The organism is Rhodothermales bacterium (assembly GCA_039944855.1).
GTDB lineage: Bacteria > Bacteroidota > Rhodothermia > Rhodothermales > JANQRZ01 > JBBSMX01.
The window spans coordinates 57,672-111,760 of sequence record JBDUXZ010000021.1; the positions used below are offsets into that span (position 1 = coordinate 57,672).

44 protein-coding genes and 1 tRNA gene (1 of these 45 only partly in view) are annotated in these 54,089 nt (G+C 68.9%); 27 read left to right on the plus strand and 18 right to left on the minus strand.

Annotated features, from left to right (window positions below):
* Window positions 1-608: the 3' portion of a carbon-nitrogen hydrolase gene (locus tag ABJF88_11295; GenBank protein ID MEP0547508.1), read on the plus strand. The gene continues 295 nt to the left of window position 1, outside the view; 608 of the gene's 903 nt are visible here — the last part of the coding sequence; its start codon lies beyond the left edge, outside the window; it ends in the stop codon at window positions 606-608.
* Between the two features lie 62 nt (window positions 609-670).
* Window positions 671-1,738: an agmatine deiminase family protein gene (locus ABJF88_11300; protein MEP0547509.1), complete on the plus strand. Its 1,068-nt coding sequence runs from the start codon at window positions 671-673 to the stop codon at window positions 1,736-1,738.
* A gap of 20 nt (window positions 1,739-1,758) precedes the next feature.
* Here ABJF88_11300 and ABJF88_11305 read toward each other — a convergent pair whose 3' ends face one another.
* Complete coding sequence (locus ABJF88_11305) at window positions 1,759-3,147, minus strand: cytochrome P450 (protein MEP0547510.1); 1,389 nt, start codon at window positions 3,145-3,147, stop codon at window positions 1,759-1,761.
* A 196-nt stretch (window positions 3,148-3,343) separates the two neighbouring features.
* Between ABJF88_11305 and acs the strand changes: the two genes are divergently transcribed.
* Complete coding sequence (gene acs, locus ABJF88_11310; GenBank protein MEP0547511.1) at window positions 3,344-5,329, plus strand: acetate--CoA ligase; 1,986 nt, start codon at window positions 3,344-3,346, stop codon at window positions 5,327-5,329.
* A gap of 6 nt (window positions 5,330-5,335) precedes the next feature.
* On the opposite strand, the gene ABJF88_11315 is transcribed toward acs, so the two are convergent.
* The 8 genes from ABJF88_11315 to ABJF88_11350 all read right to left on the minus strand — a co-directional run bounded on the left by ABJF88_11315 (window position 5,336) and on the right by ABJF88_11350 (window position 15,501).
* Window positions 5,336-6,721, minus strand: a complete 1,386-nt coding sequence (locus tag ABJF88_11315) for a TolC family protein (GenBank protein MEP0547512.1) — start codon at window positions 6,719-6,721, stop codon at window positions 5,336-5,338.
* Between the two features lie 119 nt (window positions 6,722-6,840).
* Window positions 6,841-9,963 (minus strand): efflux RND transporter permease subunit, encoded by a 3,123-nt coding sequence (locus tag ABJF88_11320; protein ID MEP0547513.1) that lies wholly within the window; start codon window positions 9,961-9,963, stop codon window positions 6,841-6,843.
* Window positions 9,964-10,047: 84 nt separating this feature from the next.
* A complete protein-coding gene (locus tag ABJF88_11325) occupies window positions 10,048-11,157 on the minus strand; it encodes an efflux RND transporter periplasmic adaptor subunit (protein MEP0547514.1) in 1,110 nt (369 codons plus the stop codon).
* 230 nt (window positions 11,158-11,387) lie between these two features.
* The gene (locus tag ABJF88_11330; protein MEP0547515.1) at window positions 11,388-11,960 is read right to left on the minus strand and encodes a nitroreductase; all 573 of its coding nucleotides are present in this window, start codon (window positions 11,958-11,960) and stop codon (window positions 11,388-11,390) included.
* On the minus strand, window positions 11,957-12,871 hold the full coding sequence (locus ABJF88_11335; protein MEP0547516.1) for an alpha/beta fold hydrolase: 915 nt from the start codon (window positions 12,869-12,871) through the stop codon (window positions 11,957-11,959). The genes ABJF88_11330 and ABJF88_11335 overlap by 4 nt, the downstream gene beginning before the upstream one ends.
* 208 nt (window positions 12,872-13,079) lie before the next feature.
* Window positions 13,080-13,514 carry a type II toxin-antitoxin system HicB family antitoxin gene (locus ABJF88_11340; GenBank protein ID MEP0547517.1) on the minus strand — a complete coding sequence of 145 codons (435 nt, stop codon included), beginning with the start codon at window positions 13,512-13,514 and terminating at the stop codon, window positions 13,080-13,082.
* Window positions 13,515-13,730: 216 nt separating this feature from the next.
* A complete protein-coding gene (locus ABJF88_11345; protein ID MEP0547518.1) occupies window positions 13,731-15,158 on the minus strand; it encodes a mechanosensitive ion channel family protein in 1,428 nt (475 codons plus the stop codon).
* A gap of 270 nt (window positions 15,159-15,428) precedes the next feature.
* Window positions 15,429-15,501: transfer RNA gene (locus ABJF88_11350), tRNA-Ala, on the minus strand.
* A gap of 162 nt (window positions 15,502-15,663) precedes the next feature.
* On the opposite strand from ABJF88_11350, the gene thrA reads away from it, so the two are divergent.
* The 5 genes from thrA to ABJF88_11375 all read left to right on the plus strand — a co-directional run bounded on the left by thrA (window position 15,664) and on the right by ABJF88_11375 (window position 21,575).
* On the plus strand, window positions 15,664-18,141 hold the full coding sequence (gene thrA / locus ABJF88_11355; protein ID MEP0547519.1) for a bifunctional aspartate kinase/homoserine dehydrogenase I: 2,478 nt from the start codon (window positions 15,664-15,666) through the stop codon (window positions 18,139-18,141).
* Window positions 18,142-18,143: 2 nt separating this feature from the next.
* Entirely contained in the window at window positions 18,144-18,806 is a 663-nt protein-coding gene (locus ABJF88_11360; protein ID MEP0547520.1) for an MBL fold metallo-hydrolase, read from the plus strand.
* Complete coding sequence (gene dapB, locus ABJF88_11365; GenBank protein MEP0547521.1) at window positions 18,806-19,570, plus strand: 4-hydroxy-tetrahydrodipicolinate reductase; 765 nt, start codon at window positions 18,806-18,808, stop codon at window positions 19,568-19,570. The genes ABJF88_11360 and dapB overlap by 1 nt, the downstream gene beginning before the upstream one ends.
* Window positions 19,571-19,704: 134 nt before the next feature.
* The gene (gene dapA, locus ABJF88_11370; protein MEP0547522.1) at window positions 19,705-20,607 is read left to right on the plus strand and encodes a 4-hydroxy-tetrahydrodipicolinate synthase; all 903 of its coding nucleotides are present in this window, start codon (window positions 19,705-19,707) and stop codon (window positions 20,605-20,607) included.
* A 134-nt stretch (window positions 20,608-20,741) separates the two neighbouring features.
* Window positions 20,742-21,575, plus strand: coding sequence for a 2,3,4,5-tetrahydropyridine-2,6-dicarboxylate N-succinyltransferase (locus ABJF88_11375; GenBank protein ID MEP0547523.1), 834 nt, complete (start codon window positions 20,742-20,744; stop codon window positions 21,573-21,575).
* Between the two features lie 68 nt (window positions 21,576-21,643).
* On the opposite strand, the gene mreD is transcribed toward ABJF88_11375, so the two are convergent.
* Both mreD and dacB read right to left on the minus strand, forming a co-directional pair.
* A complete protein-coding gene (mreD, locus tag ABJF88_11380) occupies window positions 21,644-22,114 on the minus strand; it encodes a rod shape-determining protein MreD (protein MEP0547524.1) in 471 nt (156 codons plus the stop codon).
* 115 nt (window positions 22,115-22,229) lie between these two features.
* Window positions 22,230-23,693, minus strand: coding sequence for a D-alanyl-D-alanine carboxypeptidase/D-alanyl-D-alanine-endopeptidase (dacB, locus tag ABJF88_11385; protein ID MEP0547525.1), 1,464 nt, complete (start codon window positions 23,691-23,693; stop codon window positions 22,230-22,232).
* 174 nt (window positions 23,694-23,867) lie between these two features.
* Between dacB and ABJF88_11390 the strand changes: the two genes are divergently transcribed.
* From ABJF88_11390 to ABJF88_11400, 3 genes are all read left to right on the plus strand, one after another.
* A complete protein-coding gene (locus ABJF88_11390) occupies window positions 23,868-24,128 on the plus strand; it encodes a DUF3098 domain-containing protein (GenBank protein MEP0547526.1) in 261 nt (86 codons plus the stop codon).
* A gap of 162 nt (window positions 24,129-24,290) precedes the next feature.
* Complete coding sequence (locus ABJF88_11395; GenBank protein ID MEP0547527.1) at window positions 24,291-24,851, plus strand: hypothetical protein; 561 nt, start codon at window positions 24,291-24,293, stop codon at window positions 24,849-24,851.
* Between the two features lie 267 nt (window positions 24,852-25,118).
* Window positions 25,119-26,309 carry a pyridoxal phosphate-dependent aminotransferase gene (locus ABJF88_11400; protein MEP0547528.1) on the plus strand — a complete coding sequence of 397 codons (1,191 nt, stop codon included), beginning with the start codon at window positions 25,119-25,121 and terminating at the stop codon, window positions 26,307-26,309.
* Window positions 26,310-26,480: 171 nt separating this feature from the next.
* Here ABJF88_11400 and ABJF88_11405 read toward each other — a convergent pair whose 3' ends face one another.
* Window positions 26,481-26,990 (minus strand): DUF6252 family protein, encoded by a 510-nt coding sequence (locus ABJF88_11405; GenBank protein ID MEP0547529.1) that lies wholly within the window; start codon window positions 26,988-26,990, stop codon window positions 26,481-26,483.
* A gap of 225 nt (window positions 26,991-27,215) precedes the next feature.
* On the opposite strand from ABJF88_11405, the gene ABJF88_11410 reads away from it, so the two are divergent.
* Entirely contained in the window at window positions 27,216-27,899 is a 684-nt protein-coding gene (locus ABJF88_11410) for a response regulator transcription factor (protein ID MEP0547530.1), read from the plus strand.
* 68 nt (window positions 27,900-27,967) lie between these two features.
* A complete protein-coding gene (locus ABJF88_11415) occupies window positions 27,968-31,147 on the plus strand; it encodes a two-component regulator propeller domain-containing protein (protein ID MEP0547531.1) in 3,180 nt (1,059 codons plus the stop codon).
* Window positions 31,148-31,165: 18 nt separating this feature from the next.
* Here the strand turns inward: ABJF88_11415 and ndk are convergent, their stop codons facing one another.
* The 3 genes from ndk to lipA all read right to left on the minus strand — a co-directional run bounded on the left by ndk (window position 31,166) and on the right by lipA (window position 33,141).
* Window positions 31,166-31,588, minus strand: a complete 423-nt coding sequence (gene ndk / locus ABJF88_11420) for a nucleoside-diphosphate kinase (GenBank protein ID MEP0547532.1) — start codon at window positions 31,586-31,588, stop codon at window positions 31,166-31,168.
* A 111-nt stretch (window positions 31,589-31,699) separates the two neighbouring features.
* Entirely contained in the window at window positions 31,700-32,155 is a 456-nt protein-coding gene (locus ABJF88_11425; protein MEP0547533.1) for a hypothetical protein, read from the minus strand.
* Entirely contained in the window at window positions 32,155-33,141 is a 987-nt protein-coding gene (gene lipA / locus ABJF88_11430; GenBank protein MEP0547534.1) for a lipoyl synthase, read from the minus strand. The genes ABJF88_11425 and lipA overlap by 1 nt, the downstream gene beginning before the upstream one ends.
* A 204-nt stretch (window positions 33,142-33,345) precedes the next feature.
* On the opposite strand from lipA, the gene lat reads away from it, so the two are divergent.
* From lat to ABJF88_11445, 3 genes are all read left to right on the plus strand, one after another.
* On the plus strand, window positions 33,346-34,680 hold the full coding sequence (lat, locus tag ABJF88_11435; GenBank protein MEP0547535.1) for an L-lysine 6-transaminase: 1,335 nt from the start codon (window positions 33,346-33,348) through the stop codon (window positions 34,678-34,680).
* Window positions 34,681-34,764: 84 nt separating this feature from the next.
* Window positions 34,765-35,124 carry a cupin domain-containing protein gene (locus ABJF88_11440; GenBank protein MEP0547536.1) on the plus strand — a complete coding sequence of 120 codons (360 nt, stop codon included), beginning with the start codon at window positions 34,765-34,767 and terminating at the stop codon, window positions 35,122-35,124.
* A gap of 135 nt (window positions 35,125-35,259) precedes the next feature.
* A complete protein-coding gene (locus ABJF88_11445; GenBank protein ID MEP0547537.1) occupies window positions 35,260-35,916 on the plus strand; it encodes a Uma2 family endonuclease in 657 nt (218 codons plus the stop codon).
* A gap of 87 nt (window positions 35,917-36,003) precedes the next feature.
* On the opposite strand, the gene ABJF88_11450 is transcribed toward ABJF88_11445, so the two are convergent.
* The 3 genes from ABJF88_11450 to ABJF88_11460 all read right to left on the minus strand — a co-directional run bounded on the left by ABJF88_11450 (window position 36,004) and on the right by ABJF88_11460 (window position 40,118).
* Window positions 36,004-36,138 carry a hypothetical protein gene (locus ABJF88_11450; protein ID MEP0547538.1) on the minus strand — a complete coding sequence of 45 codons (135 nt, stop codon included), beginning with the start codon at window positions 36,136-36,138 and terminating at the stop codon, window positions 36,004-36,006.
* 232 nt (window positions 36,139-36,370) lie between these two features.
* Entirely contained in the window at window positions 36,371-38,989 is a 2,619-nt protein-coding gene (gyrA, locus tag ABJF88_11455) for a DNA gyrase subunit A (GenBank protein MEP0547539.1), read from the minus strand.
* A gap of 133 nt (window positions 38,990-39,122) precedes the next feature.
* Window positions 39,123-40,118, minus strand: a complete 996-nt coding sequence (locus ABJF88_11460) for a DUF2279 domain-containing protein (GenBank protein ID MEP0547540.1) — start codon at window positions 40,116-40,118, stop codon at window positions 39,123-39,125.
* Window positions 40,119-40,374: 256 nt separating this feature from the next.
* Between ABJF88_11460 and ABJF88_11465 the strand changes: the two genes are divergently transcribed.
* The 11 genes from ABJF88_11465 to ABJF88_11515 form a co-directional block, all read left to right on the plus strand.
* On the plus strand, window positions 40,375-41,328 hold the full coding sequence (locus tag ABJF88_11465; protein MEP0547541.1) for a YihY/virulence factor BrkB family protein: 954 nt from the start codon (window positions 40,375-40,377) through the stop codon (window positions 41,326-41,328).
* 101 nt (window positions 41,329-41,429) lie between these two features.
* Window positions 41,430-42,107: a response regulator transcription factor gene (locus ABJF88_11470; GenBank protein MEP0547542.1), complete on the plus strand. Its 678-nt coding sequence runs from the start codon at window positions 41,430-41,432 to the stop codon at window positions 42,105-42,107.
* Window positions 42,108-42,342: 235 nt separating this feature from the next.
* The gene (locus tag ABJF88_11475; GenBank protein MEP0547543.1) at window positions 42,343-42,720 is read left to right on the plus strand and encodes a PAS domain-containing protein; all 378 of its coding nucleotides are present in this window, start codon (window positions 42,343-42,345) and stop codon (window positions 42,718-42,720) included.
* A 145-nt stretch (window positions 42,721-42,865) separates the two neighbouring features.
* On the plus strand, window positions 42,866-44,290 hold the full coding sequence (gene pyk / locus ABJF88_11480; protein MEP0547544.1) for a pyruvate kinase: 1,425 nt from the start codon (window positions 42,866-42,868) through the stop codon (window positions 44,288-44,290).
* 103 nt (window positions 44,291-44,393) lie between these two features.
* On the plus strand, window positions 44,394-44,759 hold the full coding sequence (locus tag ABJF88_11485) for a four helix bundle protein (GenBank protein ID MEP0547545.1): 366 nt from the start codon (window positions 44,394-44,396) through the stop codon (window positions 44,757-44,759).
* A gap of 93 nt (window positions 44,760-44,852) precedes the next feature.
* On the plus strand, window positions 44,853-48,029 hold the full coding sequence (locus tag ABJF88_11490) for an SPOR domain-containing protein (protein MEP0547546.1): 3,177 nt from the start codon (window positions 44,853-44,855) through the stop codon (window positions 48,027-48,029).
* A gap of 236 nt (window positions 48,030-48,265) precedes the next feature.
* A complete protein-coding gene (gene ftsH, locus ABJF88_11495) occupies window positions 48,266-50,404 on the plus strand; it encodes an ATP-dependent zinc metalloprotease FtsH (GenBank protein ID MEP0547547.1) in 2,139 nt (712 codons plus the stop codon).
* A 401-nt stretch (window positions 50,405-50,805) separates the two neighbouring features.
* Window positions 50,806-51,180 (plus strand): 30S ribosomal protein S12, encoded by a 375-nt coding sequence (gene rpsL / locus ABJF88_11500; protein ID MEP0547548.1) that lies wholly within the window; start codon window positions 50,806-50,808, stop codon window positions 51,178-51,180.
* Window positions 51,181-51,255: 75 nt separating this feature from the next.
* Complete coding sequence (rpsG, locus tag ABJF88_11505; GenBank protein MEP0547549.1) at window positions 51,256-51,723, plus strand: 30S ribosomal protein S7; 468 nt, start codon at window positions 51,256-51,258, stop codon at window positions 51,721-51,723.
* Between the two features lie 72 nt (window positions 51,724-51,795).
* Window positions 51,796-53,895 (plus strand): elongation factor G, encoded by a 2,100-nt coding sequence (gene fusA / locus ABJF88_11510; protein ID MEP0547550.1) that lies wholly within the window; start codon window positions 51,796-51,798, stop codon window positions 53,893-53,895.
* A 54-nt stretch (window positions 53,896-53,949) separates the two neighbouring features.
* On the plus strand, window positions 53,950-54,089 hold a 140-nt coding region (locus ABJF88_11515; protein ID MEP0547551.1), incomplete at its 3' end, for a GTP-binding protein.

Here is a 54,089-nt window from a genome sequence, read left to right on the forward strand (position 1 = left end):
ACCACAACACCGCGGCCGTGCTCGACGGCTCGCGCGGCTACGTCGGGAAGTACCGCAAGATGCACATCCCCGACGACCCCCGCTTCTACGAGAAGTTCTACTTCACGCCCGGCGACCTCGGCTTCAAGAGCTTCGCGACCGACCACGGCGACCTCGGCGTGCTGATCTGCTGGGACCAGTGGTACCCCGAGGCCGCGCGGCTGACGGCGCTCCAGGGCGCCCAAGTTCTGTTTTATCCCACAGCCATCGGCTGGCAGCGGTACGAGAAAGAGAGCCACGGCGGCCCGCAGCGCGATGCGTGGATCACCTCGCAGCGCGCCCACGCGATCGCGAATGGCTGCTACGTCGTCTCCGTCAACCGCACCGGCTTCGAGCCAGCACCGGATGCCGCCGACGCCGACGATGGCATCGAGTTCTGGGGCAGCAGCTTCGTCGTCGCGCCGAACGGGCAGATCCTCGCGCAGGCGGGGACTGACGAGGAAACCGTGCTGCTCGTCGACGCCGAACTCGGCGAGATCGAGGCGCTCCGCCACGGCTGGCCGTTCTTCCGCGACCGCCGCATCGACGCCTACGCGCCGCTCACCCGCCGCTTCATCGACTCGGACTGACCCGCCGGGCGCTCGCTTCCCGCCGTACAGACGCAGCATGCTGCGTCTCTGCCTCTCGCTTCATGTCCACTGATTCTCCCCTTTTCACTCCCGGCAGTCCTGCCGCCCGCGGCTACCGGATGCCCGCCGAGTGGGAGCCCCACGCCGGCACGTGGATCACCTGGCCCCACTTCGAGGGCACGTGGCCCGGCAAGCTCGACGCCGTCGTCCCCACGTACGTCGAGATCGCGAGGGCACTTTCGGCGGGCGAGACGGTCCACATCAACGTGCTCGACGAGGCGGCCGAAGAGGTCGTCGGCTCACTCCTCCGGCTCGCTGGGATTGGCGGCGACGTCCGCCTCCACCGGATCCCGACGGACAACGAGTGGGTCCGCGACTACGGCGCGATCTTCGTCACGAACGGCGCGGGCGAGCGCCTCGCGACGGATTGGCGGTTCAACAACTGGGGCGAGAAATACCCCGACTTCGCCCTCGACAACCTCGTCCCCGAGCGGATGGCCGAGCTCGTCGGCACGCCGCGCGAGGCGTTCGACTTCATCCTCGAAGGCGGCTCGATCGAAGTCAACGGCGACGGGCTGCTGCTGACGACGGAGGCGTGCCTGCTCAACCCGAATCGCAACCCCGGCACGTCGAAGGAAGAGATCGAGCGGCGGCTTCGCGATGCGTTCGGCGTGCGCGAGATCCTCTGGCTCGGCGACGGCATCGTCGGCGACGACACCGACGGCCACATCGACGACCTCACGCGGTTCTTGAATCCGAACACCGTCGTGACGGTCGTGGAGGACGACCCGAGCGACGTGAACTACGAACCGCTCCGCGAGAATCTGGGCCGACTCCGCGCCCTCAACCGTTTCGAAGTCGTCGAGCTGCCGATGCCCGCGCCGGTGCAGTGGGAGGGCGAGCGGCTGCCCGCGTCGTACGCCAACTTCTACATCGGCAACCGCGCCGTCCTCCTCCCCGCCTTCGATGACCCCGCCGACCGCGTCGCGCAGGAGACCCTGCAACGGTACTTCCCCGACCGCGTCGTCACGCCCATCGACTGCCGCGATCTCGTGTGGGGGCTCGGCGCATTCCACTGCCTCACGCAGCAAATCCCCGCCGGGAACGACGCTACGCTGAGGCAACGGTAGAGTCGCAGCGCGCTGCGACCCTACGGCGACGTGCTCTGCTGCAGGGTCTGGGACTCCTCCGTGGAGACCGGTTCGCGGCGGTGCGCGATGACGGGGACGGAGCGGCCCGGCCGCAGCGTAACGCTCGGCTGGAGTGGGATCGGCTGATCGTCGGCGAGGCGGAGCCGCCACCGCTGGGCCAGCGTTGCGGTGACGAGCACGCCTTCCATCCACGCGAACTGCTCGCCGATGCAGCCGCGCGGGCCGGCGCTGAAGGGGAGGAAGGCGAACTTGTGCCGCTTGATGTCGGCCTCGGGCGCAAAGCGGTCGGGGTCGAAGGTCTCCGGGTTGGCCCAGAGCCGGGCGTCGTGGTGGAGGACGTAGGGGCTGATCGTGAGGATGGACCCCTCGGGGATGCGGTGGCCGCCGAGGACCGTGTCGCGCACGGCGAGGCGGCTGATGGCCCACGCGGGAGGGTAGAGCCGGAGCGCTTCGCTGAACACTTGGCGCGTGAATCCCAGCTCGCGGAGGTCGTCGAACGTCGCGGGGCGGTCGCCGAGCACGGCGTCGACCTCGGCGTGGAGGCGGGCGGCGACGTCGGGATGGCGGGCGAGGAGGACGTGGGTCCACGTGAGCGCGTTCGCCGTCGTCTCGTGGCCGGCGAGGAACAGCGTCATCACCTCGTCGCGGACCTCAGCGTCGGTGAGGTGGGCGCCGGTGTCCTCATCCTGCGCTTCGAGGAGGAGGCCGAGGAGGTCGGGGCGCGGGCGGCGCTCGGCGCGGCGCGCCTCGATGATGCCGTAGACGACGCGGTCGAGGTCGGCGCGGGCGCGGCGGACGCGGCGGCTATCGGGGAGCGGGAGCTTGAGGAGAGCGTCGGCGAACGGGTTCATCATCCGGCGTCGGAAGACACGCATCGCCGTGTCGAGCGCGCGGCTGATCCGCGTCACGGCCCACTCGACGTGGGCGCCGAAGAGGGTCTCGGCGGCGATCTCGAGCGTGAGCCGCATCATCTCGCGGTCGAGCGCGAAGACCTCGCCGTCGTGCCAGCCCGCGGCGGTCCGCTCGGTGAGGCGCGTCATCGTATCGGCGTAGGCGCGGAGCCGGTGATGGTGGAACGCCGGGAGGATGAGCTTGCGGTGCTGCCGGTGCAGCGGGTCCTCGCTCGTCAGCAGGCCCTCGCCGAGCACGACCTTCGTCCGCTGGAGGATGGGGCTTTTGGTGAACGCGTCGGTCGGCGTCGTGAGGAGCTCCTTGACGAGTTCCGGGTCGGCGACGAGGTAGAACGGCCGGAGGCCGGTGTCGGCCTGGACGAGGGCGCCGCCGGTCGCCGCCATCCGTCCGAACGTGCCGAGCGGGTCACGCTGCATCTCCAGGAGCAGCTGGCCGGGGAAGCGCGCGGGGTACGTCGTCTTGGTGAAGAACGGCATGGGAGCAGGGGCTGAGGATGGGGCATTGTACGCACGGGACGGCTCGTTATGTCCGCGCTCGGAGGGCAAAAAACGAGCGCATCGTTCTGTCATCGCCTGCCGGCGCCTCGACGAGCGGGATCCGGCTCCACCGATTATTAGTGCACAGAGTACCTTCTGTTTTCTCCGCCCCTCTGCACTTCAACAGGACCCCGCGATGGCCGACGCTCCCGCCAGCTACCCGCCCCCCGCCGACTTCCAGCGCCGCGCACACATCGGCTCCGCCGAGGCGTACGAGAAGCAGTACCGCCGCTCCGTCGAGGATAACGAGGGCTTCTGGGCCGAGCAGGCCGAGCGCATCGACTGGTTCGCGCCGTTCGATTCGGTGAAAGACGTGTCGTTCGACGCGGACGACGTGCACGTCCGGTGGTACGTCGGCGGCAAGACGAACGCCTGCTACAACGCGCTCGACCGCCACGTCGAGGCCGGGCGCGGCGACCGGACGGCCTTCATCTTCGAGCCCGACGACCCCGATGACGCCTCACGCCGGATCTCGTACGCCGAAGCGCGCGACGCCGTCGCCCGGTTCGCGAACGTGCTCAAAGCGAAGGGCGTCACGCGCGGCGACCGCGTCACGCTCTACCTCCCGATGATCCCCGAGGCGGCCTACGCCATGCTCGCCTGCGCCCGCATCGGCGCCGTCTTCTCCGTCGTCTTCGCCGGGTTCAGCCCCGAAGCCCTCGCCGGGCGGATCAACGACGCCGAGAGCGACTTCGTCATCACCGCCGATCAGGGCCGTCGCGCGGGCTCGACCGTCGCGCTCAAAGCGAACGTCGACGCCGCGCTCAAGAACGCGCCGGGCGTCCGCCACGTCCTCGTCATTCGCAACACCGGCGGCAACATCACGTGGAGCGAGAACCGCGACGTGTGGCTCCACGAGGCTCTCGAGGAAGTCGACGCCGACTGCCCGTGCGCCGAGATGGACGCCGAGGACCCGCTCTTCATCCTCTACACCTCCGGCTCGACCGGCACGCCGAAGGGCGTCGTCCACACGACGGCCGGCTACTGCGTCTGGACCTCGATCACGCACGAACTCGTGTTCGACCTGCACGAGGACGACGTGTTCTGGTGCACGGCCGACGTGGGCTGGATCACGGGCCACTCGTACATCGTCTTCGGCCCGCTCATCAACGGCGCCACGCAAGTCTTCTTCGAGGGCGTCCCAACGTATCCCGACGCCGGGCGCTTCTGGGAGGTCGTCGACAAGCACGGCGTGACGATTTTCTACACCGCGCCGACGGCGATCCGCGCGCTCATGGCGAAGGGCGACGCCTTCGTCACGCGCTCGGACCGTTCCAGCCTCCGCCTGCTCGGCACCGTCGGCGAGCCGATCAACCCCGAGGCGTGGCGGTGGTACTACGAGACTGTCGGCGACGAGCGCTGCCCCATCGTCGATACGTGGTGGCAGACGGAGACGGGCGGGATTATGATCTGCTCCCTCCCGGGCGCGCTCCCGCAGAAGCCCGGCGCGGCGGGCCGCCCGTTCTTCGGGGTCCAACCGCAGGTCGTGGATGGCGAGGGAGCCGTGCAGGAGGGCGCGACGCAGGGCATCCTCGTCCTCACCGGCAGCTGGCCGGGGCAGGCGCGGACGGTGTACAAGAACCACGGCCGCTTCGTCAATACCTACTTCACGGCCTACGACGGGAAGTACTTCACCGGCGACGGCTGCCGCCGCGACGCCGACGGGACGTACTGGATCACGGGCCGCGTGGACGACGTGATCAACGTGAGCGGGCACCGGATGGGCACGGCCGAGGTCGAGAGCGCGCTCGTGCTCCACCCTGCCGTCGCCGAGGCCGCCGTCGTCGGCGTGCCGCACGAGATCAAGGGCGAGAGCATCTACTGCTACGTCACGCTCGGCGCCGACTACGCCCCGAGCGAGGACCTCCGCGACGAGCTCCGCCAGCACGTCCGCCACGTCATCGGGCCGATCGCGACGCCGGAGTTCGTGCAGTTCGCCGTTGCGGGATTGCCGAAGACGCGCTCGGGCAAGATCATGCGCCGCATCCTCCGCAAGATCGCCGCGAACGAACACGACGCGCTCGGCGATACCTCGACGCTCGCCGACCCGGAGGTCGTGACGAAGCTGATCAAGGGCCGCCGCAACCGGCCGAACCGGGACGCGGAGGAATGGCTGGGGTAGCTCGGCCTACTCGGGCAGCAGCCGGCCGCTGAGGGCGAGCAACTCGACCTCGGCCTGCTTCGCCTCGAACACGGCAGCGACGAGACGGCTCTGCGCGTCGATGAGGGCACGTTGTACCTCGCGTAGCTCCAGCGACGTGCTCACGCCGAGCCGGAACCGTTCGAGCGCGACGGTCACGTTCTGCCGCGCCGCGTCGGCGTTCGCCTCTTCGAGCGCGACGAGGAGCAGGCTCCGCTCGTACACGGCGAAGGTGCTTTCCAGCGCTGTCAGGAGCGCCGTCCGCGTCTGATCCACGACGAGCGCCTGCTGCCGCTGCCGGAGCGCGGCGTTCCCGAGCCGCCGCCGCCGCTGGAACCCGTCGAAGAGATCGAACGTGGCGGTGAGCCCGTACGTGAAGCCGCCGGCCTGGCCGGGCGTGAGGCCGATGGGGTCGGTGACCTGGTCGAACACGTAGCCGGCGGTGAGGTCGACGCGGGGCCAGAACTCGCGGCGGACGGCCGTGCGGTCTAGCTCGGCCGCCTCTTCCGACGCGCGCGCGGCGCGGAGGTCGGGCGCGTCGAGCGCGTCGGCTTCGAGCATCCCGAGCGCGAGCGTCGTGTCGACGGCGACGGAATCGGTCACGCGGAAGGCGGCGTCGGTGCGGTCGATGAGTTGGTTGAGGAGGGCCTTCGACTGCGCGAGCGCGTTCTGCTGGCGGAGGAGGACGGCGCGGTCGGCATTGAGATCGACGAGCGCGCGGCGGACTTCGAGGTCGGATGCGGCGCCCACGTCGCGGCGGCGTGTGGCGATCTGCAAGCGCTCCTCGGAGAGCGCGACGGCTTCGCGCAGCACGAGGAGCTGGTCCTGCTGCCGGGCGATGTCGAAGTACGTCACGTACGCGTCGGCGAGCACGGCCTCGGCCGTGGCCTCGGCATCGAAGGCGCGCGCCTCGGCGAGGGATTGGAGCCGGCGGTAGCGGGCGACGCGGGCGAGCCCCTCGAAGACCGTCACGCGCGCGCCCGCCGCGAGGTCGAGCGAGTAGTCGCTGCTGCGGTCGATCTGCGTGGCGCCGCCGAACGAGGCGAGCCGCCGCTGCGTCGCCGTGAGGCTGACGGTCGGGAGGAAGTCGGCATTCCCGAGCGAGGCGTCGTTGTCGGCGATCTCGCGTTCCAACCGGGCGATCACGACGGTCGGGTTCTGGTCGAGGACGAGGGCCGTCACCTCGGCGAGCGTGAGGAGCGGGAGCATGTCGGCCGGCACGGCCGTGACGGCGAACGGCTCTGGCGGCAGGAACGGGCCGAGCGAGTCCGCCGGGACCTGCGCGAGGGCGGGTACGGCGAGGAGGAGAGCGAGAACGAACGGGATAACTGTCTCGAGTTTTGAGGTACAGCGAACCCCCTTTGCCCTTGTCATCCTGAGCGAAGTCGAAGGATCTCTAGGGAGACTGCCCGGAGAGATCCTTCGACTTCGCTCGCTGACGCTCCCTCCGCTCAGGATGACGAAGCATAGAGCACGACTCGGGTTGACTATGTTCACGCCGTCGCCGTCTGGGCGGAGGGGAGCGCGGCGTCGAGCGCCTCGCCGTCGCCGCCGTAGGCGTCCTCGATCACCGGGGCGAGCTCTCGCCGCGTGAGGTACGGGTAGACCGCCGGGATCACGTACAGCGTCAGCCCCGTCCCGACGAGGAGGCCGCCGATGATCGCGATCCCCATCGGCATCCGGCTCGACGCGCCCGCGCCGAGGGCGAGCGCGATCGGGAGGGTACCGAGGATGGTCGAGGCCGTCGTCATCAGGATCGGGCGGAAGCGGGCCGCCGCCGCATCCAGCGAGGCCTCGCGGATGGAGCGGCCGGCGGCGCGGCGCTGGTTGGCGAATTCGACGATCAGGATCGCGTTCTTCGTCACGAGCCCGACGAGCATCACGATCCCGATCTGGCTGAAGATGTTGAGCGACTGCCCGAAATACCACAGGAAGAGGAGCGCGCCGGCGAGGGCGAGAGGGACCGTGAGGAGGATCGTGAACGGGTCGCGGAAGCTCTCGAACTGCGCCGCGAGCACGAGGTAGATCATCAGCAGGGCGAGGAGGAACACGAAGAGCACGCTGCCCGAGCTCTCGCGGAAGTCGCGGCTCTCGCCCGCGAGCGTCGTCGAGAACGACTCCGGCAGCACCTCGGCGGCGACGGCGTCCATCGCATCGAGCCCGGCTTCGAGCGTCGTGCCCGGCGCGAGCGCGGCGCTGACCGTCGCCGAGACGAAGCGGTTGTAGCGGTAGAGCTGCGGCGGCGCGCTCTCCTCGCGCACCGACACGAGCCCGTCGAGCGGGACCGGCTCGCCCGTCGCGGCGCGGACGTAGAGGTTCGTGAGGTCGATCGTCTCGTTGCGGTCGCCGCGCTCGACCTGGGAGATGATCTGGTACTGCTGCCCGTTGCGGACGAAGAACCCGAGGCGCGACTCGGCAAGCGCGAGTTGGAGCGTCTGCGACACGTCGCGCACCGACACGCCGACCTTCTCCGCTCGGGCCCGGTCGATCTCGACGCGGAGTTCGGGCTTGGAGAACTTGAGGTTCACGTCGACGAACGCGAAGGCCTCGCTCTGCTGCGCCCGGTCCATGAACTCGGGCAGCGTCGCTTCGAGCGCGGCGAAGCTCGGGGCCTGCAAGACGTACTGCACCGGCAGCCCACCGCCGCGGCCGACCGAGATCGTCGGCTCTTGGGAGACGAACGTCCGCGCCCCCGTCAGCCCGCCGACCGCCGTGCCGAGCGCGTCGGCGATCGCCTGCTGCGAGCGCTCGCGTTCCGCCGGCTCGACGAGGCGGAGCCGGGCGAACGCCGAGTTCGTCGAGCGCCCGCCGAAGCCCGGCGAGGTGACGGTGATCAGCGCCGCCGTCTCCGGCACCTCGTCCTCCACGACGCCGATCATCCCATCCACGAACGCGTCCATATAGTCGAACGTCGCGCCCTCGGGTGCCGTCGCGAAGAGGCGGAGGCCGCTGCGGTCTTCGAGCGGCGCGAGCTCTTCGGGAAGCGTGCGGAAGATCACGACGACGAGGAGGATGCTCGCCACGAACGCGAGCGGCGCGGCCCATCGCCGGGCGACGAACCCTTCGAGCGAGCGCCGGTAGCCCTCGGTCAGCCGCTGGAAGAACGGCTCGGTCTTGCGGTAGAGCCACGGCTGCACGGCGCGCTTCTTCAGCAGCTTCGTCGCCAGCATCGGCGCGAGCGTGAGCGCGACGAACGACGAGATCACGACGGCCCCCATCAGCACGAGCCCGAACTCGCGGAAGAGCCGCCCGACGAGCCCGTCGAGGAATACGATGGGGAGCAGCACCGAGACGAGCGCGAGCGTCGTCGCGATGACGGCGAAGAAGATCTCCTTCGTCCCGAGGATGCCCGCCGGGACCGGCTCGTGGCCGGCCTCGATCTTGGCGTAGATATTCTCCAGTACGACGATCGCGTCGTCCACCACGAGCCCGATCGCGAGGACGAGGGCGAGGAGCGTGAGGATGTTGATCGAGAAGCCGAAGAGCCACATCACCGCGAACGCGCCGACGAGCGAGATCGGGATGACGACGATGGGGACGAGCGTGGTGCGCCAGTCGCGGAGGAAGAGGAAGATGACGAGGATGACAAGCCCGAGCGCGAGGAAGATCGTCTGCTGCACCTCGCTGATGGAATTGCGGATCTGCGTCGTCTGGTCGAACCCGATGCCGAGGCGGAGGTCGGCGGGCATGTCGGCTTTGATCGGTTCGAGCCGCTCGTAGAACTCGTCGACAATCGCGATGTAGTTGGCGCCCGGAAGCGGCCGGAGCACGACGCCGACCATCGGCGTGCCGTCGCGCTTAAGCACGGTCCGCTCGTTCTCCGCCCCGAGCTCGGCGCGGCCGACGTCGCCGAGCCGGACGAGCTGGTCGCCCGCCCGCTTGACGATGAGGTTCTGGAACTCCTCGACAGTCTGCAGGCGGCCCATCGTCCGCACGGTCAGCGCCACGCTCTCGCCCTCGATCTGGCCCGTCGGCAGCTCGACGTTCTGCGCGGTGAGCGCCCGCTGCACGTCGAGTGGCGTGAGCTGGTACGCGGCGAGGCGGGCGGGGTCGAGCCAGAGCCGCATCGCCCAGCGCTTCTCGCCCCAGATGTCGACGCGGGCGACGCCGGAGATCGTCTGGAGCCGCTCTTTGAACAGGTTCTCGGCGATGTCCGAGAGCTCGAGCAGGCTCCGCTCGTCGCTCGCGATGTTGAGGAAGACGATGGGGTCGCCGTCGGCGTCGGCCTTCGCCACGCGCGGCGGGTCGGCGTCGGGCGGGAGGTTGCCGACGGCGCGGCTGACGCGGTCGCGCACGTCGTTGGCCGCCCGTTCGAGGTCAGTCCCGAGGTCGAACTCGACGGTGATGTTGCTCGACCCGTCGCTCGACTGCGACGTCAGCGTGCGGATCCCGTCGATCCCGTTGATCTGCTCTTCGAGCGGCTCGGTGATCTGCGCGTCGATCACGTCGGCGTTCGCCCCTCGGTAGCTCGTCGAGACCGAGATCACGGGCGGATCGACAGCCGGATACTCCCGCACGCCGAGCCGCGTGAACCCGAGCACCCCGAACAGGATGATGACGAGCGAGAACACCGTCGCGAGGACGGGCCGCCGGATCGAGAGGGCGTAGAGGGTCACGGCTATTGGGTGATTGAATGACTGAGTGATTTGCTGATTTGGAGGTTGAATCACCCAATCAGCGAATCACTCGATCAGCGAATGTCAAAGCGTGCTCGTGACAGCGGCGGGGACCGGCTCCGAGGTCAGCCCATCGATGGACTCGATGCGGACGGTTTGGCCGGGACGGATCGACTGGAGCCCGCTCGTGATCACGGTGTCGCCCGGCGCGATGCCGTCGACGATCTGCACGGCGTCGTCCGTCCGCACGCCGGTCTCGACCGTCCGCGGCGTCGCCTTCCCGCCCTCGACGACCCACACCCGCTTGCCGCCCATCTCGGAGATCACAGCGATGGCGGGGACGGGGAGGGCACCGGCGATCTCGTCCACGATCAGCTCCACGTCGGCGAAGGCGCCGGGGAGGAGGAGGCCGGTCGGGTTGTCGACGCGGGCGCGGAGGAGGAGCGTCCGCGTGTCGAGGTCGACGCGGGGCTCGACGGCGTAGACCTCGCCCTCGAACGTGCCGGGCGCGCCGGCAATCGAGAACAGCACGGCGTCGCCGGGGCGGACGCGGCCGGCGTAGCGCTCGGGCACGGAGAACTCCAGCTTCATCGGGCTCAGCGCCTGCAGCGAGGCGATCTCGGACTGCGGCGTGACGAAGGCACCCTCGCTCACGTAGCGCAGCCCGATCACGCCGGAGAACGGCGCGCGCACCTCGGTCTTGGCGATCTGCGCGTCGAGGAGGTCGACCTCGGCGCGGAGCACGTTCAGCTCGCCGAGCACACCGTCGTACTCGTCCTGGCTGACGCCGCCGATGTCGAGCAGCTTCCGCTGCCGGTTCTCGCGCGTGGCGGCGAGCTCGATCCGGGTGCGGAGCCGCTCGCGCTGGGCGCGCAGCTCGGCGTCGTTGATCTTGACGAGGAGCTGGCCCCGGCGGACGCGGCTGCCTTCCTGGAAGTAGATGTTCGTGACGCGGCCGGAGGTCTCCGCCGAGAGGTCCACGGCCTCGTCGGCCTGCAGGCTGCCCGTGGCGCGGATCCGGTCGCGCATCGTCTCGGGAGTGGCGACGTAGGCCGTCACGCGGGCGGGCTGCCCGCCGCGGGCGCCGGGCGGCGGTCCTTCCGGGCCATCAGAGCGCAGCTTCGGCCACGCGAGCAGGGCGAGGACGACGAGGGCGATCGCTGCGAAGAGGAGGCGCTTCTGCCAGGGCTTCATGCCCGAACGAGACTCGTGGGGGAGGTGAAGATCGTTGCAACGAAGATCTGGGCGCGAGGCTCCACGCTTCACCAGAAATACTGTGCGTCCTCGCTTTGGGCGACAAAGGATACGTCGAGTGGGAAGCGTCGGGAGGGCCCGTTGATACGAACCGCACGTCGGCGGGTACGGACTGCACCGGCCGCGGGATCACACGCACGGAGGGTGCCGGTCGACGGGTGTCCGACGAGTCAGGGGCGGCGTGTCAGTACAGCCTCCAGCGAGCGCCGCGCCGCCTCGGGCACGACGGCCGGTTTCCCGTACCACAGCAGCCCGACGACCGTCTCGCGCGCGGCGTCAAGGCCTGCGAGGTCGTAGAACGCCGGCTCGCGGGTGACGGCCCCCGTCGTCCACTTCACGCCGATGCCCTCGCTCCAGAGATAGAGTTGGAAGTTCTGAATCGCGCAGGAGCACGCGGCGTAGTCCTCGCGCATGCGCGTCGCATCCTCCGAGACGCGGCACGTCACGACGAGCCAGCCGGGGACCGCAGCCCACCGCACGCGCTTCGCCTCGCCCGCCGCCGCACCGCGCGCCGCTGCCACGAGCCGTGCGTTGAGGTCGACGATGGTCGCGGCCGTCTCCGGTCCGAGCAGGACGAACCGCCACGGTTCGGTCAGCCGGTGATTTGGCGCCCACCGCGCGAGGTCGAGAGCGCGGAGGAGCACATCGTCCGGCACCGGCTCGGGCTCGAAGAGGTGGACCGTCCGCCGCGAGCGGAGGAGGGCGGCGACGGCGTCGGGCACGGGGAGATCGGCGGGGCTCACGGGGCGAGGTGCTGGAGGAAGTCGAGGTAGTAGCGCGCCGTCGTGCGCGGGACTTCGAGCATCGGCGCGTGGCCGACGTCCGGCAGGAGGACGACACGAATGTCCGGCACACGTTCGGCCCAGACACGCGCGCTCGACGGGTCGATGATCCGGTCGTCGGCGCCGAAGAGGAGGAAGACGGGCATCGCGAGCGCGGGCAACTCGTCGGTGATGAGCATCGGCGGACTGTTGATGTCGCGCCAGATGTGCTGGTTCTCCTCCGCGCGCTCGGCGTAGGCACGGGCGAGGACGTCGCCGGCCGGCCACGGCAGGTCGGGCGGGTCGTTGAAGGCGAGGGCGACGAGGCTGTCGTACCCAGCCGCTGTCGTGGGGACGAGTGGGTTATCGCCGGCGGCGAGCGCTTCGCGGAAGGGGCTCGGGTCGGGCGGCTCCACGCCCGCCGGATCGAGGAGGAAGAGCGACGCGACGCGGTTCGGGTAGTCGAGCGCGATGCGCGTGGCGACGAGCCCGCCGAGCGAGTTGCCCGCGAGGTGGAACCGGTCCAGCCCGATGGCATCGAGCGCGGCCACGACGCCGTCCACGAGCGCCGGCACGTCGTACGTCGCCGCCGGGTCGAACGTGCTCTCGCCGTGGCCCGGCATGTCGGGGACGACGAGGCGGAGCGAGTCCGGGAGGTGGGGAACGAAGCGGACCCAGTTGTCTTTGTTCGCGGCGAACCCGTGCAGGAGGACGACCGTCTGGCCCGGCGCTTCGCGTTCGAGGTAGGCGATCGTGCCGGTCGGTGTCTCCACCGTGCGTGCGTCGAGATCGGCTCCGCGGCGCTCGGCCTTCAGCCCGGCGGTGTAGAGGGTGTTCTGAACGGAGGTGCAGCCGGCGAGGAGGAGCAGGCTGAAGAGGGCGAAGCGGCGCATCGGCGAAGGGTCGGGTGGGGGCTCCCCACGCGCGCGGCGGGGCGGAAGATCCCCGCACTGCGCTGGCCTCGGCGCTCGGCGTATCCGTCCCCGGTCCGCGTCCGATACGTCAGCGGATAGCGCATGCGCGAGGCCGGGATATAGCGAAGCCGCCCGCGCTCTTCAGAGGCGCGGGCGGCTGCTTCCTTCTCGGGACGCGGAGGTGGGCTCAGGCGTCGAGGGCGTTGTTCTTGAGGATCCGCCCCTGCGTCAGCGACGGTGCCGACGTGCTCTCGCCGTCGCCGCCTTCGGTGGGCCGGTGCTCGCGGCTCCGGGCCACGATCGAAGCCAGCGTGGAGTTCGGGGCGGAGGGCTTGGGCTCGCTCTCTCTGGCGTCCGGCGCCGCCGGCATCGCGGGCGGCCGGGCGGCGACGGGCGTGCCCACCGTCACCTGCACCGCGTGCATGTTCACGGCCGGGACTTCGCCGCCGTTGGCCCTCCGCTCGGCGACGATGCCTCGGACGATCTCGGACCCCATCGCGGAGGCTTCGGCGGGGGAGCCGCCCGTGGCGAACCAGCCGGGGATGTCGGGGCACGAGGCGAGGTAGCGGCCGGCGGACTGCGGGTCGGGGCGGGCGATGACGACGTAGGTGTTGGCAGACATAGCAGAGTCGGTACGTGGAGGCGTCGGGAGCCGCTGGGGGCGCGCGCGCTCAGAGGGGGCGCGGCGGCGAGATCCAGCGGGTGTGGTCGCTTTATCGGATGCGCCATGCCGGCGCTAAGCCCACGCCGTTTTTTACCTGCGGCTTCTCCACCTCCTCAGGACGCGCGGCCGGGGGAGAGGGAGCCGCGCCGTCGGGTGCAGCAGGCGTGCAGCGGCTCAGGCGAGGTCGAAGAAGTGCCGGATCTTCCGGAGGAGCGACACCGCTTCGGTGGTCTCGGCCGGCTCGCCGTCGGTGCGGGCGAACGCCTTCGTGTTCTGCTCCTGCCGCACGCTGACCTGGTGGGCGAGCGCTTCGGCCAGGGCCTCGTTGTTGGCGAGCACCCGGCGCATCTCGGCCCGCCGCACCTCGATGACCTCGACCTCGTCGAGCGCCCAGGCATCGGCCGAGCGCGGCTCGCCCGTCAGCAGCGCCATCTCGCCGAGGACCTCGCCGGGCCCGACCTCGGCCAGCGCCAGGGGGCGTCCGTCCGAGTCCGGGACGCGGATCTCGATCCGGCCACGCAGCACGACGAACATCGACCCCCCTTCGCGGCCCGCCTGGATGAGCTGCTCGCCGGGGCCGAAGAGGAGGGTGCGGGCCTGCTCGGCGAGGCGCCCCCGCTCCTCGTCCGTCAGCGGCGCGAGGAGGGCGACGCGGCCGAGCTGCTCGTCGCGCTCGCGCACCTGCTCCTCTGCCGCGTCGAGCGCCTTCGTGCTGTGCCCGTCCCGGTCGTAGAGCAACTCGATGTGGGGGAAGGGGATGGTAATGCCGTTGCGCGCGAAGACGTACCACACGCGCTCGCGGACCTGCGAGTCGATCTCGGCTACCTCCATGTAGTCCTCGACCCAGTAGAGCACGTCGTACGTGATGGAGGACGCATCGAAGGCCCCGATGCGGACCCTCGGCGCGGGCCGCTCGGCCACGCCCGGCACGGCCGCGACGGTGGAGCGGATGAGCCCGATGATGTGCCGGGGCGGCGCGCCGTAGGGGGCCGGGATCGGGACGATGCGCCGATTCCTCTGGCTCCGCGCGAAGACCTCAAGCGGCTCCCGTGCCATGACGCTGTTGGGGATGATGATCCGCGCGTTGTCCGTCGTCCGAATCGTCGTAGTGCGCCAGTTGAACGACTCGATGCGGCCCTCCATGCCGTCCGTGCGGAGGACGTCGTCCAGCCGGAACGGCTTCTCGATCTGCAGCGCGATGCCGGCGAAGAAGTTGCCGAGCGTGTCCTGCAGCGCCAGGCCGAGCACGACCGAGGCGGCGGCGCTCGTGGCGATCGCGCCGGTTAGACTCTGCCCGAAGACGCCGCCCGCGATCAGCAGCCCCAGCACGAAGTAGAGCACCATCGCGACGACGACATGGACGAGCGCGGGGGCCCGGTGCCCCTGTGCGCGCAGGAAGACCACGTCGAGTACGAAGAACCGGATGACTTGGACGCTGAAGACGCCCAGCGCGGCGAGGAATCCGGCGAAGAGCCAGCGCAGGGACCGCACCTCCGAGATCGCCGGCGCGCCGGCCAGCGTGTACGCCACGCCGAAAGCCACGCCGAACACGAGGACGAAGACGAGCGAGAGCCGAAGCTGGCGGAGGGGGCGTGCGCTCATACTCTGGCGGTGCAGGAGGAAGGACCGAGAAACCCGTGCGCTGCCTCCGCGCGGCCGATGAGCTTCACCGCAACGGCGAAATCAGTCGCCCATGCGAATCGGGGCGGAGGAAGTTTGGAAGATGCAGCTACGTCACCGGATTTACAACCGTCTTCCCGCAGGCCGCAGGCCGCCGGTCGCCCGATGCGCCGTGCCCACCAACGGCGGGCCGTCGATACCCCGGAATGCAGAACGCCCGCGCTCGGAGAGAGACGCGGGCGTTCGATGCTGTGGAGCTAAGCGGGTTCGAACCGCTGACCTCTGCAATGCCATTGCAGCGCTCTACCAACTGAGCTATAGCCCCGAGGCCTACCGTCGCCGGCAGAACACCCAATCTACAAAGCCCACGCCGGGCGTGTCAATGGAGAGCGGGCGAAGAACGGACGCGCCGCGACGGGCACCGACCGATCCGCCCCGCGCGGTATCTTGCAGCCCCCTCCCGTTCGCTCATCCCTCCCGTTCTCCGATGTCGCTCGCTGACTCCGCCCGGCCCATCCGCGTCGCCAAATTCGGGGGGAGCTCGGTGGGGACGCCGGACCGCGTGCGCGAAGTCGTCCGCCTCGTGGCAGCGATGCCTGAGGCGGTGCGGCCCGTGGTCGTATCGTCGGCGTTTGGCGGGGTGACGGACGTGTTGCTGGCGGCGATCGAGGCGGCGAAGGGGCGGACGGGCGAGCACGCCGACCGCCTCGCCGCGCTCCGCACCCGCCACGCCGAGGCCGTCGATGCGCTCGCTCTCGACGGCGAGCGGGACGCGCTGAACGCGACGCTGAAGCCGATCTTCGACAACGTCGCCGAACTCCTCCACGGGGTCTACCTCCTGCGCGAGTGCACGCCGCGCTTTCAGGACGCCATCATCTCGGCCGGCGAGCGGCTGTCGGTGCCCGTCGTCGCCGCTGCGTTCCGGGCGGCCGGGCACGCCGCCGTCGCGCTCGACGCCACCGCCTTCGTCCGCACCGACGACGCCTTCGGCGAGGCCGCCGTCGACTTCGCCGAGACCGAGCGCCTCACGCGGGCCCGCTTCGCCGAGATCGATGCCGGTACGATCCCCGTGGTCACCGGCTTCGTCGCCTCCACCGACGAGGGCGTCACGACGACGCTCGGCCGCTCGGGCAGCGACTACACCGCGACGATTCTCGGCGGTGCGCTCGACGCCGACGAGGTCGTGATCTGGACCGACGTCGACGGCGTGCTCTCGGCCGACCCGCGCATCGCGCCCGAGGCGTTCACGCTCGCCCACCTCTCGTACCGCGAAGCCGCCGAACTCGCGCACTTCGGGGCGAAGGTGCTGCACCCGCGCACAATGCGCCCGCTCGAAGAGAAAGGCATCCCGCTCCGCATCAAAAACACGATGAACCCCGACGCGCCGGGCTCGCTCATCGTCGCCGAGCCGCCGCCGGGCGAGGGGCACATCCGCGCCATCACCGCCGTCCGCGCCGCCGCCCTCGTCACGCTCGAAGGGGCTGGGATCATCGGCGTGCCGGACCTCACGGCGCGCGTGTTCGAGACCCTCGCCGACGCCGACCTCCCCGTCCTCCTCATCGCGCAGGCGTCGAGTCAGGGAAGCCTCTGCTTCGCCGTCCGCGACCGCGACCGCGCTCACGCGCTCCGCGTGCTCGAAAAGGAGTTCGAGCGCGAGTGCGAGCGCGGCGACCTCCACGGCATCCGCGCGCTCCCCGACGTGGCCGTGCTCGCGGGTGTCGGGAAGGGGATGCGCGAGGTGCCCGGCCTCGCGGGGCGGATGTTCGCGACGCTCGCGCGGGCTCGCGTCAACGTGCTCGCGATTGCCGAGGGCGCGTCGGAGCATAACCTCTCGGCCGTCGTCGCGGACGGCGATGCGCCGCGCGCAGTGGATGCGCTCCACGAGGCGTTCCCGCTGCGCCGCCTCCGCGCGCACGTCGTTGTCGTCGGGGCGGGAACGATCGGGCGGAAGCTGCTCGACCTCCTCGCCCGGCAAGCGCCGGACCTGCTGGAGCGGCAGCGGCTGAACCTCCGCCTCGTCGGCCTGGCTGACTCGCGGCGGCTGACATGGGACGAGCGCGGGCTCGCGTTCGACGGAGCCCGTGAGCGGCTCGACGCGGCCGACAGCAGTGGGCTCGACGCCGTCACCGAGCGGATCGCGGCGGCGCGGCTGGAGCGGCTTGTCGTTGTCGATGCCACGGCGTCGGAGGAGGTGGCGCGGCGCTATCCCGACTGGCTCCGCGCGGGTGCCGCCGTCGTCACGCCGAACAAGCAGGCAAACACGCTTGGGCTCGATTTCTACGATTCCGTGCGAGCGGCGGCCCGCGAAGGCGAGGCGCCGTTCCTTTACGAGACGACCGTCGGCGCCGGGCTCTCCGTCATCTCGACGCTCCGCGACCTGATCCGCACCGGCGATCGCGTGCGTCGGATCGAGGGCGTGCTCTCGGGCACGCTCGCCTTCCTCTTCAACGCCCTCCGCGACGGCACGCCGTTCTCCGCTGCCGTCCGCCTCGCCGCCGAGCGCGGCTACACCGAGCCCGACCCCCGCGCCGACCTCTCCGGCGAGGATGTCGGCCGCAAGCTGCTGACGCTCGCGCGCGAGATGGGGCTGCGGCCAGAGCCCGACGCCGTCCGCGTCGAATCGCTCGTGCCCGAGGCGCTGCGCGCCGTGCCCCTCACCGACTTCTGGGACCGGCTCGCCGAGCACGACGCCGCGTGGGAACGCCGCGTCCGTGAGCACGCCGAACGCGGGGAGCAGATGCAGTACGTCTCGCTCCTCACGCCGGACGAAATCCACGCAGGCGTGCGGACGCTGCCGCCGGACTCGCCGCTTGCGGATCTGCGCGGCGCGGCGAACGTCGTAGCCTTCCACACCGAGCGCTACGCCGAAGAGCCGCTCATCGTGCAGGGGCCGGGCGCGAGCGCCGAGATCACCGCCTCCGTCCTCCTCGCCGACATCGTCCGTGCCGCCGAAGCCATGAGGTAGCCGTGCAGCAACTCGCCGATGACCTGTATCACCTCCCGCTGATGCCCCGGAACGGCGTCAACGCCTATTTCGCGGGCGGCGTGCTCTTCGACGCGGGCACGTCGCGCGACGCGAAGAAAATCCTCCGTGCGCTCCGGGGGCACACGGTTACGGCGCATGCCCTCACGCACGCCCACCCGGACCATCAGGGCGCGAGCCATGCCGTCTGTGAGACGCTCGGGATTCCGCTCTGGTGCGGCACCGCCGACGCCGACGCGATGACGTCCGGCGACCTCCGCCCCGTTATGCCTGACAACTGGCTCACACGCGTGATGCGCTCGCAGGCCGGCCCGGCGCATCCCGTCGACCGCTATCTGAAAGAGGGCGACGAGGTCGGCGGCTTCACGGTGATCGAGACGCCGGGGCACTCGCCGGGCCACGTCGTCTACTGGCGCGAGCGCGGCCGCACGCTCATCCTCGGCGACGTGCTCAACGGGATGAACCTCCTCACCACGATCCCCGGTCTCCGCGAGCCGCCCACCGTGTTCACCCCAAACCCGGCGCAGAACCGCGCCTCCGCCCGCAAGCTGGCCGGCCTCGCCCCCAACCTCGTCGTGTTCGGGCACGGGCCGCCGCTGCGCGACCCCGCCCGCTTCCGCGCCTTCATCTCTTCGCTCGCCGCCTGATGCCAGACTCGTCCACCGATTCGCTCAAAATCGCCCTCGTCGGGACCGGCCGGATGGGGCAGGCCGTTGAGGCCGTCGTCACCGGCGGCCCGCACGAGATCGTCGCCCGCTTCGACGCATCGCACCCGCTCGCGGATGTGCGCGACCCCGACGCCGAGCTGAACGGCGCCGACCTCGCCATCGACTTCTCCACGCCCGACGTCGCGCTCGACCACCTCCACCAGTACTGCTTCTGGGGGCTCGACGCCGTCGTCGGTACGACGGGGTGGACGGACGAGATAGAGAAGGTGCGCGGTTGGGTGGAGGAGGGGCAGAACGGGCTGCTCTGGGCGCCGAACTTCTCGCTCGGCGTGGCCGTGCTCGTCCGCGCGATCCGTGGCGCGCTGCCGCTGTTGGAGAAGCTGGACGACTACGACCCCTTCGTACACGAAGTCCATCACACCGGCAAAGTCGACAGCCCGAGCGGGACGGCGCTCCTGCTCGCCGACGAACTGCTTGCCGGGCTCAGCCGTAAGACCCGCATCGAGCCCGAGACACAGCACGGCCGGATCGACGCCGCCGCGCTCCACGTGTCGTCGACGCGCGCCGGGCACGTCTTCGGCGAGCACACCGTCGGCTTCGACAGCGCGGTGGATTCGCTCGCGTTTCGGCACGTCGCGAAGGGCCGCTCGGCGTTCGCCGCCGGGGCCGTCCGCGCCGCCGAGTGGGTCCACGGCCGCGCCGGGCTCTTCACGCTCGACGACATGCTGGACGAGATGGGGTGACTCCGCTTGCGCCATCCCGCTGAGACGCAGCATGCTGCGTCTCTACCTTCGCATCAGCACAGCGCCATTCCGTAGAGACGCCCCGGCGGGCCGTCTCTACCTTCCGATCCTCTCCTCCCTTTCCTGAATTCCCGATGGCCGACCTCCTCTTTCGCGGGACCGCCCCTGCCCTTGTCACCCCGTTCACCGCTGACGATCAGATTGACGAGGCCGCCTTTCGGCGGCTGATCGACTTCCAGATCGACGGTGGGATGGAAGCGCTCGTCGTCCTCGGTACGACGGGCGAGAACCCGACGGTCACGCACGATGAGCGCCGGCGCCTCGTCGAGATCTCCGTCGAGCAGACGGCCGGGCGCGTCCCCGTCATCGTCGGGACGGGGACGAACAACACGGCGCAGAGTGTCGAGTTCTCGCGTGAGGCCGTCGACGCCGGGGCCGACGCGCTCCTCGTCGTCGGGCCGTATTACAACAAGCCGACGCCGAATGGCCTCGTCCGCCACGTGTCCCTCATCGCCGACGCAGCCGACGCGCCAATCCTGCTCTACAACGTCCCCGGCCGCACCGGCTCCAACATCACCGCCGAGACGACGCTGCGGATCGCCGACGCGGTGCCGGCGGTCTTCGGGGTGAAGGAGGCCAGCGGGAATCTCGCGCAGATCACCGACCTCCTCGCGCAGCGCCCCGACGGCTTCGGCGTCTACTCTGGCGACGACGACCTCACGCTCCCGATGCTCGCGCTCGGCGCGGACGGGCTCGTGTCGGTCATCGCCAACGCCGTCCCCGGCGCGGTATCCGAGATGGTCCGCCTCGGCCTCGCGGGCGACTTCGAGGGCGCGCGCGCCCTCCACTTCCGTCTGCTCGACGCGATGCGCGCCTCGTTCTTCGAGTCGAACCCCGGCCCCGTCAAAGCCGTCCTCGCCGAGATGGGGATGATGAGCGCCGCCGTCCGCCCGCCGCTCGACGCCGTCACCGCCGACACGCACCGCCGCGTGCTCGACGCCTACCGCCCGCACATCCGCTCGGCCGTCGAGCAGTAAGCGCGGGGGAAAGAGGCGGGGTATCGAAGAGACGACGGCTCGAAGAGACCGTGTGTTCGAACCCCGCATCCCCGCTGCATCTCGCCTCCGCATCCTCGTCTCCCCGAATCTTCGCCTCCTCGACTCCCCACACCATGTCCGACCTCCGCGCCACGATCGAGCACCACGCCAACCAGCCCGCCGATGCCCTTGACCGCGCCGCGGCGCTGCGGGACTTCGAGACGTTCCTCGAAGCGCTCGAAGCCGGCAAGATCCGCTCGGCCGAGCGCGGCAGCGACGGGGCGTGGCGCGCGAACGGGTGGGTGAAGCAGGGCATCCTCCTCGGCTTCCGGCTCGGCGAGATCGAGGACTTCTCCGCGCCGCCGTTCTCGTTCTTCGACAAGCGGACGTTCCCCGCGCAGCAGTTCGGTAAAGACGACGGCGTCCGCATCGTCCCCGGCGGCTCGACGATCCGGCGCGGCTCGCACGTCGCGCGCGGCGTCGTCTGCATGCCGCCGATGTACGTCAACGTCGGCGCGTACGTGGACGAGGGGACGATGGTGGACTCCCACGCGCTCGTCGGGAGCTGCGCGCAGATCGGGAAGCGCGTGCACCTCTCGGCGGCGGCGCAGGTGGGCGGCGTGCTCGAACCCATCGGCGCGGTGCCCGTCGTGATCGAGGACGACGTGTTCGTCGGCGGCGGGTGCGGGATTTACGAGGGGTGCGTCGTACGCGAGGGCGCGGTCCTAGCCGCCGGCGTCGTGCTGACAGGCTCGACGCGGGTGTACGACCTCGCGAATGAGACCGTGCTGCGGGCGAAGGACGGGCAGCTAGAGATCCCCGCCCGCGCCGTCCTCGTCCCCGGCTCCCGCGCCGTCGACTCCGACTTCGGCCGCGAGCACGGCCTGAGCCTCAGCGCCGCCTGCATCGTGAAGTACCGCGACGCCTCGACCGACGCGGCGACGACGCTCGAAGACGCACTGCGGTAGGGTGCTCGGAGTGGTGGGTTCGGGGTTTCTCACTCCCGACCCACAACCTCGAACCCGAAACTCCTGCGTCAGCGGGACCGAATCAAGCTCCACACCACGGCGACGACGGCGGTGTAGACCGCCGAGCCGATCCACAGCGACGTGATGAGCGTAGGCGAGCGCGTGCTGTTGGCGAGCGCGAGGAAGACGACGAACAACCCGTTGTGCACGAGCGCGAGCCCGAGCGCGCCGACGCCGCTCTGCAACGGGCCGAGCCTCGGCCCCTCCGACCCCTCCGACACGAACAGCCCGACCACGAACCCGAGCAGCGTCTTGATGAACATCTGGATGCCCCACGTCCCGTAGAGCACGTCCATCAGGAAGCCCGTCGCGAACCCGGCGACGGTCCCGCTCGCCCGCCCGAACCGGAGGCCGACGTAGGCCACGTAGAGCAGGACCACGTCGGGGTACGCGCCCCAGAGCTTGAGCCGGCCGAACAGGAGCCACTGGAGGGCGACAACGCCGAGGGCAATGAGCACCTGGCGGAGAACGACGGGCATAGGGGACGGGAGCGGGTGAGAGAGAGGAGCCGCCCAATTTACGGACGGAGGAGATGCGAGAAGGGAAGATAGGCGAGGGTGCGGGAGCGGCAGCGCCGACGCCCCGCGTGTCGGGTCACCGCCCGCCCGAGGCGATCGCCATCACGACCTCGTTCTCCGCGAGCGAGACGAGGCTCGACCGGCTCGTGAAGTTGTTGGCGAAGACGACGAACACGTACGGCGTCTCGTCGGGACCGGCGACGTAGCCGGAGAGCGTGCGGACGTGCTCGATGGCGCCGGTCTTGGCGCGGACGGGGAGGCCGGCCAGCCGGTAGCGCAGCGTCGTCTCCTCCTGCCCGCCGCGCGCGAGCGTGCTCACGTAGGCGTCGCGCATCGGGCTGCGGTAGACGTAGGCCAGCATCTCGCCCATCGTCTCGGGCGAGATCAGGTTCTTCCGCGAGAGCCCCGAGCCGTCGCGGATGGAGATGCCCGTCGTCTCGACACCCGCCTTTTCGAGGAACTCGATCACGCGCTGCTCGCCGCCGATCGGGAGGCCGTTGCGCGAGAACGTGCGGAAGAGCTGCTCGGCGAAGAGGTTGTTGCTCTTGAAATTGATCGCCTTCAAAATCTCGAGCAGCGGCGGCGAGAGGTGGACGAAGATCGGCGCGTCGTCGTAGCTCGGCGGTTCTTCGAGGTCGTCGGCGTCGCGGATCTCGGCGGCGACGGTGATGCCGGCCTCGCGGAGCCGGTCGGCGAAGGCGTTGAGCGTGAAGCCGGTCGGGTCCTGGATCGGGATGCGCGCGGCGCCCTCGTACCCCGCCGACACCGAGCCCTCGATGTGGATCTGGTTCGTCCCGACGGTGCGGCGGATGCGGATGGGGTTGTAGCCGCGCCGCCGGCTCGTCGTGAGGTCGTTGCGGACGTCGACGTAGCCGGCGGGGTCCGGCGTGATCGTGGCCGGCTCGCCGGGTTGCGTCCCCGCGATCTTCAGCGTGACGAGGTTGTCGGCATACGATAGCCCGCCGACGCTCTGCGCCCAGTCCTCGGTGGCGATGTAGCTGATGTCCCAGCCGTCGGCGTAGGGGAGGTCGTCGACGGCGTCGTCGTCGCCGATGATCCGGCCTTCGATCCGGGTGACGCCCATCGCGCGGAGCTGGCGGGCCCACGCGCGGAGCGGGTCCGGCGGGTAGAGCTGGCTCCCGAACGTCGGGTCGCCGGAGCCGCGGAGGACGAGGTCGCCGCGCAGCGTCGAGTCGCTCGCGGTGCCGTCGAAGTAGAGCCCGGTGACGAAGCGGTGGTCGGCGCCGAGCGCGTCGAGCGCCGTCGCCGTCGTGACGAGTTTGAGGTTCGACGCCGGCATGAGGTTCTTGTCGGCGTTCTGGCTGTAGACGACCTCGCCCGTCTTGAGATTCTGGACGTAGATCCCCCAGAACGCATCAGGCAGCCTGTCGTTCGAGACGACGGCGTCGATGGCGTTGCGGATGGCAGCGTCGCTCGCGGCCGACGAGGCTTCGAGCGAGCGGCCCGGCGCGGCGACGAGCGCGAGGGCCAGCAGCACGGCCGCGACGGCGAGGACGAGGAGGGGACGGGAGGCTCGCATGGAGCGGGGCGGCGGCGGATCGTGAGTGTGCGGGGGCTAGCGTACTCTATCGGCACGGCGCCTGCGCGGGTTCCCCCAACCCTGTGCGAATCGTGTGCCCCGGCCCCGCTGTCCGTTGGCGAGCGCTGCGGAGGCAGGGTATATTGCGCGCTGCCTCCACCGACTCCCGATCTCATGGCGAAAGCCGCTGCCACCCGTCGTTCCCGCCGCCCCGCCGCCCGCACGGCGCGGATGGTGTTCGCTCGCACGAACTACCTGATTCTGGGGGTGAGCGTCGCGCTCGTCGTCGTGGGCTACGTGCTGATGCGGGTGGAGAACGCCGTGGACGGGTTCCTCTCGCTCTACGTCGCGCCGCTGCTGATCCTCGGCGGCTACCTCGGCGTCATCGCCGCCATCCTCTGGCGCCCAAAAGAGGTAGAAGAGGACGCGGCTTAGTTAATAGCTATGCAGCCCTCTAACCCTTCCATATGAACAGGACAGCAGAAGAGTCGAAAGCTGAGTACTGTACTGCGATGGGTGATGAGTTGGGATCTCTGTTCTCGGCGCTCTCGCAGAGCTTGACCAGCTCTCACCTCATATTGGGAGCAATTCGTCGAGTTGTATGCCACCAAGCCAAGCCGTCTTGACATTCTCAATGAGACGGCACCGCAGTTCTTCTGGATAGTTCAGCAACTGCTTTGGTCCGAAGCGCTGCTCGGAATCTGTCGCCTGACTGCGCATCCGAAGTCATACAATAAACCGAACCTGACTGTTAGACGCTTGGCACCGCTCATTGAATCGGACGAGTTGAGGGTCGAAGTCGAGTCGAAAGTGGAGACGGTTGTTAAGGATGCTCGCTTCGCCAACGACTGGCGGAACCGTCGGATCGCCCACCGCGACCTTGCGCTTGCTCTCGGCCACCCGGCGGAGCCTCTGGCGACGGCTACCAAGGAGGCTGTGGATATCTGCTTTACTGGTCTGGCCAACGTGTTGAATGCTGTCCAACTCCACTACACGAATGGAACGACTGCGTACAACTGCATCATCTCTCAGGGAGGTGCGCACGCTATCCTCTACTATCTCCGAGATGGCCTTCGGCGTGAGGAGGACAGGCAAGCGTCACTAGATGGTGGCAAATACGATCCGCGATTGTGGAACGATGACCTCGGGGATTTATAACCTGTCTCTGCACGGCGACGAAGCGCGACCACTCTATCAATCCTGTCATTGCGAGCGCAGCGAAGCAATCTCCTCGCATCAGCAGACCGCAGGAGATTGCCGCGTCGCTACGCTCCTCGCAATGACAGAGGGTTGAACGGGACAGGCGAAGTTGCGCGGCGATCTTCTCCCCGACTGTGCTTCGAGTGCCCGGCTGCGGTATTGTTGGGGTGACCGTACAGACGTCCCGCCGGGGCGTCTCTGCCTTTCCCCTGACTCCGATCCTCAATGAAGCCCCTCGCCTCCCGCACCGACGCCCTCCGCCAGAGCGACATCCGCGCCGTCACCTTCGCCGTCAACGCCGTCGACGGCATCAACCTCGGGCAGGGCATCTGCGACCTCCCGACGCCGGACCCGATCAAAGCGGGCGCCCACGCCGCCATCGACGGCGACAAGTCGATCTACACGGCGTACGCGGGGATCGCGAAGCTCCGCGCCGGGATCGCCGAGAAGGCGCGGAGCTACAACGGCCTCCCCGTCGACAGTGACGACGAGGTGATGGTGTCGGTCGGCTCGACGGGCGCGTTCGTGGCGACGTGCCTCGCCCTCTTCGAGCCCGGCGACGAAATCGTGGTCTTCGAGCCGTTTTACGGCTATCACACCGGGCTGCTCGACCTCTTTGGTGTCACGCGGAAAGTCGCCCGGCTCGCGGCACCCGACTGGTCGATTGACTTCGACGCGGTCGAGGCGCTCGTCACGGAGCGGACGAAAGCCGTGCTCGTCTGCACGCCGTCGAACCCGTGCGGGAAGGTCTGGAACCGCGCCGAGCTGGAGCGGATGCAGGCCATCGCCGAGCGGCACGACCTGTGGGTCATCACCGACGAGATCTACGAGTACATGACCTACGACGGGCGCGAGCACGTCTCGTTCGGCTCGCTCCCCGGCGCGTACGAGCGGACCGTCACGCTCTCCGGCTTTTCGAAGACGTACAACATGACGGGCTGGCGGCTCGGCTACGCCGTCGGACCGGAGGAGGTGATCGGCCGGATGGGGCTCATCAGCGACCTCATTTACATCTGCGCGCCGTCCCCGTTGCAGCACGGCGTCGCCGAGGCGTTCGAGATGGACCGGGCGGCGTACTTCGACGAGATGCAGGCGGCGTACGCGGCGAAGCGGACGCTGATGTGCGAGACGCTGGAGCGCTGCGGCTTCGACTTCGCGTGGCCCGAAGGCGCGTACTACGTGCTCGCGAACTTCGAGGCGCTGGCGAAGAAGCGCGCGGGCTTCGAGGACGATCAGGCCGCGTGCGCGACGCTCATCGAAGAGGCCGGCGTCGCCGCCGTGCCCGGCAACTCGTTCTTCGCCGACCCGGAGGACGGGCGCTACTTCCTGCGCTTCTGCTACGCCAAAAGGATGCCCGTGCTCGAAGAGGCCTGCCGGAATCTGCTGGCCGCGTTCGAGCAGCAGATCCCGGCGTAGCGGCCGTTCAGTGCGCGACGCTGAGGCGGCGCGTCCGCGTCTGGCTCACCGTCGCGAGGCGGACAGCAGCCCGAGGAGGCAGCCCAACGAGCCGGACTCGATACGCAGGGCCGCCCCACCACAAGTCGGCCGTGCGTGTGCTCGCGGGCTGCCTCCTCAGGCCGCCGGACCTCAGGGGAACGTCGGAATGCTGGGGCCGAACTCGACGTTGAACCGGCCGCTCGCGACGGTGACCATGTCGCCGGTGTCCGGCCGCTCGGCCGTGAACGAGAACGTCCCCCGCGCGCCGTCGTCGTCGATGGCGTCGATCGTGAGGGTGCCGGAGGTGGCGAGATACGTGGCCTGCGGGCCCGGCGAAGGGGCGTAGGCGCCCGTACCGAACACGTTGTCCGTAGCTTCGTCGCCGATGGTGTAGGTGCCCGTGCCGAGCGTGGCCCCGCCGATCGCGGTGACGCTGACGTTGAGGGTCGAGATCTCCGCGCCGACCCGCGCGCCGTTGATCGTCAGCGTCCGGTTGCCTGCCACGTTGAGGTCGGTGATGGTGGCGTTCGCGGCGTTCCAGTCCTGACCGTCGATCTCCGCGGTCATCGAGCCGAGGGCGATATCGCCGCCGCCGTCGTCGGCGCTGTCGCAGCCGGTGAAAAAGAGAGCGAGGAACAGGAGGGAGAGAAGAAGGCGCATCGGAGGGAAGAAGGTTGAGGCGTCGGGGGTGCCGCGCGGCGGACACGGCGTGAGAAGGATGACGACCCAAGGTGGGGCGCGCGGTCCACGCGTCGCAATCGCCGGATCGGGGGATTCGAGGGCGAGGGTCGGCCGTATACCAGCCCGGCCTACCCGGAACCGGGGATTGCTCGCCCGACGGCGCGCGTCTACCTTGCGAACCCTCCTCACGCTCTCGCCCTCGCCATGCCGGTGCGCGTCGCCCTCGTCGAAGACCACCCCGCCTTCCGGCAGCGCCTCACCGAGCGCCTCCGGTTCTTCGCCGACGTGGAGCTCGTGCTCACGGCCGACAGCGGCGATGCCTTTCTGGAGCAGATCGACGTCATCGCGCGCGACACCCGGCCCGAGGTCGTGATCATGGATATCGAAATGCCGGGGCTCTCAGGCATCGAGACGACGCGGCGGCTGAAGGCGGCGCACCCCGAGATCGACGTGCTGATGTTCACGGTCTTCGAGCACGACGACAGCATCTTCGCCTCGATCCAAGCCGGGGCGTCGGGCTATTTGCTCAAAGACTCCGCCGCCGATCAGATCGTCGGGGCCGTGCTCGAACTCGCCGGGGGCGGGGCGCCGATGTCGCCGGGCGTCGCGCGCCGGGTGCTCGCCCACGCGCGGACCACCTCGCTGACCACCCCGCGGGAGCCCCGGCCCGTCGAGGCGCCCACCGCCACGTTCGACCTCACCGAGCGCGAGCTCGACGTGCTCCACCGCCTCGTCGAAGCGGACACGGAGGACGCGATCGCGGACCGCCTCCACATCTCGCCGCACACCGTCCGGACGCACATCAAGAATATCTACAGGAAGCTCCACGTCCATTCCCGCGCCTCGGTCGTGCGGGTCGCGATCGAGAACAGACTGCTGGACTCGTAGCTCCCGGTTGGACGGGGCGTTGTACTTTGCGCGGCCCCGCCGCCTTCTTCGCTTCGTCCCCACCCTCGTTGCGTCTCCTGCTCCGTGCTGCGGTCCTGCTGATGCTCCGTGCTGCGGTCCTGCTGATGGGCTGCGCGTTCCTCGCCGCGTGCCCGTACGGATGGCTCGTCGCTCCGGCGAGCGCGCAGCCGCGCGCCCTCGTGTTCGACCACCTGACGGTGGAGGACGGCCTCTCGCAGAGCACCGTTACGTCGGTCGCGCAGGACGCCGAGGGGTTCGTCTGGCTCGGCACCGACGACGGGGCGAATCGGTACGACGGGCACACGTTTACCGTCTTTCGCCACGCGGCGGCCGACTCGACCTCGCTTCCGCACTCGTCGGTCGAGGACATCCTCGTGGACGCGCGCGGGCGCGTGTGGGTGGCGACGTTCGGCGGCGGGCTGGCACGCTTCGAGCCGGACACGCAGACGTTCCGGTCGTTCGTACCGGACTCGGCGGGCGCGGCGCGGCGCGTGGTTGCGCTCCACGAGGGGCCGGACGGGATGATCTGGCTCGGCACCGACGGGGCCGGCCTGTTCCGGTTCGACCCGGGGGCCGAGACGTTCCGTTCGTACGCCGCGCTCGGGTACCCCTTCGTCCGCACGTTCGCCACCGGCGCGGCGGGCGGCCTGTGGCTTGGCACGAACCGTGGCCTCGTGCGCCTCGACACCCGGACGGGGGCGGACACGGCGTGGCTCCTGACGACGGACTCCGTCGTGACGGCTGTGGCCGTAGCCCCCGGTGGCGCGGTCTGGGCCGGAACCTCGGCGGGCCTCACGCGCCTCGACCCCGCGACGGGTGCGGTGACGATGTATCCGTTCGACGCAGCTGATCCGGCCAGGCTGCCGGTGGGGGGCGTGTCGGATATCCTGCCGCGCGCGGACGGGACGCTGTGGGTCGGGTCGGACCGAGGGGGGCTGAGTGTGCTGGACCCGGCTTCTGGCGCGGTGAGCCCCGTGGGACAGCGCCCGGAGTTCGCTTACGGTCTCATCCCGGCGCGGCTGCGGACGCTGTTCGAAGACGAGAGCGGGTTGCTGTGGGTCGGGACGTGGGGGAACGGCGTGGCAAAGCAACGCGCCGCGCCGTTCGGCGCGCTCATCCATCAGCCCGAGGCCCTGCCGTCTGCGTCGCCGCCGGCCGACGTCGGCGCGTTCGGGGAGGACGCGGAGGGGCGGCTCTGGCTCGGCTCGTTCACATCCGGGATTGCGCGCTACGACCCGGCGACCGGTCGGTTCGAACGATTCACCCAAGCCAACTCCGATCTGCCGACCGACGCGCAGCGGGCCGTCACCGTCGACGCCGAGGGCCGCGTGTGGGTCGGGTCGGGCGGACGGTTCGACCCGGAGACGCGTCGCTACAAACTCGTGCCCCGCCTCCTGCCGGACGGCCGCCGTCAGCCCATCGGCGGGATCGTCTCGTTCCACCGCGACGGGACGGGCGGCCTGTGGGTGGCGAGCTACGTCACCGGCCCCTGCCGCTACGACCCCGAGCCCAACGCCTTCCGCTGCCTGCTCGACGAGCGGCCCGACCTCGCCCTCAGCAACCGCAACACCTACGCCGTTCACCTCGACCGCGCGGGCCGGCTGTGGGCGAGCCCGTGGGGCGGCGGCGTCGACGTGATCGACCTCGCGACGGGCGCCGTGACGGCCTACCGCCACGACGACGCGCGGCCGGGCTCGCTCAGCCACAACAGCGTCGTCCACATCGGCGAGACGCGCGGCGGCACGCTTTGGGTCAGCACCTACGGCGGCGGGCTCAACCGCTTCGACGCCGCGACGGGCACCTTCACGGCACTCACGACGGCCGACGGCCTGCCGAGCAACGTGGTCTACGGATTCCTCGAAGACGCCGACGGCCGGCTGTGGCTGAGCACGAACCGCGGGCTCGCGCGCTCCGATCCCGCCACCGGCGAGACCGTCACCTTCTCGGCGTCCGATGGGCTGCAAGGCGACGAGTACAACGGCCACTCGCTGCTGCGGCTGCGCTCGGGCGCGATGGCGTTCGGGGGCGTGCAGGGCTTCGACCTCTTCGACCCCACGGCGATTCAGCAGCGCACGTACGCGCCGCCGATCGCGCTCACGGATGTGCAGGTGATGGGGAGCCCGTACCCCTTCCGCGAAGCAATGCGCGCGGGGACGCCGCTCCGGCTGGCGCACGGCCAGAACTTCCTCTCCTTCCAGTTCGCCGCGCTCGACTTCGACGCCCCGGCGGCGACGCGCTACGCATACCGCCTCGAAGGGCTCGACGCGCGGTGGACCGACAGCGGGACGCGGCGCTACGCGACGTACTCCCACCTCCGGCCCGGCCGCTACGTCCTCCACGTGCGCGGCACCAACAGCGATGGCGTGTGGAGCCCGCGCGAGGCCCGGTTCGCCTTCGACATCGTGCCCCCGTTCTGGCAGACGTTGTGGTTCCGGCTCGCGACCGGGCTCGGCCTCCTCACCGGCCTCGTCGCCGTGGTCCGCTTCGTCGCCACACGCCGGTTGCGCGAGCGGATGCGCACGCTCGAAGCCGAGCGCCGCGTGCAGGCCGAGCGCGAGCGGATCTCCCGCGACCTCCACGACCACGTCGGCGCGCAACTCGCCACGATGATCTCGGGCATCGAGCTCGTCCACCTCGCTGCCCGCGCCGACGAGCCCGACCGCGCCCGCGAGCACCTCGACATGCTGGAGGGCGACGCGCGGCGGACGATGGCGCAGCTCCGCGAGACGATCTGGGCGCTCGATCAGGAGGCCGTCTCCGTCGAGGCGTTCATCCGCCGCGTGCGGCAGTTCACCGAGCAGCAGACGCGCTACCGCACGCAGCCCGTCGCGACGTGCTCGGCCGAGGGCGCCGAGGGCGTGCAGCTCTCCCCGATCCAGGCGCTCCACCTCTTCCGCATCACGCAGGAGGCCGTCACAAACGCGCTCAAACACGCCGACGCGACGGCGCTCCACGTCGAACTTCACCGCCTCGACGACGCCCGGCTCCAACTGAGCGTGACCGACGACGGCTGCACGGCAGAACCTGCGGCAACGGGCGACGGGGACGCCGACGACGGGCTGACCGGCTACGGCCTGCGCAACATGCGCCACCGCGCCGAAGACCTCGGCGGCACCTTCGACCTGCGGACCACGGAGCCGACGGGTACCGAAGTCCGCGTCACCGTCCCGCTCGACGCCGCCGCGCAGAACACGGAGGGGCGACCGAATGGCCGCCCCTCGTGGTGATCAACGGTCGTCTGCCGCTTACGAGTTGGCGACGATCACGTGCTCGGGGAAGAAGTAGTTGCTCTCCAGCTTCCCATTCTCGACGGAGTCCGAGCCGTGGACGGCGTTCTCGCCCATCGACGTGGCGAACTGCTTGCGGATCGTGCCCTCGGCAGCGTCGGCCGGGTTCGTCGCGCCGATGACCTCGCGCCACTTCGCCACGGCGTCGTCGCGCTCCAGCACGAGGGGGACGCACGGCGCGCTCGACATGAACTCGGTCAGCTCGCCGAAGAACGGGCGCTCGCGGTGGACGGCGTAGAAGCCCTCGGCCTCGGCCTGGGTGAGTTGGACGAGCTTCATCGCGCGGATGGCGAAGCCCTCGGCGAGGATGCGGTCGATGATTTTGCCGGCGTGGCCGTTCGCGAAGGCGTCGGGCTTGATGATGGCGAGCGTGCGTTCCATAAAAGCGGATGGGGTGAGGTCGAGGGTAGAGACGCAGCATGCTGCGTCTGTACGAAGGATGGTGCTGCGCGCAATATCCCGCCGCAAAGCGGTCCGGACCGCGAAGACTCGCTAAAACGCGCCGGTTGTGTCGGGCGGCACGTCGAGGGGGACGCCGTCGGGGGCGAGCGGGAGGCCGGGCGTGCCAGGCGGGATCGCGGCGGGCGGGAGCGGGCAGTAGCCGTAGTAGAACGCCTGTGCCTCGGCGAGCGAGAGGTCATGACCGGCAATGTCGAACGGCACGGTCCGGGTGGCGGTCTCCGCGTCGAACGGGACGACGGCGAGCGTCAGGGCGCCGGTGCTGAGGTTGCCGAGGATCAAGTCGCCCTGCCGCGGGGCGAAGTCGTCCTGCGGCGTGAGGACGGCGAAGCCGCGCTGCGTCTCGCTCGTTACGACGTACGGGCAGTCCGGCCGCGTGAGGAAGACGGCGTGGGCCGACTCAATGACGGACTCGGTGCCGAGGAGCCCGCTGCACGCGGGGAGGAACGCGAGGAGGAAGACGCCGGCGACGATCCGCAGCCCGGCCATCAGACGTGCCGCTCGGCGTGGTACGACGAGCGCACGAGCGGCCCGCTCTCGACGTGGTCGAGCCCGAGGGCCTCGCCCTGCTCTTTGTACCACCGGAACGTGTCGGGGTGGACGAACTCCTCGACGGGCAGGTGCATCTTCGTCGGCTGGAGGTACTGCCCGATCGTCATCACGTCGAGCCCGATCGCGACGAAGTCGCGCATGAGATCGAGCACCTCCTCCTTCGTCTCGCCGAGGCCGACCATGATGCCGCTCTTCGTGCGGAGGCCGAAATCCCGCTTGGCGCGGGCGAGCACGTCGAGCGAGCGCTGGTAGCTCGCCTGCGGGCGGACGCGGCGGTAGAGCCGGGGGACGGTCTCGACGTTGTGGTTGAAGAGGTCGGGCCGCGCCTCGAACACGATGTCGGCGCCGCCCTCCATGATGCCGCGGAAGTCGGGGACGAGGACCTCGACGGTGCAGCCGGGGACCTGCTCGCGGAGAAGGCGGATCGTCTCGGCGAAGATCGGCGCGCCGCCGTCCTTCCGCTCGTCGCGGTTCACGCTCGTCACGACGACGTGCTGGATCCCCATGAGCCGGGCGGCGTCGGCCACGCGGCGCGGCTCGTCATAGTCGAGCCCTTCCGTCGGCCGGCCGGTCTTGACGGCGCAGAAGCTGCACGAGCGCGTGCAGACGTCGCCGAGGATCATGAACGTGGCGGTCCCGGCGGTCCAGCACTCGCCCATGTTCGGGCAGCGCGCGCTCGAGCAGACGGTGTGGAGGTTGTGCGACTCGATGATCTCGGAGACGCGGCGGAACGTCTCGCCGTAGGGGAGCTTGACGCGGAGCCACTCGGGCCGCTGCCCGGGCCGGTTCGCCGCGACGGGCTTCTCGACGACGGGGAGCTCGAAGAAGCCGTCGCCCGCGCCGTCGCCGCCCGCCGGCGCGGCAGTCTTGAGGGCGATGTCGCCGGGGCGTCGGCGGGGAGTGGAGCGCGGGGTGTCGGCCATCGGTCGGGGCGTTGAGAGCGAGTCGGAAGGTACGACGGGGGAGCGGCCGTACCCAACCGCACGGGCGGCGGGCGGGCTCCAACCGCGAGGCGTTTCACGGGGTTTCCTTGCGCGGGCGGAGGGGCTACCTTGAGCCGCCTCGGCCTCCGGTGCTATACTCCGGTGTAGGCCTCCGAAAGCCCTTCCACGCTCGACCCCACGCGCATGATTACCGACGTGCAGAAGCACCTCCCCGCTCCCTCCGATATCCGCTCGATCATCAGCCGCCACCTCCTCGCGGACGGCTTCAAGATGGTCCTCGACATGGAGAAGAGCCAGGGGATGATCCTCCACGACGCCGCCACCGGCCGCGACTACGTGGACTTCTTCACGTTCTTCGCCTCGAACCCGCTCGGGATGAACCACCCGAAGCTCCGCAACGACGAGGGCTTCATCGAGCGGCTCCTCGACGCGGCGATCAACAAGGTGTCGAACTCGGACGTCTACACGGGCCACCTCGCCCGCTTCGTCGACACGTTCAGCCGGGTCGGGATTCCGAAAGAGCTGCCGCACGCGTTCTTCGTCGCGGGCGGCGCGCTCGCCGTCGAGAACGCGCTCAAGACGGCGTTCGATTGGAAGGTGCGGAAGAACTTCCAGAAGGGCTACCGCACCGAGCGCGGGCACCAGGTGATGCACCTCGAGCAGGCGTTTCACGGCCGCTCCGGCTACACGATGAGCCTCACGAACACCGACCCGAACAAGGTCGCGCTCTTCCCTAAGTTCGACTGGCCGCGCATCCTCAACCCGAAGATGAACGGGCCCGAGCACGCCGCCGACATCGAGGAGCGTGAGGCGCTCGCGATCCGGCAGGCGAAGACGTACTTCCAGCACCACCCCGACGACATCGCCTGCATCATCCTCGAACCCATCCAGGGCGAGGGCGGCGACAACCACTTCCGCCCGTCCTTCCTCCAGGCCCTCCGCGACCTCGCCGACGAGAACGACGCGCTCCTCATTTTCGACGAGGTGCAGACGGGCGTCGGGCTGACGGGCACGTTCTGGGCCTACCAGGGCCTCGGCGTCACCCCCGACATTCTCGCTTTTGGGAAGAAGGCGCAGGTCTGCGGCATCCTCGCCGGGCCGCGCATCGAGGAGGTCCACGACAACGTCTTCCAGAAATCCAGCCGCATCAACTCGACGTGGGGCGGCAACATCGTCGACATGGTTCGCTTCGACCGGATTCTGGAGATCATTGAGGAGGACGAGCTCGTCGAGAACGCGGCGACGGTTGGCGCGCACTTGCAGGAGCGGCTCCATGGCCTCGCCGAGCGCTACGGCGCCGTGACGAACCCGCGCGGCCAGGGCATGATGTGCGCGTTCGACCTCACGACGACGGCCATCCGCGACCTCGTACGGAAGCATTGCTACGAGCACGGCCTCATCATCCTCGCCTGCGGCGAGCGGGCGATCCGCTTCCGCCCCGCCCTCACGCTCTCGGCGGCCGACATCGACGCGGGCCTCGCCCTGCTCGAACGGGCGCTCGACGACGTGGTGGGGTGAACGTGTGGGGGTGTGGAAGTGTGGAGGTACGGACGTGCTGCCACTTCCAACCGTCCATACGTCCGAACTTCCACACGTAATCCCATGCCTGTCTGTCACATCACCTCTCCCACGCCGATCCCCGTCCCCGGCGGCAAGCTGATCGAGGAGCACGTCGGCCACGTCAACACGGGCACGGCGTCGCTCAGCGTGGCGCACATGGTCACGCCGCCGAACTGGGACGAGCCGTTCCAGACGCCGCAGTTCGACGAGGTGACGATCGTGCTGCGCGGCACGATGCGCGTCGAGCACGATGGCGGCGTCGTGGACGTCGGTGCGGGCGAGACCGTGCTCGTCGAGGCGGGCGAGCGGATCCGCTACTCGAACCCCTCCAGCGAGGAGTGCGAGTACTGGGCCGTCTGCGCCCCGGCGTTCAGCCCGGACACGGTGCACCGCGAGGAGTGAGGGTGTGGGAGGCGGGGGGCAATCTGGACCGGACCTATGAATTGCGCCCGTTCCCCGTCGTGTTCGCTCTCCGTTCGCGCCCGAACCGAGGTCCATCTGTCGTTGTATTATCCAACAGAATCACTGGCTGATGCCATGACCGATCCGACTCAGGCTCTCCTCAACTCGCCGACGTTGCCGCGTCACGTCGAGCGTCTCCGCCGCGTGCTCGACGACGAGGCGGCCCGCCGCGCGCGCTTCGTGGATGAGATTCAGCCGCACGAAAAGGGCGAGTTCATCAACGGAGAAATCGTCATGGCGTCCCCCGCCTTGCACCGCCATAATCTTGTTTCATCCCGTCTCGCCAACCTGCTCGGAGCTTACATCCTGGATCGAGGCCTCGGCGTGCTCGTGTTCGAGAAGGCGATGGTATCACTGACGCGGAACGATTACGAGCCGGATCTCGCCTTCTTCGACCGAGATGCGGCAGCCGAACTCACCGGCGACACGCTCCGGTATCCCGCGCCCGACCTCGCCGTGGAGATCCTCAGCCCGAGCAGCGAGCAGCGCGACCGTGGTGTCAAGTTCGAGGACTACGCCGCCCACGGCGTGACCGAATACTGGATCGTGGACCCCGATGTGGAGACCGTCGAGCAGTACGTGCTGGGCGACGGTGAGGACGAGTACACGCTGCGGATGAAATCGGCCACGGGCGAGCTCGCGAGCGTCGCCGTCGAGGGCTTCGCCGTGCCCGTCCGCGCGCTCTTCGACGACGCGGCGAACGTCGCGGCCCTGCGGGCGCTGCTGGCGTGAGCGACGGCCTGCCGGTCTACGTCGTCTGTGCCCCGGCGTCTAGCCCGGACACGGTGCACCGCGAGGGGTAGCGGGCCGGCGCGCCGGCTACTTCTTTTTGCCGGGGACGACGACTGCCCGCTTGGCGTCGACGGCGGCGCGCTTCTTCCGGTTCGTGTCGTCCGTTTTGGTCTGTTTCTGCCCGGCCTTCTTCTGCGTGGACTTCGGGGATTTGTCGCCCATCGTGGTTACCTCAAGTGGAAGCTGGGAATCGGTGACGTCCTCCCGGCAAGGTAGTCCGTTCGGCTGGGACGGGGGCCGCCCCCGGAGAATAAGTGCAGTGTCGTTCCTACCCCCGCGTTTGGTCCGGGCACGGTAGGGCGCGAGGACCGACCGACGCGTACGTCTCAAACACGGAGCGCCCCGGCGGAACGATTTCCGCCGAGGTGCTGCTTGCCGTCGGGGCGGAGAGGCCCTACGCCGCTTCTGGTGGCGTCGTGGCAGGTGTGGCTGCGCCGTCGCCGCTGGGCTCAACCACCTCGTCGTCTTCGAGGATGAGGCGCGTCACGTCGGCGATCGCGTCGCCGGCTTTGAGGTTGATGACGCGGACGCCCTGCGTGTTGCGGCCCATCTCGCGGATGTCGGCCACGCGCATCCGGATCGTGATCCCGCTCTGCGTCACGATCATCAGGTCGTCGCCGTCGACGACACTCTTGAGCGCGACGAGCGCGCCGGTCTTCGGCGTCGTCTTCATCGTGAGGATGCCCTTGCCGCCGCGCGTCTGCACGCGGTAGTCGTCGAGTGAACTGCGCTTGCCGTAGCCGCGCTCGGAGACGGTGAGCACGCTCACACCCTCGCGCTTGACGGCGACCATCCCGACGAGCTCGTCGGCGTCGTCGAGCCACATGCCGCGGACGCCGCGGGTGTTGCGGCCCATCGGGCGGGCGTCGGCCTCGTGGAAGCGGATGGCGCGGCCGTTCGTCGCGCCGAGGATCACGTCGGTGTCGCCGTCGGTGAGCTTGGCTTCGAGGAGTTCGTCGCCGTCGACGACGTCGATCGCGATGATGCCGGAGACGAGGGGGCGGCGGAAGGCGTGGAGCGAGGTCTTCTTGACCTGCCCGCGCTTCGTCGCCATGAGCACGTAGTGGGTCGAGAGGAACGCCTCGTCCTCGAAGTTGGCCTTCGACACGGTGAGGACGGCGCGGACGCGGTCATCCTGCGCGATCTGGATGAGGTTGCGGATGCTCCGGCCCTTCGCCGTGCGGCTGCCCTCGGGGACTTCGTAGACGCGCAGCCAGTAGCACTGGCCGTGGTCGGTGAAGAAGAGCATGTAGTCGTGCGTCGACGACGTGAAGAGGTGCTCGACGAAGTCCTCGTCGCGCGTGCCGGCGCCGATGAGCCCGCGCCCGCCGCGGCCCTGCTGGCGGTACTCCGTGATCGGCGTCCGCTTGACGAGGCCCTGGTGCGAGACCGTCACGATCACCGCCTCGTCCTCGATGAGGTCTTCGAGGTCGATGTCGCCGCCGCCCATGTAGTCGATCTCGGAGCGGCGTTCGTCACCGAACTGCTCGCCGCGCGCCTGCAACTCCTCTTTGATGATCTGCATCCGGAGGGCGCGCGAGGCGAGGATGCTCTTGAACCGCTCGATCTCCTGGAGGATCGTGCGGTACTCGTCGAGGATCTGGTCGCGGGCGAGGCCCGTCAGCCGCGAGAGCCGGAGGGCGAGGATGGCGTCGGCCTGGAGTTCGGTGAGCGAGAAGAGCGCGTCGTCTTCGCCGGTGCCGCCCTCGGGCAGTTCGAGGCGGGCGCGCTGCTCGGCCGATAGGCGCTCGGGGTAGACGCCCGCCATCAGGTTGTGCTTGGCGGACTCCGTGTCCGCGCTGTGGCGGATGATCGCGATGACCTCGTCGAGGTGGTCGAGCGCGATCACGAGGCCTTCGAGGATGTGGGCGCGGGCCTCGGCCTGCCGGAGGTCGTACTCCGTCCGGCGGACGACGATCACGTGGCGGTGGTCGATGTAGTGCTGGACCATCTCGCGGAGCGAGAGGGTCTTCGGGCGCCCGTGCACGAGGGCGACCATGTTGATCCCGAAGGTCTGCTGGAGCTGGGTGTACTTGAAGAGCTGCGCCTGCACGACGGCCGGCACCGCGTCCTTCCGCAGTTCCATCACGATCCGCATCCCGTCGCGGTCGGACTCGTCGCGGAGGTCGGTGATGCCGTCAATCCGCTTGTCACGGACGCCCGCCGCGATCTTCTCGATCAGCGTGCTCTTGTTGACCTGGTACGGGATTTCGGTGACGATGAGCGCGTTGCGCGTGCCGCGCAGGATCTCCTCGTGCATCTTCGCGCGGATCACGCAGCGCCCGCGCCCGGTCCGGTAGGCTTGCTTGATGCCGCCGTAGCCATAGATCACGCCGCCCGTCGGGAAGTCCGGCGCTTTGATGAACTCGCCGAGCTCGTCGTTCGTCAGCTCCGGGTCGTCGATGAGGGCGACGATGCCGGCCACGAGTTCGGTGAGGTTATGCGGCGGGATGTTCGTCGCCATGCCGACGGCGATGCCGGAGGCGCCGTTCATCAGCAGGTTCGGGAGCGCGGCGGGGAAGACCGTCGGCTCTTCGAGCGAGTCGTCGAAGTTGGGGATGTAGTCGACGGTCTCCTTCTGGAGGTCCTCGATGAGCGCGGCGGCGGCATACGTCATCCGCGCCTCGGTGTACCGCATCGCTGCCGCGGCGTCGCCGTCGACGGAGCCGAAGTTGCCCTGGCCGTCCACGAGCGGCGTCCGCATCGAGAAGTCCTGCGCGAGCCGGACCATCGCCTGGTAGACCGACGAGTCGCCGTGGGGGTGGTACTTGCCGAGCACCTCGCCGACGATACGGGCGCTCTTGCGGTGCGCCTTGCCCGGCGTGAGCCCGAGGTCGTTCATGCCGTAGAGCACGCGGCGCTGCACGGGCTTGAGCCCGTCGCGCACGTCGGGCAGCGCGCGGCTGACGATGACCGACATCGAGTAGTCGATGTAGGAGGAGCGCATCTCCTCCTCGATGTTGATCGGGATGATGCGGGACGGGAGGCCGTCGGGGGTCTCGTTGAGCTCCATAATCTCAGGTCAATTTCCGCGTGATGGGAGGCGGCGCGGGAACGGTTTCGCCAATCGGTACAAGGTACGAAACGGGGCTGCCAGCGGCCTGTCAGAAGCCGGTGAATAGCGGGCTATGCGGGGCCGTCGCGGCTCAGTACGCCACGAGCACGAACGCCGGACGCGGCGTGAGCCGGATGCCGGGCGCGGGGAAGTGGCCGTAGTGGAGCCACCCGGCGATCGTGTCCCACACCTTCCCTTCGAACGGCAGGATCGTCGGCTCGATGTCGAGCGCGAGGTAGACGGTGCTCGTCGTGAGGTACTCCCGCTCGTCGAGGTCGCGGGCGCCGTAGCCGACGGCGATGTTCAGCCACTCCGGGAGGGCCTCTTTGAGTGCGCCGTCCGGGGCGAGGCCGTGGAGGTTGGCCGTCAACCAGAGCGTCTGTCCGGCGTAGTCGTCGGTGAAGTTCTTGCCTTCCCACCCGCTCGGCCAGTAGCTCGCCTTGACGGAGAACGGTTCGAGCGCGGGCACGAACTCCTTCGCCGTCGTGAAGCCCACGCCGAGCGTATTCGCGGCGAGGTCGCCGGGGGAGAAGCCCCACAGCGGGCCGAAGCCGTCGAGGACTTCGTAGTAAAACATCTGCGTCCATGCGGCGCCGGCGCCCCAGAGCGCGGCGTCGCGCTCGCTCAGCCCGGCCCAGCGGAAGGACGTGCGGTAGAACCGGGTGAAGATCGAGGAGGAGTAGACGTGGCCGGCTTTGTCGGACCAGCGGACGTAGTCCCAGTCGTTGAGGATGCGGAAGCGGGGGTTGCGGTCGGCCCACCAACGGCGGCGCTGCGTCTCCAGCACGGCGAGCCCCGCGCCCGCGCTGAGGCCGGCGACGGCGGTGATGCGCCAGTAGTTGAGACGGGGAGCGGGCTCTGCCAGCGCGACCTGCCGCGTCGTGTCGAGCGTCGCGAGCCTCGCGTCGTAGAGGAAGAACCGCGCGGAGTCGGGCGGCAGCGGGACGGGCTCGGCCGTCTGCTGTGCCGCAGCCGGGAAGGCGAGGACGACGATGAGCCCAGCGACGGCCCCCGCGCGCACAGCGTTCGTGCAGGCACGTCGTGCCGTGCGGCGCGCTGTCGAAAAGGCGGGACGAAGTAGGGGCACGTGGGAAGGCAAGGGGAGGGGTGCGGCGGGTCGGGCTGAGAGACCGCAAGCTACGGCCGATTCGTGCCGAGCGGTCTCTGCCCCGGAAGCCCCGCCCGTGTCTCGTTCGGCGCACGCCTGAGAGCGTGCGCGCGCGGGCTGAACCCTCCGGCCGTTCTCCACGTTGACCAACGGCCCCTCTCGGCGACGACCAGCCACGGTGTCGTCGTTCGCTCGTCTACTTCCATTCTCCCCCTTTCTCAAACACATGGGCTCGATGACTCTCAAAGCGATCGGCGGCATGCTGGGCGAGACGGTCACGCGGTTCGTCGGGGACAGCGCGCCGCGGCTCGGGGCGGCGCTCGCCTATTACACCGTGATCTCGCTGGCGCCGCTCCTGCTCGTGTTCGTCGGCGTGATGGGGCAGGTGCTCGGGCGGGAGGCGGCGCGCGGCGAGATCGTCGGGCAGGTGGAGGGGGCGATCGGGCCGGAGGCAGCGGAGCTCGTGCAGCAAGCCATTGAGGCGGCCGGCCGGGATAACTCGGGCCTCATCGCGACGGTCCTCGGCGTGGTGGCTCTCTTCCTCGGAGCGACGACGGTCTTCGTCAACCTCAACGGCTCGCTCAACACGATCTGGGGCGTGGAGCCCGTGCCCGGGCAGGGCGGGTTGCTCCGCCAGGTCCGCACCTTCTTCGTGAACCGGCTGACGACGTTCGCGGCCCTCCTCGGCATCGGGTTCCTGCTCGTCGTCTCGCTCGGGGTGAGCGCCGCCATCGAAGCCGCTGCGGCGTTCTTCGCCGACCGGCTGCCGGTCCCGCCGGGGACGCTCCGCCTCGTCAACCTCGTCGTGTCGGTCGGCGTCATCACGCTGCTCTTCGCCTACATCTACCGGGCGATCCCGGACGTCCGCATCGCGTGGCGCGACGTGTTCACCGGGGCCTTTTTCACCGCCGTCCTGTTCACGTTAGGGAAATACCTCATCGGGCTCTACCTTGGGCGGAGCTCGGTCGGGTCGGCGTATGGCGCGGCGGGTGCCCTCGTCGTGCTGCTCGTGTGGATCTATTACTCGGCGCTGATTTTCTTCCTCGGTGCCGAGTTCACGCAGGTCTACGCGAGGCACCGAGGGAAGCCGTTCGAGCCCGCGCCCGGTTTCCGAGCGGTCGGAGCGGCGGCTCCGTCGGAGGCGGGTGAGACGGAAAACAACCGGACGCGAGATCCCGATACCGAATAGCATATGTGTTGTATTTTGAGGTCCGGGTCCACACTAAGTCGGGGTGCTGTGAGGTCCCGTCGGTGGATACATGTTTATAGCGTGTCATAATCGGGGATATGATGACTGATCAGAAAGAGGGCCGCGCGGCGAAGCGCCTGTTGGTCGTGGACGACCACCCGATCGTGCGGCATGGCCTCGTCCAGCTCCTCGAGCAGGAGCAGGGCTTCGAGGTGGCCGCGCAGGCCGGGACCGCCGCCGAGGCGCTCCGCCTCGCCGAGCAGGGCGGGTACGACCTCGCCATCATCGACGTCTCGCTCCAGGGCGTGTCCGGGCTCGAACTCGTCAAGCAGATTCGGGAGCGCGGCGTGGAGACGCCGATCCTGATGATGAGCATGCACGACGAGGCGTTCTACGCGGAGCGGGCGCTGCGGGCGGGGGCGCAGGGCTACGTCATGAAGCAGCGCGCCACGGCCGACATCTCCGCCGCCATCGACCGCGTGCTCGGCGGCGACCTCTACCTCAGCGACAACCTATCGGACAAGCTCGTGCGCCAGGCCATCACCGGCGAGTCGGGGCCGGACTCGGCGGGCGTGGCGCAGCTCTCGGACCGCGAGCTCGAAGTGCTCCAACTCCTCGGCCAGGGCGTTCCCACGCGCGAGGTGGCCGACCGGCTGAACCTCAGCGTGAAGACGATCGAGTCGTACCGCGCGAACATCAAGCGGAAGCTGGAACTCAACAACGCGACGGAGCTCATGCAGTACGCCGTGAAGTGGGTCCAGACGTCGGGCGACATCTAGCCTGCGCGGCGGCAGGCGGTTGGCGAGGTGGTGGGAATGCACGGGAGGTGTATCGGGGCGGCCCCCATCACGAATAGGGCACGGTCCTGATAGGCAACCGGGTGACTATTTGTTACCTATCTATCCAGTCACCCCATGATGGTCTTGCGGCGAGGGGACGTCCCCAACCCCTGCACCCGCCGCAGCTTCCGTTTCGGACTGGCACCGCCCCCCACCACTGGCCAGAGAGGGAGTTATGGGTACCACCACGCACGCGCTCCACCACCCGTCGTACACGCTCTCCCTCGTCGATCAGAAGGGGAACGTGCAGTACCAGAGCTCCGCCGTTGAGGCCCTACTCGGGTACAAGCCCGAAGAGATGGCTGGCTCGGCCTGGTTCTCTTTCGTGCATACGGACGATGCCTCGCCCGTCCAGAGCCAGTTCGACGAGATGGTGAACCGGGGCAGCGAACAGGCCCGCTGGATCCTGCGCTTCCGCGCGGCGCGCGGCGGGTGGCAGCCCGTCGAAGTCCGCGCGCGCAACCTCCTCGCCGACCCCGACGTGCGGGGCGTGCTGCTCAGCCTCCGCGCCGTCGGCACACGGCCCGTAACCCGAGAGGAGGTGCGCACATGAGTTGGCGATCGTCAGACGTGACGCGGCTGTGGCTGCGTCGGGTGGAGAGCCGGGCCTGGGAATCGCTCCGGCCATCGGCCGTGGCGCCGGGTCTGAGGGAGCGGCGTATCTTGCCGCTCTCCTCCTTGCTCTTTCGCCCGCCGCTATGGAACGTCGCACCAAGATCGTCTGCACCCTCGGCCCTGCTTCCTCCAGCCGTGAAGTCATCCGCGGGTTGATCGAGGCCGGGATGGACGTGGCCCGGCTCAACTTCTCGCACGGCACCCACGACGACCACCGGGCCGTGATCCGGCTCATCCGCGAGGAGTCCGAGCGCGCGGGCCGCGTCGTCCCCATCCTGCAGGACTTGCAGGGGCCGAAGATCCGGCTCGGGGCCGTCGAGCAGGGCGGCGTGCTGATCCACAAAGGGCACGAGCTCACGCTCACGAGCGTGCCGCTCGAGGTCAGCAACCAGGAGCGCGCGTTCGTCTCGTACGACTCGCTCGCCGACGACGTGCACCCCGGCGGGCGCATCCTCATCGACGACGGGCTGATCGAGCTCCGCGTCAAGTCGGTGAACGGGACCGAGGTCCTGACCGAAGTCGTCGTCGGCGGGCCGCTGCGCTCGAAGAAGGGCGTGAACCTCCCGCATATCCGCACGTCGGCGCCGTCGATGACGGAGAAGGACATCGAGGACCTCGAGTTCGGGCTGGGCAACAACGTCGACTTCATCGCGCTCTCGTTCGTCCGCACGAGCAGCGACGTCGACGCCCTCATCGACCGCGTGCGCGCGAGCGGGCGCGAGGTCGGGATCATCGCGAAGATCGAGAAGCCCGAGGCCGTCGAGCACTTCGACGAGATCCTCGACCGCGTGGACGGCATCATGATCGCGCGCGGCGACCTCGGCATCGAGATGCCGATGCAGGAGGTGCCGATCGTGCAGAAGCAGATCATCCGGAAGTGCCTCGACGCCGCGAAGCCCGTCATCACGGCGACGCAGATGCTGGAGTCGATGATCGACAACCCGCGCCCGACGCGTGCCGAGGCGTCGGACGTGGCGAACGCCGTGCTCGACGGGAGCGACTGCGTGATGCTCTCGGGCGAGACCGCCGCGGGGAAGTATCCCGTCCGCACCGTCGAGGCGATGAACGAGATCATCCGCTTCGCCGAGGACAACCGCCGCATGCTCGGCGGCTGGCAGGCCGCTTCCGAAGTCCACGCCGACGAGGGCCGGGTGACGCAGGCCATCTCGTACACCGCCGTCCAACTCGCGTCGGAGACCGGCGCCGTCGCGATCGCCTGCCTGACGCACTCCGGCGGCACGGCGCGGGCCGTGGCGCGGCACCGCCCGAAGGTGCCCGTCTTCGCCTTCACCGACAACCAGCGCATCGTCGGGCAGATGGCGATGGTGTGGGGCACGCGCGGCATCGGCATCCCCTTCCAGCACCACACCGACGACGGGATCGGGACCGTCCGCCGCATCCTCACGGAGCAGGGCATCGTGAAGCCAGGCGACTCGATCATCATCACGGCGGGCCTCCCGCTCCCGTCGAAGGGCCTGACGAACATGGTGCACGTGAGCCGGCTGTGAGTCTGGGTCGAGTGTCCGGGGTCAGGGGTCGGGCAACCGCGGTTACGGAGAGGGGGGGTGGTGCGTCTGTGAGGACTACCCCACGGAACGGATGGGAATCGAGATGGCGGCACTCCGACAGTTCGAAGATGTCAAAGCGTGGCAGCACGCCAGAGAGCTCACCGGTTGCATCTATGCAACGTGCCGTGCAGGCACGCTCGCGAAGGATTTCGGACTCCGAGACCAACTCCAGCGGGCAGCCGTCTCAGTCATGAGCAATATCGCTGAGGGGTTCGGTCGTCGCGGGGACAAGCAGTTCGCCCATTTCCTCGATATCGCTCACGGCTCCGCCGCCGAAGTCCAATCTCTCCTCTACGTCGCGCTCGATGCCGGCCACCTGACCGAGGAGACGTTCCGGCGACTTTACGTCCTGGCCGACGAAACGGCCGCCCTCGTCACCGGCTCTAACAAGTACCTCCGCCGCAACTGACGCCCGACCCTCGACCCTCGACGCCCGACACAATTTCGTATCCTCTCCCGCGTTAGCTCGTCTCCCGCCCCCGAATCGTCGTTTTTCGTGCCCATGCGTCGCTACGTCGTCGTCCTCGCTGCCCTCGTGCTGGCCTCCGGGCTCGCGGGGTGCGGCCGTCTTCTCGGGCAGCGCTACGACAACTTCACCGCGTACTACAACACGTATTACAACGCGAAGCGCGAGTTCTCCCGCGAAGAGGAGCAGCTGCTAGAAGCGGAGACGCCCGTCGACCAGGACCGCTACCTCACGATCTTCGTCGAGCCCGACGAGCAGGCCGGCGGCGGACGTGCGGGCGGCTTCGCGAAAGCCATCGAGAAAGGGGCCGACCTCCTGCGCGAGCACCCGGACTCGAAATGGGTCGACGACGCGCTCCTGCTGATCGGGAAGGCCTATTTCTACCAAGCCAACTTCAGCGGAGCGGAGCAGAAGTTCCGCGAGGTGATCGACCTCGAAGAGGACCGGCTCGAAGACGAGGCGCGGCTCTGGCTCGGCCGCACGCTGACGGCCGTCGAGCGCTACGAGGACGCCGCGCTCGCCCTCCGCGAAGGGCTCGACCGGGAAGGAGTTCGGGACGAGTGGGCCGATCAAATGAGGCTCGCCCTCGCCGAGATCGACGTGCGCGAGGGGGAGTGGGACGCGGCCATTGAGTCGCTGCGTGCCGGGCTCGACGGCGTCCGCGACGATGCCCTCGCGGCGCGGGCAGCGTTCCTCCTCGGGCAGGTGTACGAGGCGACGGATCAATCCACCGAGGCAGCGGCGGCGTACGGCCGCGTGCTTGACTACGGCCCGCGCTACCAACTCGCCTACGCGGCGCAGCGCGCGCGCGCGCTCACGCTCGGTTTAAGCGGCGAGGGCGACCGCGCGCTCGAACAGCTCGGCCGGATGCGGCGCGACGACAAGAACCTCGAGAACCTCGCCGAGATCGAGCTGACGCGGGCCCGTGTGCTCGCGGCGGTCGGGCGGCCGGACGAGGCGCGCGACCTCATCCGCCGCCTGCTCTACGACGAGGACCCCACGCTCCGCATCGGCAACATCCGGGGCCGCGTGCACTACCGGCTCGCCGAAGTCTACCGCGACGGGCTCCGCGACTACGTCCGCGCCGCCGCCCACTACGACACGGCCGCCACGGCGATTCGGCAGGGCACCCTCCTCGACGAGCGTATGACGGCGCAGGCTATTGCCGACGCGCCGGCGCGGGCGGAGTCGTTCGGGAGCTATGCCCGCGTCGCGGCCGAGATCGCCGAGATGGACTCGCTCCTCTACCTCGGCGGGCTCGACGACGACGCCTTCGCCGAGGCGATCGAGCAGATCCGCGCGCAGCGGAGGCGGGAAGCGCGCGACCTCGAACGGGACCTCGAGCGCCGTCGCTCCGAGCAGGGCTTCCAGGGCGGCCCCGGCCTCGAAGGCTTCGACGATGCCCCGCGCGCCCCGACGACGCCGACGACGGGCGCGGGAGCGAGCGGCGGATTCCTCAACTTCCGCAACCCGGCGCAGGTGCAGGAGGAACTCGTCGCGTTTCAGGCCCGCTGGGGCGACCGTCCGCTCGCCGTGAACTGGCGGCGCGCGGCAGCGATCGGCGGCGCCACGCTCGTGCAGGAAGGGGTAGCGGAGACGCTCAGCGGCTTGCCGCAGGTCCAGACCACGGACCTCACGCGCGACGAGTTCGTCGACGTCTCGGCGATCCCGCGTGACCCGTTCACCCAACTGCGGATGCGAGCCAGCCGCGCCGCCGCGCGCTACGAGCTGGGCAACGTGCTCTTCCTCTCGCTCAGCGAGCCGGACTCGGCCTCCGTGCTCTACCGCAGCGTGATCGAGGAGGAGCCGGACTCGCCCGTCGCGCAGCGCGCCTACTTCGCGCTCGCCGAAGCGCAGCGCGCCCTCGGCAACGAGGTAGAAGCGGAGCGGCTCTATTACGACGTGATCGAGCGGTACCCCGAATCGCGTTTCGCCGAGCAGGCCCGCGCGCAACTCGGCCTCGCGCCGGTGGACCGCATCGTGGCCGCCGACTCGGTCGGGCTCGCCGAGGCCGCGTACGAGGAGGCCCGCGAGCGTTGGGATTCGGGGGCCTACGCCGAGGCCCTCAGCGAGATGCTGGCGCTCAGCGAGCAGTACCCGACCACGCCCGCCGCTGCGCGGGCACGCCTCGCCGCCGGCGCGCTCTACACCGAGTGGGCGGCGGGCGACGAAGAAGTCCTCCTCGCCCCCGAGCCCGTCGTCCTCGCGCAGCCCGACTTCGTGCCGGGCGAACGGCCGCCTGTAACGGCGGAGGCTGACGAGACCGCTGCCGATCCGGTGCCGCTGCCGTCGCCCGGACGGACAGCAACGATCTTCACGTGGGTCGTCGGGTCGGAGCGCGATTCCGTCGCCGCGGCGCAGAAAGCACTGGACTACCGGGAGCGCGGGTTCGATGCGCGGCTCTCGCGTGCCGAGGTGGCCGGGCGGACGAGCTATCGCGTGACGATCGGGCAGTTCCCGGGACGGGGAGAGGCGCTCGCCTCCCGCTCCGTGCTGCCGGACGACGTGCCGCCGGATGCGTGGGTCCTCGCGCTAACCATCGATGCCGACGAGCCCGCCGCTGCCCCCGTCGCTGCGCCCACTCCGGCGGATCCTCCGGTGGCAGAAACTGCGGAAGGGGAGATCACCGCGTTGCCGATATCGCCCGCCCCGACCGATTCGACCGTAGCCTTCCCTGACTCGGTGATGGCGGTGGCGGATTCTGCCCAGGTCGCAGCCGGTGCGGCTCCGGCCGAGAGCCCGTGGCTCACCGAGCTGTACGCCAGCATCGAGACGGACTTCCCCGGTACGCCGTTCGCCGAGCGCGCGCGGGTGCTGCGCGGCGCCCTCGACAGCCTGCTGCCGGATCCCGTCGCGGACGGCTCCGGGGCTACCGACTCCACGACCGTCGCCGACGCGTCCGTGGACGACCAACTCCTCCGCGGCGAGGAGCCCATCGAACTCCTAAAAGGGACGTACACCTGGAGCGTGCTCGCCTCCCCGGAACGAGACGACGCCGAGGTCCTCATGGCGTACCTCGTCGACGAGGGATACCGTACCGCGCTCTACACCGAGCAGAAAGCGACCGGGCCGGTCTATCACGTCGTTGTCGGGCAGTTCGCCACGTCGGCCGAGGCCGAGGCGCTGCGCGCGGCCGTCGCCACGATCCCGGCTACCGAGACGTACCAACTCCTCCCGCTGCAACTCACGAACGCACTGGAGCAGCCGCAGTAGGTCCTGCGAGACGGGAGGTTCCGCGAAGTCGGAACCAATAGCGGCGGGGGGCCTTGCAACGTGGAACCGGACGAGAGAGGCGGCGGTACCGCCCGTCCGTTTTCTGTCCCGCACCGAGCCCCAGCAGGCTCCTCGTCGGGCAGTGCATGGGAGGCCTTTTAGAACCAAGTTGCGCGGAGCCCCTCTCCCGCGCTCCCCTCGGCTGACGCCCGAGGCGCAGCTTGAATGGAGAGATTATGTCGCAGGACGATCGCAATCTGATGAACCCCCGCCGCGGCGACGAGAAAGGGAGCGGCGTGCGCGACCCCAAACGCCCCCGGTTCTCCCTCTGGATCTACGCCGCGATCTTCCTCGGCCTGCTCGTGGTGCAGGCGTACCTCTGGGGCGGGACGACCGGCAACGAGATCGACTACAGCGCCTTCCTCGAATACGTCGAGGAAGGGCACGTCGAAGAGGTCACGGTCATCAACGACCGGAAGATCGAGGGGCTCTTCACGCCCTCGGCCGTCGAGCAGAGTGAGGTGCCTAAAGCGGAGCCCGTGCAGGGGTTCGCGAGCGAGGACCCGGCGATCGCCGCGCGCCGCTTCACGAGCGTCAAGCCCGAGGACCACGACCTCACCCAGTTCCTCACCGAGCACAACGACGCCGTCGCTACGGGGGAATCCGAGCAGACCGTCAGCTTCTCGTCGGAGACGCAGGAGAACTGGTTCGGCGGGCTCCTCGCGTGGGTTTTCCCCCTCGCGCTCCTCGTCTTCCTGTGGCTCTTCCTCATTCGCCGGATGGGCGGGCCGGGCCAGCAGGTCCTTAACATCGGGAAGAACAAGGCTGTCCTCTTCGACACGATGGACGGGCAGCAACTCACCTTCAGCGACGTCGCCGGGTTGGACGAGGCGAAGGAAGAGGTCGAAGAGGTCGTCGAGTTCCTGAAGTACCCGAAGAAGTTCACCAAGCTCGGCGGGAAGCTGCCGAAGGGCGTGCTCCTCGTCGGCCCGCCGGGGACGGGGAAAACCCTCCTCGCGAAGGCCGTCGCGGGTGAGGCCGGCGTCCCGTTCTTCAGCCTCTCCGGCTCTGACTTCGTCGAGATGTTCGTCGGCGTCGGCGCGGCGCGCGTGCGCGACCTCTTCAAGCAGGCGAAAGAGAAGGCCCCCTGCATCATCTTCATCGACGAGATCGACGCCATTGGCCGTAGCCGTGGCAAGGGCATGATCATGGGCGGCAACGACGAGCGCGAGAACACGCTGAACCAGCTCCTCGTCGAGATGGACGGTTTCAACACGGACAAAGGCGTCATCATCGTCGCCGCCACGAACCGGCCCGACGTGCTCGACTCGGCCCTCCTCCGCCCCGGCCGCTTCGACCGGCAGATCCTCATCGACCGGCCGGACCGGCGCGAGCGTGCGCAGATCTTCAAGGTTCACACGAGGCCGCTCACGCTCGGCACTGACGTGGACATGAACGGGCTCGCGAACATGACGCCGGGCTTCGCCGGGGCCGAGATCGCGAACGTCTGCAACGAGGCCGCGCTCCTCGCCGCGCGCCGTGACAAGGACGCCATCGAGATGGACGACTTCGAATCGGCGATCGACCGCGTGATCGCGGGGCTGGAGAAGAAGAACAAGCTGATCTCGCCTGAGGAGAAGCGGATCGTGGCCTACCACGAAGCGGGCCACGCGATTGCCGGCTGGTTCCTCGAGTACACCGACCCCGTCATCAAAGTCAGCATCGTCCCGCGCGGCCTCTCCGCACTCGGCTATGCGCAGAGTCTCCCCGAGGAACGCTACCTCTACACGAAGGAAGCGCTCGTCGACCGGATGGTGATGGCGATGGGCGGCCGGGTGGCCGAGGAGATCATCTTCGGCAAGATCTCGACGGGGGCGCAGAACGACCTCGAGCGGATCACGAAGATGGCCTACGCGATGGTCGTGGACTACGGGATGAGTGAGAAGATCGGCTACGTCTCGTTCAACATGTCGTCGAAGGACGACCAGCCGCAGTTCAGCAAGCCGTACTCCGAGGCTACGGGCGAGCTCATCGACAAAGAAGTCAAGGTGCTCATCGACGAGGTGCACGAGCAGACGCGCCGCCTCCTCGCTGAGAAGGGCGATCTGCTCGAGGAACTCGCGCAGGCCCTCCTGCAGAAAGAAGTCCTCAACGAGCAGGACCTCACCGATGTCCTCGGTGAGCGGCCCTACAAGCGCAACCTCCACGACGCGCCCATCGACGCCGAGCAGTCGCCCGTCAACCTCCCGCCTCGGGGCAATGAGGCGCCTGCCGACCTGACGTCCGCCGAGCCGCCACCGGTGGAGTCGGGAGGCGACGGTGCGCTCCCGGACGAGGAGACCCTGCGTAACGAGGGGGGCGCGGACATCGGTTAGACGCCACGTGCTTCGTGCAAGAGAGGAGGGCTCGTTTCGGCGGGTCCTCCTCTCTTGCACGCGACCGCCGGCTAATGGAGCATGCGTAGGCATGGATTCCACAATCGGTTGAACATCTAGAATGCGTACGGGCCACATACGATGCAGAGTTCATCGCTCCTAAACCCAAGCGCCGAGGGGAGGTGGTATTTTTAGTGCACACCTCTCGATATTTGTGTCTATCGATATAGACCTGTGTGCCAATTAGGAGGGGCCCCTTTCCTGCTAAATCCGTGTGAAGCGGCTAGAATGGGATCTTTCGCAGTTCGTGAACTTGGATTGGCACGCGGTATTGGTTAACTTCCTGTTCTGCACTCGCGCGGCGCTCGACGCCGCTTTTTGTACTACCGACCGACGCTCTCGTGCCTACGATCCAGCAGCTCGTCCGTAAGGGCCGCAGCCCCAAGACGAAGCAGACCAAGTCCAAAGCCCTCCAGGGCAACCCGCAGCGCCGCGGCGTGTGCACCCGTGTGTATACGACGACGCCTAAGAAGCCGAACTCCGCGCTCCGCAAGGTGGCGAAGGTCCGGCTCACGAATGGGTTTGAGGTCATCGCCTACATCCCCGGCGAGGGGCACAACCTGCAGGAGCACTCGATCGTGCTCGTGCGCGGTGGCCGCGTGAAAGACCTTCCCGGCGTGAAGTACCACATTGTCCGCGGCGCCCTCGACACGGCCGGCGTCGCCGACCGTCGCCAGAGCCGTTCCAAGTACGGCGCCAAGCGGCCCAAGTCCTGATCCGTCTCTAGCCCTGGTGATTTGTCGTTGGCGTGAAGCAGGCCAATGGCAAGTGACAAATGACCAACCCCAACTATGCGTAGAAGGCAAGCCGATAAGCGGATCACGATCCCTGACCCGCTCTACGAAGACCAGCTCGTCGCCAAGTTCATCAACAGCGTGATGAGCCATGGCAAGAAGAGCGTAGCCCAGCGCCTCGTCTATGGTGCCTTCGACATGATCGAAGAGCGTACCGGAGAGGAGGGCGTTGAGGTCTTCCGCAAGGCCGTCAACAATGTGGCCCCGCTCGTAGAGGTCCGCAGCCGCCGTGTCGGTGGCGCGACCTACCAGGTCCCGATCGAAGTCCGTGCCGAGCGCCGGACGAGCCTCGCCTTCCGCTGGCTCCTCCAGTACGCCCGCTCCCGCGGCGACAAGAGCATGGCCCGGCGCCTCGCCAGCGAGATCGCTGCCGCGGCCAAGGGCGAAGGCGGTGCCGTCAAGAAGAAGGACGACACGCACCGCATGGCCGAAGCCAACAAAGCCTTCGCGCACTTCCGCTTCTAGAGCGGAGTTTAATCGAGTCGATTCTAAGCAGACGTCACGCCATCGCCCCGTAGGCGATCACTGACCACCGATATGAGCCAGCAAAACGGACGTAACCTCTCGCTCGACAAGACCCGGAACATCGGCATCTCGGCGCACATCGACGCCGGGAAGACGACGACTACCGAGCGGATCCTTTATTACACCGGCAAGCTCCACCGCATCGGCGAAGTCCACGAGGGCGGCGCCACGATGGACTGGATGGAGCAGGAGAAGGAGCGCGGCATCACGATCACGTCGGCCGCGACGACCTGCTTCTGGGACGACCACCGCATCAACATCATCGATACCCCCGGCCACGTCGACTTCACGGTCGAGGTGGAGCGCTCGCTCCGCGTGCTTGACGGCGCGGTCGCGCTGTTCTGCTCGGTTGGCGGCGTCGAGCCGCAGTCCGAGACGGTCTGGCGGCAGATGAACAAGTACGGCGTCCCGCGCATCGCGTTCGTCAACAAGATGGACCGTACGGGCGCTGACTTCGCCGACGCCGTCAAGATGATGAACGACCGGCTCAGCGCAAACGCTGTCCCGGTTCAGATCCCGATCGGCGAAGGCGAGATGTTCCGTGGCGTCATCGACCTGGTCCGGCTCAAGGCCATCGTCTGGCACGACGAGTCCCAGGGCTCGACGTGGGACGAGATCGACATCCCTGAAGACCTCAAGAAGGAGACGCGTCACTGGCGCATTAACCTCCTCGAAGCCGTCGCTGAGCACAACGACGAGCTGCTGATGAAGTATCTCGAAGGCGAGGAAATCACGCCCGAAGAGGTGCGCGACACCGTGCGCAAAGCCACGCTCTCGCTCGACATTACGCCGGTCTTCTGCGGCTCCGCGTTCAAGAACAAGGGCGTCCAGCGCCTGCTCGACGGCGTCATCGACTATCTCCCCGCGCCGACGGACATCCCGGCCGTCGAAGGCCACGCCGTCCGGAGCGAAGAAATCTTGACCCGCGAGGCCAGCCCCGACGCGCCGTTCAGCGCCGTCGCCTTCAAGATCGCGACCGACCCCTACGTCGGCCGTATCACGTTCGCCCGTGTTTACAGCGGCACGCTCCAGAAGGGCGATGCGCTCTTCAACGCGACGAACGAGAAGAAGGAGCGCGCCGGCCGTTTGCTCTTCATGCACGCCAACTCGCGTGAAGACGTCGACACGGTGCGCGCGGGCGATATCTGCGCGATTGTCGGGCTCAAGGACACGAAGACCGGCGACACGCTGACCGACCCCGATCACCCGATCGTGCTCGAGAAGATGGACTTCCCCGAGCCGGTGATCCGCATCGCGATTGAGCCGAAGACGAAGGCCGACATCGACAAGCTCGGCACCGGGCTCCAGAAGCTCGCCGAAGAGGACCCGACCTTCAAGGTGAACACCGACGAGGAGACGGGCCAGACGATCATCGCGGGGATGGGCGAGCTCCACCTCGAGATCATCGTCGACCGCCTCAAGCGCGAGTTCAAGGTCGAGGCCAACGTCGGCAAGCCGCAGGTGGCGTACCGCGAGGCGATCAAGTCCTCCGTCGACCACAAGTACACCCACAAGAAGCAGACGGGTGGGCGCGGGCAGTACGCCCACGTCGAGATCGAATTCATGCCGAAGGAAGATGGCATCGGGTTTGAGTTCCGCGACGAGATCAAGGGCGGCAACATCCCGCGCGAGTTCATCCCGTCCGTCGAGAAGGGCATCGCGAGCGCGCTCGACCAGGGCCCGCTCGCCGGGTACCCGATCGAAGGCATCGTCGCCCGGCTCTACGACGGCAAGTACCACAACGTCGACTCCGACCAGATCGCGTTCGAGATCGCCGGCCGGATGGCGTTCCGCGAGGCCGCGCGCCGCGCGAGCCCCGTCATCATGGAGCCGATCATGGAGGTCGAAGTCACGACGCCCGAGGAGTACATGGGCGACGTGATCGGCGACCTCAACTCGCGCCGTGGGCGGATCGAAGGCATGAGCCAGCGCGGCGACGCGCAGGTCATCAAGGCCGCGGTTCCGCTCTCCGCGATGTTCGGGTACTCGACCGACCTCCGCTCCAACACGCAGGGCCGCGCGATTTACTCGATGCAGTTCGACCACTACGAGGAAGTGCCGAAGTCCATCGCCGAAGAGATCGTCGCGGCGGACAAGACGGCCATCGTCTAGCACCACCCCACCTTTCAGCACCCAGCACAGCTAGCATTACTACGAGGTAGCCTCATGGCAAAGGAAACGTTTCAGCGCACGAAGCCGCACGTGAACGTCGGCACGATCGGCCACGTCGACCACGGGAAGACCACGCTCACGGCGGCGATCACGTCGGTGCTCTCGCTGAAGTCCGGCGGCGAGGCGCGGTCCTT

Bases quoted from the DNA above. Each gene is read 5' to 3' on its own strand.
- ABJF88_11390 (MEP0547526.1), top strand. From the start codon at position 23,868: ATGGCGAAAGCCGCTGCCACCCGTCGTTCCCGCCGCCCCGCCGCCCGC.
- ftsH (MEP0547547.1), top strand. From the start codon at position 48,266: ATGTCGCAGGACGATCGCAATCTGATGAACCCCCGCCGCGGCGACGAG.
- ABJF88_11470 (MEP0547542.1), top strand. From the start codon at position 41,430: ATGACTGATCAGAAAGAGGGCCGCGCGGCGAAGCGCCTGTTGGTCGTG.
- ABJF88_11450 (MEP0547538.1), bottom strand. From the start codon at position 36,138: ATGGGCGACAAATCCCCGAAGTCCACGCAGAAGAAGGCCGGGCAGAAA.
- ndk (MEP0547532.1), bottom strand. From the start codon at position 31,588: ATGGAACGCACGCTCGCCATCATCAAGCCCGACGCCTTCGCGAACGGC.
- fusA (MEP0547550.1), top strand. From the start codon at position 51,796: ATGAGCCAGCAAAACGGACGTAACCTCTCGCTCGACAAGACCCGGAAC.
- ABJF88_11375 (MEP0547523.1), top strand. From the start codon at position 20,742: ATGTCCGACCTCCGCGCCACGATCGAGCACCACGCCAACCAGCCCGCC.
- ABJF88_11475 (MEP0547543.1), top strand. From the start codon at position 42,343: ATGGGTACCACCACGCACGCGCTCCACCACCCGTCGTACACGCTCTCC.
- lat (MEP0547535.1), top strand. From the start codon at position 33,346: ATGATTACCGACGTGCAGAAGCACCTCCCCGCTCCCTCCGATATCCGC.
- ABJF88_11400 (MEP0547528.1), top strand. From the start codon at position 25,119: ATGAAGCCCCTCGCCTCCCGCACCGACGCCCTCCGCCAGAGCGACATC.
- ABJF88_11315 (MEP0547512.1), bottom strand. From the start codon at position 6,721: ATGACAAGGGCAAAGGGGGTTCGCTGTACCTCAAAACTCGAGACAGTT.
- dapB (MEP0547521.1), top strand. From the start codon at position 18,806: ATGCCAGACTCGTCCACCGATTCGCTCAAAATCGCCCTCGTCGGGACC.
- ABJF88_11335 (MEP0547516.1), bottom strand. From the start codon at position 12,871: ATGCGCCGCTTCGCCCTCTTCAGCCTGCTCCTCCTCGCCGGCTGCACC.
- ABJF88_11445 (MEP0547537.1), top strand. From the start codon at position 35,260: ATGACCGATCCGACTCAGGCTCTCCTCAACTCGCCGACGTTGCCGCGT.
- dacB (MEP0547525.1), bottom strand. From the start codon at position 23,693: ATGCGAGCCTCCCGTCCCCTCCTCGTCCTCGCCGTCGCGGCCGTGCTG.
- rpsG (MEP0547549.1), top strand. From the start codon at position 51,256: ATGCGTAGAAGGCAAGCCGATAAGCGGATCACGATCCCTGACCCGCTC.
- gyrA (MEP0547539.1), bottom strand. From the start codon at position 38,989: ATGGAGCTCAACGAGACCCCCGACGGCCTCCCGTCCCGCATCATCCCG.
- ABJF88_11300 (MEP0547509.1), top strand. From the start codon at position 671: ATGTCCACTGATTCTCCCCTTTTCACTCCCGGCAGTCCTGCCGCCCGC.
- dapA (MEP0547522.1), top strand. From the start codon at position 19,705: ATGGCCGACCTCCTCTTTCGCGGGACCGCCCCTGCCCTTGTCACCCCG.
- mreD (MEP0547524.1), bottom strand. From the start codon at position 22,114: ATGCCCGTCGTTCTCCGCCAGGTGCTCATTGCCCTCGGCGTTGTCGCC.
- ABJF88_11465 (MEP0547541.1), top strand. From the start codon at position 40,375: ATGACTCTCAAAGCGATCGGCGGCATGCTGGGCGAGACGGTCACGCGG.
- acs (MEP0547511.1), top strand. From the start codon at position 3,344: ATGGCCGACGCTCCCGCCAGCTACCCGCCCCCCGCCGACTTCCAGCGC.
- lipA (MEP0547534.1), bottom strand. From the start codon at position 33,141: ATGGCCGACACCCCGCGCTCCACTCCCCGCCGACGCCCCGGCGACATC.
- ABJF88_11485 (MEP0547545.1), top strand. From the start codon at position 44,394: ATGGCGGCACTCCGACAGTTCGAAGATGTCAAAGCGTGGCAGCACGCC.
- ABJF88_11410 (MEP0547530.1), top strand. From the start codon at position 27,216: ATGCCGGTGCGCGTCGCCCTCGTCGAAGACCACCCCGCCTTCCGGCAG.
- ABJF88_11305 (MEP0547510.1), bottom strand. From the start codon at position 3,147: ATGCCGTTCTTCACCAAGACGACGTACCCCGCGCGCTTCCCCGGCCAG.
- ABJF88_11345 (MEP0547518.1), bottom strand. From the start codon at position 15,158: ATGAGCGCACGCCCCCTCCGCCAGCTTCGGCTCTCGCTCGTCTTCGTC.
- ABJF88_11405 (MEP0547529.1), bottom strand. From the start codon at position 26,990: ATGCGCCTTCTTCTCTCCCTCCTGTTCCTCGCTCTCTTTTTCACCGGC.
- ABJF88_11425 (MEP0547533.1), bottom strand. From the start codon at position 32,155: ATGGCCGGGCTGCGGATCGTCGCCGGCGTCTTCCTCCTCGCGTTCCTC.
- ABJF88_11325 (MEP0547514.1), bottom strand. From the start codon at position 11,157: ATGAAGCCCTGGCAGAAGCGCCTCCTCTTCGCAGCGATCGCCCTCGTC.
- pyk (MEP0547544.1), top strand. From the start codon at position 42,866: ATGGAACGTCGCACCAAGATCGTCTGCACCCTCGGCCCTGCTTCCTCC.
- thrA (MEP0547519.1), top strand. From the start codon at position 15,664: ATGTCGCTCGCTGACTCCGCCCGGCCCATCCGCGTCGCCAAATTCGGG.
- ABJF88_11440 (MEP0547536.1), top strand. From the start codon at position 34,765: ATGCCTGTCTGTCACATCACCTCTCCCACGCCGATCCCCGTCCCCGGC.
- ABJF88_11490 (MEP0547546.1), top strand. From the start codon at position 44,853: ATGCGTCGCTACGTCGTCGTCCTCGCTGCCCTCGTGCTGGCCTCCGGG.
- ABJF88_11340 (MEP0547517.1), bottom strand. From the start codon at position 13,514: ATGTCTGCCAACACCTACGTCGTCATCGCCCGCCCCGACCCGCAGTCC.